Origin of the sequence: Dactylosporangium sp. NPDC000555, assembly GCF_040300025.1 — a bacterium.
Classification (GTDB): Bacteria; Actinomycetota; Actinomycetes; order Mycobacteriales; family Micromonosporaceae; genus Dactylosporangium.
In genome coordinates this window covers 57052-114722 of the sequence record NZ_JBEPDB010000019.1, presented here as the reverse complement: position 1 = coordinate 114722, position 57671 = coordinate 57052, and the positions used below count along the sequence as shown (strand labels likewise).

Here is a 57671-nt window from a genome sequence, read left to right as displayed (position 1 = left end):
CGACGTGCTGCACGTCGACGCTGACCCCGGCGACGGTGGCCCGCAGGACCGGCACCACGGTCCCGGCCCGGCGCGCCCCGGGCAGCGCCGCGGCGAGCTCGCCCAGCGGGTCGCCGGTCGCGGGGCGCGGGGTGGCCCACACCAGGTCGAGGTCCGTGCCCGGGATGGCCGAGGTGTCCAGGCCCAGGCGGACCGAGCCGATCACGTGCACCTGGGAGCCGGGCCGCACCGCCGCGGCGGCGTCGGCGACGAGGAGCCGGGCCGCGTCGTGGCCGGTCGCGAACGGCACGCTGCGGCGCACCGCGAACGGCTCGTCGCCACGGCGGCTGATCAGGTCGGCGGCGGTCACGGTGAACTCGACCGGGCGCCAGTCGCGTTGCAGGGCGGCGACCCGCTCCGCGATCCGCTCCGGTGACCCGGTGAGCTTCGCGACCGTCAGGTGCGGCGTGAACCCGTGCGCGCCGCGGGTGTCCTGCTCGGTACACCCGGGAAACCGCGCGGCGAGCGCGGCCTGCAGGCGCCGCAGCGCACCCGGCGGCGTGGTCTCCGGCTCCAGCCACACGGTGGTGCTGCCGCGGTGCTCGAAGCGCCGCAATGTCGCCAGCCGGATCCGGATCGGGCCCAGGCCCTCCACCGCCGCGGCGGCCACCCGCGCGGCCGCCTCGAACTCGGCCTCCGGCACGAATCCGTAGACAAGGTTGATGTGCGGCATCCAGCGCCGGTGCGCCGGGTCGTGCGCCGCGCGGACGGCCTGGATCGGCGCCCACACCCGCTCCGGCGGTCGCACCACCAGCGCCGAGGTGTGCACCGACGGCGCGTCGACGGTCTGACGCGACGGCTGCAGCAGCGCGGTGACGCCGAAGTGGTCGGAGACGAACCGGGGCACGCCGCCGTCCTCGGCGAACGGCCGATCGCCGAAGCGCTCCGCGACGACCGGCGTCAGCGGGCCGCGGACCAGGATGCGGTCCAGCCGCGCGGCACGCCCGGTGCGGGAGGCGACGGCGGCGAGCGGGTTCACCGCCGGGTCGAACGTGAACCCGGCGTCGTGCGGGTGCATCGCCCGCCAGACGTCGACGTAGCCGGGCACGGCGGGCGCGGCGTCGTCGCCCGCGTTGAGGTCGGTGAGCACGACGGCGGCGTCGAGGTCGCCGCGGCCGAGCCGCTCGGCGATGACCCGCAGCTGATGCTCCCGGCGTTGCTCGGCGCCCTCGGTGTGGTCGCTCGTCAGGTGGGCGGCGACGAAGCCGACCTGCCGGCCGTTGAGCTCGGTGCGGCCGAGCACGAGGCGCTTGTACGCCGAGAGCCGGTGCACCTCCATCGCGAGCGGCCACCGCGCGAGCAGGGTCGTGCCGTAGCCGACCTCCGGGTCGGGCCCGGCGCTGACCCAGTAGTGCTCCCGCACCCACGGCGCCGCGAGCAGCGCCGCCCACAGGTCGTGGGTGACCTCGTGCAGCGCGACCACGTCGGCGCCGAGGCCGGCCAGCAGCTCGACGCAGGCGGGCACCCGCCGCTCGGGGTAGGTCAGCTCGCGGTCGTAGGCGTCGGAGAGCACGTTGAACGTGGCGACCTGGACGGCGTCGGCGTGCACCGGCGCGGTCGGCTGGGACGGCCCGGCCGGCACCCAGTCCCCGGCCACCGGGTCGTAGCGCAGGCAGGCGGCCGCGTCGAACGCCGACACGCCGCGCTTGGCGGCGGCGGTGACGACAGCCGGCGGGGTGCGCTGCGGCGCCTCGGCGCTCAGCGCGGCCAGTGCGGCGGGCGGCCCGTCGCCGGAGCCGAAGACGAGGTCCACGCGGGCCTGGCGGTCCCAGACGACGACCGGGCCGGCCTTGACGTATCGCACCCGGTGCCACGGCACGTCGCCGCCGCTCACGAAGGCGAGCAGCGGCGTCTCGCGGATGCCGGCGCCGCGCTCGGTGTAGCCGACGAGGAACCGGGCGGCGTCGAGGGTGGCGTCGTAGCGGATCCGCGAGACGACGTCCTGCACGGGTCGCAGCCCACCGCCCCGCGCCTTGGCCATGCCGAAAGCCTAGGCCGCGCCGCGCGCGGGCGGCGACCGAATTCTTACCCGGTACGGCGGCCACCGGCGGGCGCGGCGGTGGCCGTCACCGCAGCGCCTCCAGCGTGCCGAGCACGCCGTGGCGTTCCAGCGAACGGCCCCACGAGTCGAGCTGGTCGCGCAGCTCCGCGTCGTCGGCGAACCCGGGCGGAAACACGGCGTCGAGCTCCAGCAGCGACGGGGCGGCCCGCAGCCGGTCGGCGAGCGGGTCGTCCAGCGGCAGCGGGCTGCCGTCGTCGGCGTAGCCGCGCACGAAGCGCATCCAGGCGGCGAGCACGAGCGTCGCATGCCGCGGCACGGCGCCGGCCGCCCGCCGGTCCGCGATCGTGCCCAGCAGCCGCTGCGGGAGTTTCTGCGTGCCGTCCGTCGCGACCTGGAGCGTACGGTGGCGCAGGGCCGGGTTCGAGAAGCGCTCGAGCACGCTGCGGCCGTACCGCTGCATCGAGAGCCCCTCGGGCGGGCACAGCGTCGGCGCGATGTCGTCCCGGATGAGACCCTCCATGGCCGCGCGCATCCCGGGCAGCGCCAGCGCCCGGTCGATGGTCGGCGCGCCGGCGAGCGCGCCGAGGTAAGCCAGGGCGGAGTGCACGCCGTTGAGCACCCGCAGCTTGAGCCGCTCCCAGGGCGCGACGTCGCCGGTGAGGATCGCCCCGGCGAGGTCCCACGCGGGGCGCCCACCGGGGAAGTCGTCCTCGATCACCCACTGGCTGAACGGCTCCGCGGCGACCGCGGCCCGGTCGACCAGGCCGAGTGACGCCTCGGCGACGGCGAAGGTGGCCTCGGTGCTGGCGGGCACGATCCGGTCCACCATGGTGGACGGGAAGCTCACGAAGTCCGCGACGGACTCCCCCAGCTCCGCGGTGACCAGGGCGCGCAGCCGGCGGCCGTTGCCGGGCAGGTTGTCGCAGCTGACGAGCGCCACCGGCGCGCCGGCGGCGGCCCGGGCGCGCAGCCCGCGCACCAGCAGGCCGAGCACCTCGGAGCCGGGGCGGTACGCCTTCTCGGTCACGGTCAGCGTCACGACGCGGATGCCCGGGTCGGCGAGGCAGGCCTCGACGGCGGCCGGGTCGCTCGCCGCGTGCATCGCCCGAGCGTGCACGCCGAGCACCCGGGGGCGCACCCGCTCGCCGTCCAGCGTCAGCACGCTGTAGAGCAGGTCCTGCTCCAGCAGTGGCTCGAGCACGGCCCGGGAGCGGGGCGCGACCGCGGCGATCGCCCAGTCACCGCCGCCCCGGGCGATCGCGTCCTCGGTGCAGACCGCCTGGTGCGCGCGGTGGAAGGCGCCGAGGCCGAGGTGCAGGATGCCGGTGCCGGTCTCGCCGGGGCGGATCGCCGGGCGGACGGCGGGGTCCAGGCGGTCCACCGTGGACCGGCTCAGGCGCTCGATGCGGGTCACGCCGGGACTCCATCGTGGACCGTACGCCGGTACACGCGCTTGGGCAGGTGGTAGGCGAGGTCGGCGATGGTCTGCGCGGCCTCGTCCAGCGGCAGGCGGTGCTCGGCGACGAGCCGGGCGAGGAAGCCCGCGTCGACGCGGCGGGCCACGTCGTGACGGACCGGGATCGAGCAGAACGCGCGGGTGTCGTCGACGAACCCGGCGGTGTTGTAGAAGCCGGCGGTCTCAGTGACCGCCTCGCGGAACCGACGCAGGCCCTCGGGGCTGTCCAGGAACCACCAGGGCGCGCCGAGGAAGACCGCCGGGTAGCCGCCGGCGAGCGGGGCGAGCTCGCGGGTGAACGTCGTCTCGTCCAGCGTGTACAGCACGATGCGGAACCGCGGGTCGGTGCCGAACTCGTCCAGCAGCGGCTTGAGCGCCCGCACGTACTCGGTCGGCCCGGGGATGTCGCCGCCGACGTCGCGGCCGTGCCGGGCGTGGAGGGCGGCGTTGTGGTTGCGCACCGCGCCCGGGTGCAGCTGCATGACGAGCCCGTCCTCGACGGACATGCGGGCGAACTCGACGAGCATGTGCGCGCGGAAGCGCTCGGCGTCGCCCGGCTCGGCCCGCCCGCGCAGGGCGCGGTCGAACAGCGCGGCGGCCTCGGCGGCGTCCAGGACGAGCGTGGCGGCGCTGGGGTGGCCGTGGTCGCTGGAGGTGGCGCCGGCGGCGATGAACGCGCGGCGGCGCTCCCGCAGGCGGTCCAGGAACTCGGTGTACGTCCCGGCGCCGAGCTGTGCGACGCGCTCGGCCCAGCCGGGCCAGTCGAGGTCGACGAGGTCGTCGGGGCGGAACGTGGTGATCACCCGGCCGCCCGGGCCGCCCCAGCCCTCGGCGGCGAGCTTGGCGTGCGCGCCGAGGTCGGCCAGCGGCGACTCGGTGGTGGCCAGCACCTCGATGTTGAACCGCTCGAACAGCGCCCGGGGCCGGAAGCCGGGGCCGGCCAGCCGCGCGGCGATCGCGTCGTAGACCTCGTCGGCGGTGCGCGGGCCCAGCGCCACCGGCACCTCGAACACCTCGGTGAGCACCCGCTCGGTCCACAGTCGCGAGGGCGTGCCGCGCAACAGGTGCCAGTTGGCGGCGAGCAGCCGCCAGATCGCGCGCCCGTCGGTCTCCACCGGCGTGCCGTCCAGCGACGGCACGCCCAGCGCGGCGGGGGCGATGCCCTGGCTGGCCAGCATCCGGGTGATGTAGTGGTCCGGCACCACGATGAGCCGGGCCGGGTCCGGAAAGGGCCGGTCGTCGGCGAGCAGCGCCGGGTCGACGTGGCCGTGCGGGCTGATCAGCGGGAGGTCCTTGGCGTGCCGGTAGAGCTCGCGCGCGATGGCGCGGATCCCCGGCTCGGCGGGCAGCAACTGGTCTTCATGCATGTGCGATCCCAACCTCGAGCTTCTGCGGGTGCGGACGGGCCGGCCGGAGGGCGGTCACGTGCGTTCGGCGCCGGCCGGCCAGATCACCGTCATCGGGACGCCGCGGATCCTCGCCAGGGCCACCACGTCCGAGGTGCCGCCCGGGTCGTCGCGCTCGTGGCCGTCCCACACCGCGACCAGGCGGTCGACGCGCTCGAGCATGATGCGGTTGGCGGCGACGTACGCCGGCGCGCCCGAGCGGCGCTCGCCGGTGGGCAGCACGACGCGGGCGCCGGCCAGGAGCGCGTCGAAGTCGCGGCGGCGCTCGGCCGGGACCACACGGCGGTAGTCGGGGGCGGGCAGCACGACCTCGTAGGAGCCGCCGACCTCGCGCACCGCGCGGGCGAAGAGCTGGTCGGCGCCGTCGGCGAGGCAGGTGACGCCGACGATCTCGGCGCCGTCGAAGGCGCGCAGGTGGCGCACCAGCGCGCCGTAGATCACTTCCGCGGCCCCGTCGGTGAGATTGGTGTGGCCGGTGATCCCGATCCGCATGGTTCTCCCCTCCCGGTCACACTACGCCGCGATCCCGACCGGCTCGTTCAGCCGAACGATGGTAAAGCCCTCGTCGGCCAGCATGTCGGACATCGAGCGGACCGCGTCGCGGGCCTTTTCCCGGCTCCGCTCGCCGAGCGCGTCCCAGCCGATCAGGTCGGGGTGGCGCCGGCGGCGGTCGTCGCGGGGGCCGTGCCGCCAGCCCTGGCCGGCCCGCTCCTCGCACCACCGCTCGTGCTCGAGCCGGGCCAGCCGCTCGATCTCGTCCTCCGTGATGATCGCGTCCTCGCCGTGGCGCACGGCGATGACGCAGCCGAGGACCCGCATCTTGGCCGCGATCCCCTGCACCTGGGCACGGTTGGCGTTGCGCATCGACTCCGACAGCCGGGCCCACTCCACACCGCTGGCGGTGCCGCCGCCACCGTTGGCGGTGAGGTACCGCTGATGGAACTCCCGCGCGAGCCGCTCCGTCAGGTCGTCGGTGATCAGCCGCGCGTCACACGCGCGGGTGAGGATCGGGTAGACCTGCAGCCGCCCGTCGACCTCGTCGAGCAGGTCGTTGTGCTCGCCGCCGTGGAACGCGTCGGCGAGCGCGGCGCTGTGGTACGTGGCGACGAACACCGCCTCGGTGACCGCGTGCCACAGGTGCGGGCTCTCCAGCGCCAGGTCCAGCATCCGCTGCTCGTCGTGGTGGCACAGGTAGATGCGGTCGTACCGGGCCGGCCGCGCCACCCGCGGCAGCCAGGTGTCGAGCAGCTCGTTGTGGGCCCGGATGCGGCAGGACCGCTCCAGGAACGGGAAGCGGGCGGCGAGCGTGGCCACGGTCCGCCCGGCGTCCGGGCCGATCATGTCGACGTGCAGCCCGTCCGGGGCGCCGCCGGCCGCGCGCCAGAAGCGGGCCGTCTCCACGAGCAGCACCCCCGGGAACGAGCCCTCGCCGGCGATGAGCAGCCGCAGCGGCCGCTCACCGGCGTGGCGCAGCGGGTGGCGCTGGTAGAGCCGGCGGGCGGCGACGTCGTCGACGTGGAAGTAGTCCAGCCGGAACCGGTTCGTGCCGGCGGCGCCGAGCCGGCGCGCCTGCAACAGGTGGCAGGTCTGCTGCCGGTTGACCTGCACGTAGATCCACGGCGACGTGCGGCGCAGCTGCAGCTCGGTGCCGGCCGCGACCGCGATGGCGTGGTTGACCTGGTCGTCGTCGCCGCACACGTAGAGGTACCGGGCGCGGCGCAGGCCGGCGGCGCGCAGCACGTTCGCCGAGCGCGCGTCGCCCCAGACGCCGAGCATCCGGCGGTGACGCAGCTCCAGCGGGCCGAACGGCCGCGTGCGCACCTGCACGACGCGGTGGCCGGTGTTGAACAGCTGGCGGGCCAGCGCCTTGGCGAACGCGGTGTCGCCGCACACCACCGCGTGCCGGCGGGCGGTGCGGGAGCGGAACCGGCGCACCTCGTTGGCCAGCAGCAGGCGGCCGGTCTCCACGACGGTCAGCAGCGTGAACAGCGGGGCCAGCAGGCGGGCGACCTCCAGCGGCCACGGGAACGGGCCGCCGTCCTGCAGCGCGTCGGAGCCCAGCACGTAGAGCTGCAGGACGAAGTAGAGCACGTCGAGGGGGTGCTTGCCCTCCCGGTACTCGTACATCCCGGCCCAGCCGAGCCCGAAGGCGGCCAGGCCGATGACGGCGAACACCCCTCTGACGATCGACACGCTCGTGCGGGAGCCACCCCACTCCGGCACCGCCATTTTACCCACCCCCGACTCGACCCCCATCGATGAGCCTCCAGTGTGCGGTAATCGCGGCACTACTGACAGGCGTCAATCCGGCCGATTCGAACGATGTTCGTTGGCGACGGGTCGTTCCTCGGGCAGGATCGATGAATGCCGAAGCTGCGCGAGGGCCGGATCGTGACGTTCTACTCGTTCGCCGGCGGCTCCGGATGCACGATGGCGCTGGCCAATGTCGCATGGATCCTCGCGGCCAACGGGCGGCGGGTGCTCGCCGTGGACTGGGACCTGGAGTCGCCGGGGCTGCACAAGTATTTCGACCACTTCCTCGATCAGCCCGGGCAGCCGTGGCCGGAGCAGACCGGCGGGGTGAGCGACCTGATCCGCCGCTTCGAGCGGGCCGGCACCTACGAGCCGCCCCGGCCGCTGCGGCTGTCGTGGGAGCACTTCCCGCCCGGCGGCGGCATCGACTACCTGCCCGCGGGCCGGCACGATCCGGCGTTCACGCCCTCGCTCGGGGCGATGGACTGGGACGCCTTCTACGCCAAGGGCGGCGGCCTCTTCTTCGACGCGCTGCGCCGGCACATGACGACCAACTACGACCTCACCCTCGTGGACAGCCCGTCCGGGCTCGGCGACCTGGCGCTGGTGTGCGTCTCGCACCTGCCCGACGTCGTGCTCAACTGCTTCACGCTCGGCGGCAAGAGCATCGACGGCGCGGCACAGGCCCGCCGGGCCATGCGCGGCACGGACCGCCCGGAGCGGATCCTGCCGGTGCCGATGCGGGTCGACCCGGCGGAGCGGGAGCGGGCCGAGGCCGGCCTGCACGCGGCCCGCGAGCGGATGCCGGACCTGCCGACCGGGATGAGCGAGCGGGAGCGCGACGCGTATTGGCGGGCCGTCGAGGTGCCGTACCACCACGCCTACGCCTACGAGGAGACCCTGGCCGTGCTGACCGAGCAGCCGGGCCGGCGCGGCTCGGTGCTCGCCGCCTACGAGCGCCTCGCCTGGCACCTCGGCGGCCCCGGCGTGCGGGGGCTGCCGCCGGTCGACGACGGCGTGCGGCACCGCACCGCGGACCGCTTCCAGCGCCGGCCGGGCGGGCCGGAAGGCCGGCTGGTGGTGCACTACGAGCCGGCCGACCAGGCCTGGGCGGACTGGGTGATCGCGACGCTCGCCGCCGCCGGGCTGAGCGTGCAGGACGCCGGCGAGCGGGCCACCTCGGTCCCGCCGCCGGAGGCGGGGCGCGAGCTGCGGATCATCTCGGCCGGCCGGGCGGCGGCGGAGGCGGCCCGCCAGCCGGTCGACGCGGCCTCGGCCCGGCCGCCGCTCGGGGTGTATGTCGACGACGTGCCCGCCGTGGCGGCGTTCCCGGAGCCGCCCGCGGTGCGGCTGCACGGCCTGGCCGAGGGCGACGCCGTCGACCGGCTGCTGCACCTGGCCGGCGGTGCCGCCGGGACGCGGCCGCCGGCCGGGCTGCGCTACCCGGGCGCGCCGCCGGTGGTGCGCCGGGTCCCGGACCGCACGGCCGGGTTCACCGGCCGCGAGGCGCAGCTGCGGGCGCTGCGCCGCCGGCTGCTGCGGGCCGGGCAGGCGGGCCCGCACCACGTCGCCCCGGTGGTCCTGCACGGCATCGGCGGCGTCGGCAAGACCGCGCTCGTGGTCGAATACCTGCACCGCTACGGTGGCGCCTACGACCTGGTGTGGTGGGTCGACTGCGACCGGGCCGAGGCCGGCGTCGCCGACCTGGCGCGGGCGCTCGGGGTCGCACCGGCCGGCGACGCGGGGGCGGCCGCCGCGGCGCTCTCGGCGCTGCGCCGGGGCGCGCCGCACCGCCGCTGGCTGGTCGTCTTCGACGGCGCGGAGAGCTACCGGCAGGTCCGCACGCTGCTGCCGCAGGGCGCCGGGCACGTGGTGATCACCTCGCGGAACCGCTCGTGGGACGGCCGGTTCGCCCGCATGGAGGTCGGGGCGTTCGACCCGAACGACAGCGTGCTGTATCTCGACCGGCACGTGCCGGGCCTGGACCCCGCCGAGGCGGCCGGGATCGCGCGGGCGCTGGGCGACCTGCCGCTGGCGCTGACCGCCGCGGCCGAGCGGCTGCGCGCCTCCGGCGAGTCCGCGGCGCAGTACCTGCGCCGGATCGAGGACGGCGGGCTCGGCATGCCCGCCGTGGAGGCGGTGTGGGAGCACTCCCTGACCCGGCTGCGAAACGAGTCCCCGGTCGCCTACCGGCTGCTGCAGCTGTTCTCGGTGCTGCACAGCGACACCGCGACCCACGTCGTGTACAGCGACGCCATGGCCGAGGTGCTCAAACCGTACGAGAAGCTCGTCGCCGACCGGCTCACCCTGGCCTCGCTGGTGCAGCAGATCAGCCGGCTGGGGCTGCTGGAGCCCGACCTGGGCGTCGAGCGGATTCACATGCACCCGCTGCTGCAACGCGTCGTGCGTGAGCGCACCCCGGCCCCGGAGCAGCCGGAGGTGCGCCACCAGGCCCACCTGGTGCTGGCCGGCCTGGCCAAGGGCCGCGACGTCGACGAGCGCCAGGACTGGCCGCAGCTGGACCTGATCTGGCCGCACCTGGCGGTGTCCCGGGCGGCCGCGTGCCGCGAGGAGGCGGTGCGCGAGCTGGTCCTCGACCGGATCCGCCGGCTGCTGCACGAGGGCGCCCTGGCACGGGCGGCGGAGCTGGCCGGGCGCACCGAGGCCGAGTGGTCCCAGGACCGGCCCGGCGACCCCGGCGTCGCCGACTGGCAGCTACTGCATCTGCGCGGCCTGCGCGCCACCGTGCTGCGCGAGCAGGGCCGCTTCGCCGAGGCGATGCGCACCGACGAGGAGGTGGCCGAGGCGCAGGCCGGGCTGCTCGGCCCGGAGCACCCCAACACGCTGGTGACCCACGACCGGCTCGTCGCCGACCTGCGGGGGCTGGGCCGCTACACGGAGGCGATGCAGCTCGCGCTGCGGGCGTACCGCTCGTGGTCGCGGGCCGTCGGGCGGGACCACGCCCGCACCCTCGACGCGCTCACCGGCCTCGCCACGGCGTACCGGGCGGCCGGGAGATACCGGGCGGCCCGCCGCTGCGATGAGCGGGTCGCCCGGCGCCGGCCGTTCCCGGGCCCGGACCGCCACCCGGCGGTGCTGCGCTCGGCCGCGGGCCTGGGCCGCGACCTGCGCGACGCGCGCGAGTACGCGGCGTCGGTCAACCTGCTGCGCGCGGTCGCGGAGGCCTGCGAGGAGACCCTCGGCCCGGGCACGCCGGCGACCGTGGCCGCCCGGGCCAACCTGGCGGTTTCGCTGCACGCGGCGGGCCGGCCGGAGGAGGCGGCGGCGCTGCTGGGCGACGCCTGGCTGCGGATGGCCGGCTTCGTCGGGCAGGCCGGCCCGGACGCCCTCGCGTGCCGGCACAGCTGGGGGCTGAGCCTGCTGGCGACCGACCGGGCCGAGCGGGCGCGCACGGAGCTGGAGCAGGTGCTGGAGCTGTACCGGTCGGGGCTCGGCCGGGCGCACCCGCTGGCGCTGATCGCGCAGGCCAACCTGGCGGTGGTGGCCGCGGCGACGGGTGACCGGGCCGACCGGGCCGCGGCCCGCGACTCGGCCGCGACGGCCGCCGCCGCCCTGGCCGCGGCGCTGCCCGCGGGTCACCCGCACGCCCAGGCCGCGGCCGCGAACGCGGCGGCGCTGGCCGACGGCCGGCCGGGCGCGGCGCCGCAGACGATCGACCCGTACTGAGCGGCAGCGCGTTTGGAGGATCGCGCGTGACCTCCCCGCGAACGGGCAGGTGAGCCGGCATGACCAGGTACAAGGTGGGCTACATCGTCGGTAGCCTCGCGACCGCTTCGATCAACCGCGTGCTGTCCAAGGCGCTGGTACGGATGGCCCCGCCGGAGCTGGAGTTCGTGGAGATCCCGATCAGGGACCTCCCGCTGTACAGCTACGACTACGACGCCGGCTATCCGCCGGAAGGCCGGGCGCTCAAGGACGCCATCGCCTCCGTCGACGCGGTGCTGTTCGTGACCCCGGAGTACAACCGGTCCATCCCCGGCGCGCTGAAGAACGCCATCGACTGGGCGAGCCGCCCGTGGGGAGACAACTCGTTCACGCACAAGCCAACCGCGATTATCGGCGCGTCGCCCGGCAAGATCGGGACCGCGATCGCGCAGCAGCACCTGCACGGCGTGCTCAACTACTGCAACTCCCCGCAGATGACCGCCCCGGAGGCGTACATCCGGTTCGAACCCGGCCTGATCACCGACGCCGGCGAGGTCACCGACGACGGCACCGCGCGGTTCCTGGGGCGCTTCCTGGACGCGTTCCAGGGGTTCCTCGCCCGGGAGCTCACCGGCCCCGGCCGCGGCCGGCCGCCGCGGTGAGCGCCCCGGCCGGCCGCACCGCGCCTATGCGGCGGCGCGCGGGGCCGAGCCGGTGGCGGCGAGCCAGCACATCAGGTCGAGCATCACGGTCAGCGCGTCGAAGTGCGCCTTGCCGTGCTCGATCTCGGCCTTGGCCCCGGCGATGTGCTCGGCGAGCCAGCGGGTGTGGCTGGCCGGCGCGAACTGGTCCTCGGCGCCGTGCCAGAGCCGGACCGGGACCCGGATGTCGCCCAGCTCGAAGCCCCAGCCGGAGCTCAGTGCCAGGATGTCGTCGATCCAGCCGCCGGCGCCGGCGCGCACGGCCACGGCGTAGGTCTGCAGCAGCTGGCTCTCAATGCCCGGATCGGCGACGATGCGCCGGTCGGCGCCCGGCATCTCCCGCAGCAGCCGGGTGAGCAGGTGCCGCGGGTCGGCGTTCACCCGGTCCGACTCGTGCCGTAGCTGCGCCTCCAGCAGCTCGCCCTCGTCCTCGGCGGCGGCGTAGGAGCGCTGGTTGGACGCGGCCATATCGCGATACCAGTCGAGGCCGATCGCGTCGCGGGGCGCGAAGCCGACCAGGGCGGCGGCCCGGGTGACCCGCTCCGGCAGCAGCGCCGCGCAGGCGAGCGCGTGCGGTCCGCCGCCGGAGCGGCCGAGCACGGCGAAGCGGTCCAGGCTCAGCGCGCCCGCCAGCGCCAGCACGTCGTCGGCGGCGTCGGCCACGGTGCGCCGCTCGCGGCGGGTCGAGTCGCCGTAGCCGGGCCGGGAGTAGCAGATCAGCCGGATGCCGGCGCGATACAGGACGCTGTTGCGGGGTTTGGGACCGCTGGCGCTGCCCGGCATGCCGTGGTGGAGCACGACCGGCCGCCCGTCGGGCTTGCCCGAGACCTCGTACTGCAGCCTCCGCCCGCCGGCCATGACGAGCTCGTGCACCGGCGCCCTCCCCGTGCGCGCGACAACAAACGTTACAAAGCCGTAAATATACGAGCCCGACGGCGCTCAATCCAACCGCATACCTAATATTGGCGAGGGTCACCCGCGGATTCGCCGGGTGTCGCCAACTACCCAACGAGGGGATGTCCGGGCAATCTCTGGACAAGCCCCCGAAGTCTGCGAAAGATGACTCCCCGTGGGCACGCCGATGCGCCAACTGATCTTGAAGATCGAGAGTCGCTGCAATCTGAGCTGCGACTACTGCTACGTCTACGAGAGCATCGACCAGAGCTGGCGGCGGCAGCCGACGGTGATGAGTCCCGAGACCGTCGGGCACGTCGCCCGGCGCATCCGCGAACACACCGCCCAGCAGGGCGTCGACGGCCTCGAGGTGGTGCTGCACGGCGGTGAGCCGCTGCTGGCCGGGCACGAGGCCGTCGCCGCGACGCTCGGCACGCTGCGCGACGCGCTGCCCGGCGTGCAGTTCCTGATGCAGACCAACGGCATCCTGATCGACGAGGAGTTCCTCGAGCTGTTCCACCGCTACGGGGTGCGGGTGGGGGTGAGCGTCGACGGTGGCCAGGAGGCGACCGACCGGCACCGCCGCTACGCCAACGGCCGCGGCTCCTACGACCGGATCGCGGCCGGCATCGCGAAGCTCATGCTGCCCGAGCACGCCGCCGTCTACAACGGCCTGCTGTGCACGATCGACGTGCGCAACGACCCGGCCGAGGTGTACCGCGCGCTGCTGGAGTTCCGGCCGCCGAAGCTCGACCTGCTGCTGCCGCACGGCAACTGGACCAATCCCCCGCCGCAGCGCGACCGGCCGCTGCGCTACGCGGAGTGGCTCGTGGCCGTGTTCGACGCGTGGTACGACCAGCGTCCCGCCCCGACCCGGATCCGGCTGTTCGAGTCGATCATCGCGCGCCTGTTCGGGCTGCCCAGCGAGACCGAGGCGATCGGCGGCGAGGCGCTCGGCATCGTCACGATCGAGACCGACGGCTCGTATGAGCAGTCCGACGCGCTGAAGACCACCTTCGTGGGTGGCCCGGCGACCGGCCTGCACGTGGCCACCCACAGCTTCGGCGACGTGCTGGAGCACCTGGCGCGGATCGCGCCCGCGAGGCTGCCGTCGGCGTGCGAGCCGTGCCCGGTGGCGGCGGTCTGCGGCGGCGGCCTGCGGGCGCACCGATACGCCGAACCGGCCCGATCCGCCGAGGCCGGCCCGGCCGCCGGGTTCGACAACCCGTCGGTGTACAGCGACGACCTGCGCACCCTGATCACCCACATCACCGGCCGGGTCCGCGCCGACCTGAAGATCGGCGCGGCCGCATGAGCGGTCCGGAGCGCAGCGGCGCCTGGTCTGGGTCGATCAGCGCGAAGCCTCATCGAGCCAGACTGGGCGGAGGGGCCGCTCATCATGGGTGCAGGTTCAACTCATGCCGCTGTCGGAGCGAAGCGGCGCCTGGTCTGGATCGATCAGCGCGAAGCCTTATCGAGCCAGACTGGGCGTTGGTGACGGCATGAGTGTGTTGAGTCCGGTGCAGTTTGTCGCCGTCGCCTCCGGCTACGGCGACGCCGGTGCGATCGCGGTCCTCAACGAGGGGCAGCTCGCCAAGCGCAAGACGCTCGTGGCGATGGTCGGCCGCGACGCGCGCGGCACGGAACACGCGGCAGTGGTCGCCGCGGCGATGGAGGTGCTGGCGCGGGCCGAGGAGGCCGACCCGGCGGCGGTGGACGCGGTACTGGCCCATCCGCACGTGGACTCCTGGGCGATGGCGTGCCTCAACGGCCTGGCCGACCTGGCCGACGGCCGTGCCCCCGCCGACCTCGCGGCGACGGTGGGCCACCTCGCCGCGATCGCGACGGCCGCGGCGCTGGCCGCCGGCGTCGCCTTCGACGTCGAGGTGCCCACCCGTTTCGGCGTGGTCGCGGTGCCCGGGCTGGGTGAGGCGGTCGGGCTCGGCGACGGCCCGGCGCGCGCGGCCGGCGACGCGGGGGGCGCCCGCTTCGAGGGGGCGCACGGCGCCGTGGTCCGCATCGACGGCCCCGGCTGGCGGCCGCGGCGCGTCGTGGCCCTGGCCGGCGGGCACGCCCTGGCGATCGAGGACCAGGACCCGTACCGCGACTGCTACGGCTACCGCCCCCTGCCCTACCTCGGCGAGGCGGAGGCCGACCACCTCGCGAAGCTGCTGCAGGACGCCTGGCTGCTCATCGAGCGGGACCACCCGGCACACGCGGCGGCGATGCGGGCCGGGCTGGGCTCGGTCGTCCCGGTGAGCCACGGCGGCATGATGGTGAGCTCGGCGTCCCGGCACGCCTACGGCTCGATCGCGATGTCGGTGCCGGACACCGCGGCCGACGTGGCCCTGCTGATGATCCACGAGCACCTGCACGCCAAGCTGGGCGGCCTGCTCGACCTGATGGACCTGCACTCCGGCGGGGGTCACGCCGTGCTGTACGCGCCCTGGCGGCTCGATCCCCGCCCGGCCGGGGCGCTGCTGCAGGGCGTCTACGCGCACGCCGGGGTGACCGACTATTGGCGCTGCCGGCGCCGGTCCGCCGACGGCGACACCGCCCGCGCCGAGGCGCAGTTCGTCTATTGGGGCGAGATGAACCGCCTCGCCGCCCACTCGTTGATCAACAGTGGCGAATTGACACCGGCCGGCGAGCAATTCGTGACGGTCCTCGCGGGGACCCTGGACGGGTGGGCCGCCGAGGAGGTCTACGAGCCCATCGCATTTCACGCCCGCCTATTCGTACTCGCGCAAACGGTGCGCTGGCGACTGCTGAACTGGCAACCGGACGACGCCGAGCCCGGCCTGCTGCTCGACGCGGTCCGCGCCGGGCAGCGGACGGACCGGCTCGGCCCGGCGGGAACGGTGCCGCACGCCGCACCCGTCCGCCCGGTCGACGCCACGGGGATCCTCGGCGTGCTGCGCCCGTGGCTGGACGGACGGACCGACCCGGTCGAAGCGGCTGCTCCCGGCCCCGACGACGCGGGCGCGATGCTGCTGCGCCACGACCCGGACGGCGCCGACCGGGCCTGCGTGGCCCGGCTGGACCGCGACGGCGCCGACGTGGACGCGTGGCTCGGCCTGGCGATCGCGCGGGCGTGGATCGGGCACCGTGAGCGCCGGCCGGACCCCCTCGCCGAACTGCTGGAGCGCCGCCCCGACGTCGCCCGCGCCGCCGTGCTCAAATTGCAATCTGCGAATTCCCGGCACGCGGCCAGCGAACTCGTCGCGGGCCTGGTGTCTCCGCCCGGAGGCGCCTAGATCGGTCGCCGGAGTGTGCCATACTTCTGCCGTGGTATTGCCACGCCGTCACCTGGCAGAGTGCCAGCGTGATCGACGACGCCGTCATCCAGAACGGGTAACGCCGCCGACACGTTGACAGGGCAGCATTGGAAACGGCAATGCAGAGACCATCCCCGGGTTCGCCTGCCGGGGGGATCACCTTTCAACACCCAAGCACTCTCATCCAAGGTGGAAGCATGTACGAAACAGGGGCGCGCGACGCCGCGGGCGCCGGTGAACGCGAAGAATTAGTCCGACTCGCACACCAGCGGCTGCAGACCGTCGTGCTGAAGGCGGAGACCACGACGACGCTCGACAGCGTGATGCAACGGCTGTTCGACCGGGACCACCGCGAACTGCTCACCTACTCGGCCTTCGGGTCCTCTCTCTAACGCTTTGGCCGCCGAGCGGCACCCGAGGAAGGGGTGACGCCGGCCGAAACCGGCGCCAGCCCCACCCGGGGGCGGCCGCACCGGACCAACAGACACCGCCCGGCGGGCACCGCGAATCCGCGGAAATCCGCCGGGCGTCGGTCGTTGCGCCACTCGCCACGGCAGGCAGCGGCGAAGGGCCGGGGCGGTGGTCACTACCCGACCATCGTCCCGGCCCTTCGCCGTGCGGCGCAGGGTTACGTCGGCGGCGGGGAGATGTCGCAGTTGAGGCGGCGGCCCTCCTTGATCGCCACGGTGTTGGGATGGTTCTCGCCGAGCGTGCGCCGGCTGCGCTCGAGCGTGACCTTGTACAGTTCCTCCGCGCTCGCGCCGTCGCCGGTCCGGCGGCGGCTCGCCACGAGGTTGGCCGCCGCGGCGAGCGTGTCGGGGTTGTCCCCGCCGAGAACGTTCTCGAACGCCAGCCGGACGGGCTCCTCGATCTCGCGGGCGCCGTGCACGTCGCCGTCGTCGAACAGCACGTTGGCGAGGTTGATCCGGCTCGACAGGGTGTACGGGTGCTCGGGGCCGACCGCCTGCTCGAACCGGTCGCACGCCTGGCTGGAGAACGCCCGGGCGTCCTCGAGACGCTGGTTGAGCCGCGCGAAGATCGCCAGATTGTTCAGCGCGGCGAGCCGGAACGGGTGCTTCTCGTCGTACAGGCTCTCGTAGCCGGACAGCACCTGCCGGGCGACGCGCTCGGCCGAGTCGCCGTTGCCCAGCGCCGACTCCTCGAACGCCGCGTTCATGAGGCACGACAGCGTGTCGGGGTGCTCCTCGCCGTGGATGTCCCGGTACCGCTGCAGGGTGTCGTTCGTCAGCTGCCGGGCCGCGCGGATGTCGCCGAGCTTGCGCAGGGTCACGGCCATGTTCTTGGCCGCGCGCAGGGTCGCCGGGGCCGAGTCGCCGAGCAGGTTGCGGTACAGCTGCAGCGTCGACTCGAGCAGCTCCCGCGAGTCCTCGTACCGGCCGACGGCCCGCAGGTCGTGGGCGTAGTTGTTCGCGGCGAGGAGGGTGTTGAGGTTGCGCTCGCCGAAGATGCGCCGCCGGCGGGCCAGCGTGTCCTCGTCGTAGGCGGCCGCACCCTTGAAGTCGCCGACCAGCCGCAGCGACACCGCCACGTTGTTGGCGGCGAGCAGGGTGCGGTCGTGCTCGTCGCCGAACGTGCGCTGCGCCCGGGCGTAGGTCTCCTCGGCCAGCGCCCGGGCCTCCTCGTAGCGCCCGAGCGCCCGCAGGTCCGCGGCGACGCCGCCGGCGGTCATGACGATGTAGGGGTCGTCCTCCTCCTCGACCTTCTCCTTGAGCAGCTCCAGTGCCCGGCTGTCGATCTCCAGCGCCCGGTCGAACTCGGCCTGCGAACGCAGCGCGTTGCCCAGGTGGAAGTCGAGCAGGAGGGTGACCTGGTCCTCGCCGATGCGCGGGTCGTCGCGCCAGATCGCGACGGTCTCCTCGGCGAGCTCCTGGCTGCTGTTGAAGTCGCCGCGCGACCACAGGTACCGCACCACGTCGACGACGAACAGCCGCACCGACGGGTCGGACGAGGAGTTCGCCTGGGAGCCGCGCACATGCGGCAGGAGCCGGGCGTACGCGGGCCAGCTGGGCACCTCGTCCGGATCGGCGCGCTCGGCGGTGGCCAGCACCTGGTGGACGTGGCGGCGGTTCTCCTCCCGCTCCTGCGCCGAGAGGCTGCCCTGGATCACGGCCTGGACGAGCCGGTGGATCTGCATGATGGTCTGGCCGGAGTCCACCGAGGCGAGGGCGTACCGGCCGATCTGACGGATCAGCCGGCCCTGCCGGATCGGGTCGTGCAGCGCCGGGTCGTACGGCAGCAGCGGCTGGGTGAAGCGCGGCGTGTACAGCAGCCGGGTCGGGATCGCCTCGGGAGCGAAGAACGCGCAGATCTCCAGCAGCTTGGCCGCGGCCGGGGACTGCTTGCGCAGCTGCTCCAGCGACAGCTGCCAGGTCGCCGCGGTGGTCTGCTCGTAGCCGACCGGCGGGTTCTCGGCGAGGATGCGCAGCGGCTGGGTGTCCAGCAGCTCGAGGTAGCGGCTCACCGGCATGCCGGTCTCCGACAGCCAGGCCGCGGCCTGCTCGATCGCCAGCGGCAGGTCGCCGAGCCGGTTCGCGACCGCCTCGGCGTCGGCGGTGGCCAGGCCCGACACCCGCCGGGTGAGGAACGTGATGCTCTCCGCCCGGGTGAACGTGGTGATCTCCACGACGTGGGCGTCCTGCGTCCACTCCTGGTTGCGGGAGGTGAGCAGCACGTGACCGCTGCCCTGCGGGATGAACTCGCGGATCGTCTCCGGGTCGCCGACGTTGTCGAAGATGAGCAGCCAGCGCTTGAACGGCCGGCCCTGGCGCAGCGCGTCGCGGACCATCCGCACGCTCTCGCCGAGGGTGTCGGCCTCCTGCAGCTTCAGCTCCTTGGCCAGCTCGCCGAGCGCGGAGCGGACCTGCGAGACCTGCTCGGCGGAGATCCACCAGACCAGGTCGTAGTCGGCGGCGAAACGGTACGCGTACTCGATCGCCACCTGCGTCTTGCCGACGCCGCCGAGGCCGTAGAGCGCCTGCGGCACGACCACGGTGACGCTCGCCGACAGCCGGTCGCGCAGCTTCTCCAGGGTGTCGCGGCGGCCGGTGAAGGCCGGGTTGCGCTGCGGGAGGTTCCAGATCGGCGGCAGCGCGCCGGGGAAGCGCGGCCCGCCGGTGTCCTCGGCGTCGGCCAGGCGCCCGACCGTGTGCAGGGCGGCACCGACCGCGGTGAGCACCGACTCGTGGGCCCGCTCCTTGGGCAGGTTGGCCAGGTCGACCGGCAGCCGCTCGGTGAACGGCGGCGCGAGGCGGGTGCTGTCCAGCCGGATCGGCACGACCCCGGGCGCCCCGGCCGCGGCGCGGCTGTCCAGCAGCTGCCACAACTGGGGCGCCTGCGGCGAGGAGACGTAGTCCTTGGACAGCAGCACCAGCGTCCGGCCGACGGTCGCCAGGCGCCGCTCCAGCTCGGTCGTGAAGTGCTGGCCGGTGACGGAGTCGATGTCGTGCAGCGCGACACGCATCCCGGCGTCGACGAACCGCTGCTGGATCCACTCCGCCCACATGCGGTCCACGGCGGCGTAGCTGATCAGCACGTCGGAGGCGCTGCTGGGGCGGGGCCGCTCGAACTCGAACAGCCAGTGGCGGCGCATGGCCTCGTCGATGGCCGGCATCTCGCGCACCGCGCCGTCGGTGAGCACCCCGGCGAGCCGCTCGAACGCGGCCAGCAGCGAGGTCTCCAGCCGGGGCCGCTCGGCGAAGGTCGCGAGGATCTCCTCGTAGGCGAAGTACGGCTTGTAAGGCACCTCGACGTCGCCCCAGTACCGGTTGGCCTCGTCCGGGCTGCGGTGCTCCAGGAACGGCCGGAACCGCTGCCGGGCGTGGTCGCGGCCGATGTCGAGCTTGACCTGCTCGGCGTCCTCGACCCGCATCAGCACCGGCAGGAACCGGATCGGCCGGCCGCGGCGCTGCTGGCGGATCGACTCGCTGACCGCGACGGCGCCGTCGACGCTCTGGATGCTCAGCGTGAAGCAGTTGACGACCGTGTCGGGCAGCAGCACGGTGCACACCCCGGCGGCGTCGGACAGGCCGGTGCGGCTGTCGATGAGCACGTAGTCGTAGTGCTCGCGCATGTTGCGGGCCAGCGCGTCGATGAACGCGGCGCCCGGCAGCCGGTCGTAGAACTTCGGCCAGTCGAACGTGCTCACCGCGGGCGCGTACGAGCGGTTCTGCCGGCCCGAGGGCAGCAGGTCGATGCCGCCCCCGCCGGGGAACGCCCACTCCAGCGACACGGCGTGGTCGAGCACCTGGGCCTGCTCGTCGATCCACTCGAGGTCGTCGTCGCGGTCGGGCTGCAGCGCGGCGGTCACGAACTCGGTGAGCATCTCGATCACGCCCGGGGAGTTGCGCAGCTCCTTGTCCAGCAGGAACGGGTGGAAATAGCGGTGCAGGCCCGGCGACTCCAGGTCCCAGTCGACGGCGAGCACGCGGTGGCCGTTGCTGGCCAGGATCCAGGCGACGTTGGCCAGCGTCATGGTGCGGCCGGAGCCACCCTTGTACGAGTAGAAGGTCACGATCTGGCCGGACGCCCGGGCCTCGTCTGTCGCGGTCATCGTGCCTCCTACGGTCCTTCGAGAATGGGGCGCGGGGCGTAGTGGCCCGGGGGCGGGCGGCGGAAGACGCGGCCGTCGGCGACCAGGCGGTTGCGCGCCTCGGCGAGCACGACGGCGAGGTCGGCCTCGAACGACGGGCCGGTCAGCACGCTGCGGCGCAGCATCACCTCGTCGAGGCGGCGCTCGCTGTTGCCGAGCGTGTCGTGCATCAGCCCGGCCAGCCGGCCGCTGTGCTCCTGGGTCTGCACGTCGCCGGCGCTCATCACCACGAGCATCGCCGAGACGTGCTCGCGATGATGGTCGTACTCCAGCAGCAGCTCCCGGTGGGCCGGCACATCGGCGCTCCACGGGTCGACGAGCAGCACCACGACGTGGTTGTGCTGCTGCGCCACCTTGACCCGGTCGCCGAGGCGGTCCAGGCCGGTGAACAGCGACTCGAAGCCGAGCTCGGAGGCGACCTTCTGCGCGTACTCCCGCAGCGGCCGCGCCTGCACCGGCCGGAACGGCGCCCAGTCCAGCGGGTCCTCTCCGTAGAAGCCGGCGTCACGCTCGATGGCCGCGGCGTCGGCGCCGGACGGCGCGGCGATGACGAAGTGGATCGTCTGGCCCGTGCCGAAGTGGGGCGGCAGCTCGCCACCGGCGTCCGGGCCGGTCTTGGCTGGATGGAACGCGCTCTCCAGCCGCTCGAAGTCCAGCTGGGTGGACCCGCGCGGCGGCGGCGTGCTCGCCGCGGCGACGATACGCTCGGCGACGGTGGACAGGAAGTCGATGTAGGCGTCGTGCATGCGCTGCAGCCGCAGCAGCTGCCGCAGCCCGCGCCGCCGGTAGTCCTCCTCCTGCACATCCAGGTCGTAGTGGACCGTCTTGGCCACGTCGGGCAGCTCCCGCGGCGGCAGCCACACCACCGGGATCAGCCCGTTGACCGGCACACCGTCGTCGCGCGGCGCAACACGCGAGCGCATTTCGAACATCGTCCATTCCTTGCCGCACGGCTGGCTGAGGAAGTACGCCGGCGAATACAGCGCGAGGAAACAGGAGCACTCGGAGATCGCATTGACGAGCGCCTGCGGCCAGTTCTGACCCGGCTCGATGTTGTGATTGTCCAGGAAACCGACCTCGGCGTCCCGGTCGAGCCCGGCGTGGACACGGACCTCGCTGCACAGATCATTGTAGAAGCGCCTGACGAACAGATCATCCGGCCCGCGGGCGTAGCTGAGAAAAAAGTACAGCACACGTCCTCCGCGGGCATGACGGATTCGACCCCCAAGGACTTCAGTATATAGATCAACGTGCAAGGCAACACCCCCGCCGAATCGTGTACCGATAGGGATGACACGCAACCGTCCTGAACGATGAGCCATTCCGGCCGGGTCGCCGGGTCGGCCCCGGATCGGGCTAGCGCCTGTTTCATGACTGGGGGGGAGCGAGGCGGAGTCCAGATTTCGTCTGGTGGTGGCCCGCGGGAGCCAGGCTACCGGTGTTGTGACCGGGCTTGCGCGGGACGCCGCCAGGCGGAATCTGGGCCCGCCGCAGCCCCGCCTCAGTCATGAGGCAGGCGCTAGAGCTGATCGGCGGCGGCGAACGGCACCGTGTCGATACCGAGGGCCAGTGCGACGGCGCCGAGCGCGGCGGCGCGCAACGACAGCGCGCTCCGCACAACCTCGACGGCCTCGGCGGCGGCCGCGAGCGCCGTCTCGGCCAGGCCGCGCTGCAACGGCTCACGCAACAGCTCCGTCGCGGCGCCGAGCTCGTCGCCGAGCAGCACCCGCTGCGGGTTGATGAGGTTGACGAGGTTACCCAGCGCATACCCCAGCTGCGTGCCCGCGTCCATGATGAGCCGCCGGCAGCCAGGGTCACCGGCGTGCGCGTACTCGATCAGGCCGCCGAGATCGTGCAGCTCCGGGTGGCTCTGCCGGGCGTGGGCGAGCAGCGCCCGGCCACCGACCGCGAGCTCGACACAGCCGCGGTTGCCGCACCGGCACACCGCGCCACGGGCGTCGAGCGTGACGTGGCCGAGCTCGCCGGCGGTGCCGGCGGCGCCGCGGAAGAGCCGGCCGTCCAGGACGATCCCGGCGCCGATACCGGTGGCGAGCTTGACGTAGACGAGATCGGTGCAGCCGCGGCCGGCACCCCAGACGGCCTCGCCGAGGGCGGCGAGGTTGGCGTCGTTGTCGACCCGCACCGGCAGGCCCAGCCGGGTGCCGAGCTCGTCGGCGGGGCGCAGGTCGGCCCAGCCCGGCAGCATCGGCGGCGAGCCGATGCGCCAGTCGCGGGTGATCGGGGCCGGCACGCCCAGTCCGACGCAGACGACCTCGTCGCGGGCGGCGCCGATGTCGCCCAGCGCGTCGTCGACGAGCGAGACGGCGAGCTTGAGGGCGTCCAGCGGCCGGTCGTCGATGTCGAAGTCGGTGCGGGCCGCGCGCTCGGCGAGGACGGCGTGACCCAGATCGGCGACGGCGACGCGCACATGCCGGCGGCCGATGTCGGCGCCGACGGCGATGCCGGCGCGGCGGGTCAGCCGCACCACGGAAGCGGGGCGCCCGCCGACGGGCCGGGCGGCCGCGCCGACCTTCTCGCTGACGAGCCCGGCGCCGCCGAGATCGGCGAGCACGGCCGAGACGGTCGGGCGCGACAGGCCGCTGAGGGTGACGAGCTCGGCCCGGGTGCGCGGCCCATACAGGCGCAGCGTCTGCGCGACCCGCCTGGCCGTCCCGCCCAGATCGCGGCGCCACAGGTCGCGAGGATGCGTCTGCTGCGCCGTCACGGCGCGTAATCCTGCATGCCCGTCACTAGTTATGTCAAGGCCTTACCGAACCGCTGCCCGTGCCCGGCGAACCGGGCACGGGCAGCGGTCACCCCGCTAGATGTTCCAGACCTGCAACGTCGACAGCTGCCCGGCCGGCCAGCCGGTGTTCGACAAGAAGGTCAGCCGGAAGTACCGCTGGCTCGTCGCACCGAACGTGATGGTGACGGTGTTGCCGGCGCCCGGCGCGAACGAGTAGTCCGCCGCCGCCTTGATCTCGGTGAACGCGGATCCGTTGGTGCTGCCCTGGACCTGGATGCGCTGGGTGCGCGCGCCCCAGCTCGCGGGGAGCTGCAGCACGATCCGGGAGGCGCTCTGCGCGGAGCCGAGGTCGACCTGAACCCACTGCGGGAAGGCGTTGTTGGCGCTCTCCCAGTAGGTGTTCTGGTCGGCGTCGGTCACGTTGCCGGAGACAAACCCCAGGTTGTGGCTCGACTCGCTGGTGGGCTTGCCGGCGGCCAGGTTGGTCGACGTCGCGCCCGCCCCGGTGCCGGACAGCGCGACCGTGGTCGGGCTGTTGCTGGCGTTGCTGGTGACGGTCAGCGTGCCGGTGCGGGAGCCCGACGCCGTGGGCCGGAAGCTCACGTTGACGACGCAGGACGCGCCGACCGCGACGGAGCCGCAGTTGTTGGTCTGGCTGAACTCGCCCGAGGTGGTGACCCCCGAGACCGAGGCTGCCGCGGTACCCGTGTTGGTGATCGTCACCGCCTGCGACGCGCTGGTGGTGTTCAGCGCCTGCGAGGCGAAGGTGAGCGAGGACGGGCTCGCGGAGAGCGCCGGGGCGTCGACCGTGCCGCCGCCGCTGGGGTACACCTCGAACTCGGCGAGCTGAGCCGCCGGCCAGCCGGTGTTGGCGGTGACGTTGACGCGCACGTAGCGCACGCTCGTCGCCGGCACCGTGATCGCCACGGCGTTACCGGTCGCCGGGTTGAACGTGCGACCCGCCGACGCCGACAGCGTGCTGAAGTTGCTGCCGTCGGTGCTGCCCAGGATCGACAGCGTCTGCGTGCGCGTGGCCCACGCCGCGTCCGCCGGAAGCTTCAGCGTGACCTTGCCGATGCTCGTCGCCGCGCCCAGGTCGACCTGGATCCACTGCGGGAACGCGTTGTTGACGCTCTCCCAGTAGGTGGCGGCGCTGCCGTCCGTGGCGGTCGCCGCGGCCTGCGTGCCGTTGACCTGGCTGCTGGCGGTGACCGGCCGGTTGAGCGCGATGTTGGTGTCGGTACCGGTGCCGCTGCCGGAAAGGCCGACGACGGTCGGGCTGTTGTTGGCGTTGCTGGTCACCGTCAGCGAGCCGGTGCGCGCGCCGGACGCCGTCGGCGTGAACTTCACCGTCACCGTGCACGACCCGCCGACCGCGATGCTGCTGCCGCAGGTGTTCGTCTGGCTGAAGTCGCCCGACGTCGCGATGCCGGAGACGGCCGCCGCGGCGGTGCCGCTGTTCGACAGCGTCACGGTCTGCGTCGCCGCGGAACTGCCGACGACGGTACCGCCGAAGCTCAGGCTGCCCGGGTTGGCGCTCACGATCGGGCCGGCGGCCACGCCGGTGCCCGACAGCGGCACGGTGTTGGTGACGCCGGAGGCGGTGACCGTCAGGTTGCCGGTGCTGGAGCCCGCCACGGTCGGCCGGAAGGTGACGCTGACGGTGCAGGACGCGCCCGCGGCGATGCTGCTGCCGCAGGTGTTGGTCTGCGCGAAGTCGCCGCTGACCGCGATCGTGCCGACCGGGGCCGCGCCGGTGCCGGAGTTGGTGACCGTCACGGCCTGAGCCGCGCTGGTCGAGCCGGTGACGACGCTGCCGAAGCCGACGGCGTTCGGGCTGACGTTGACGCTCGAGCCGTTGTCCGGCAGGTACGGCGGGAACGCCGGGTTGGAGATGTTCTGGCACGCGCTTCCGGACAGGCCGCTGTTGTTGCCGCCGTCGGTGATGGTGAACCCGACGCCGCAGTTGTAGATCGCGGCCGGGGCCTGCACGCCGGTGGCGCTGGAGTTGCTGATCGTCGCCGAGCCGCCGACCTGCGCCTGGATCGCCCAGGTGCCGGTGTTCTGGATCGTCGCGTTGTTGATCTTCACGTTGGAGATGTTCGAGCCGGAGACGAACTGGATGGCCTCGAACGGGCTCTGCTGGATCAGGATGTTGTCGACGTTGGTCAGGCCGTTCATGACACCGTCACGGGCGTCGAACCACAGCGCGCCGACGCCGAAGTTCCAGTTGGGGTCGAGGCTGCCGGAGCGGATGATCGTGTTGCGCAGCACGTCGGTGCGGCCCAGCGGGGTGGAGGCGAACCGCTGCGCGACGTGGATGCCGCCGCCCTGGCTGAGACCCGCGTCGATGACCCGGTTGTCGGTCACGAAGTTGTCGCGGCCGCCGTAGATCGCGATGCCGTTGGCCAGGATCGGGTACTGCACGGTGTTGTGGTCGAACGAGTTGTTCGCGTTGGCGTTGTGCTCCGCCCACATCGCCAGCCCGTCGTCGCCGGCGTTGCGCACGTCGGAGTTGGTGACCTTCGAGTTGGTCACGCCGTTGTGGAAGTTCACGGCGTCTGCGTTGTAGTTGCGCAGCCGCATCTGGTTGAACACCAGGTTGTTGAACGGCCCGTCCATCCACGCGCCGACCTTGACGTGCTCGATCCACAACCGGTCCACGGTGGAGTTGCTCAGCGCGCCGCCGATGCCATTGACCTGGTCGCCGTCGTTGCGCTCCTGGACGTTGCCGAAGATGGCGAAGTCAGAGAGATGGACGTTGGTGCCGCCGTTGGGCGCCCACCCGCCGTAGAAGCCAGGGGCATTGCCAACGACCTTCGAGCGCCACATGCCGGCGCCCTTGATGGTGACGTTGTTCACGATGATGTGACTGCACGACATGCCACAGCCAGGGTTGCTGCCAGGAATCCGGAACGTGCCTTCCGGGATCCACACGGTGCCACCGGGGCCCGCGGCGGCGATCGCCGAGTTGAACGCCGCCGTCGAGTCGGCCGCGCCGGATGGGTCGGCACCCTTGCTGGTCACCGAGACCGAGCCGCTGGGCTGGGACAGCGCCGGCCCGACGTTCTCGAAGTCGGCGAAGTCGATGGTGTACGACGACGCGGTCGAGTCGGCGTCGACCTGCAGCCGGAACTTGGTGCCCGCCGGGTAGGTGGTCGGGAAGAGCCGGTTCACCTCGTCGTAGAAGTGGTGGGCGTTGCTGCCCGGCGTGTTGGTGAACGGGTAGCTGCCGTAGTACCAGCTGTAGGCGTTGGTCAGGGTGAAGTTCGTGCTGCGGGTGCCGTTGATGTACAGCGACAGCGGCGCCGTGTACACCGAACCGTTGCTGGTGTCCGGGATGCTGTAGCGGAACACGATCGAGTTCGTCGCCACCGGGGTGGTGAACTCGACGTACTTGCCGGTGCCCTGCAGGGTCACCGCCTTGCGGCGGGACGCCTCGGCGGCCAGCGTGTTGTAGGCGGCGCTGGGCCCGATGATCGTGCCGTTGGTGGCGGAGTCCTCGGCTTGTACCTCGACGTAGGGCAGGGTCGCCCCGACGCCGCCGGTCGCGGCCGCGAGGGCCGGGGTCGCCACGGCGACGGCCACGCCGGCGGCGGCCAGCGTGGCGCCGGCGACGAGGGCGACGGTTCGCGCCCGAGGTCGCACTGTTCGGAAATGCCGGAGCATGGGGTGCTCACTTTCGACGAGCCGGCACACGACCCGTCGCCCGGCGGCCCGCGGTAGGCGGTTTGGGGGCGCGTCGGTGGTTCTTGTCGCGGGTCGGTGCGGCGGGGGCGGGGACAGGGCCGTTGGATCGGCCGCTTGGGTGCACCGGGTCGGCGGATTGGCGGTGCAAGAGGGACGGTAGCCCCGCCGACACCCACGCGCAATATCCAGACGCATCCCTGTTTGATTCCTACTCGCGCGCGCAAGAGCACGACAACGGGCGGCGACGACGCGCGGTTTATGGTGGTTCGGTGAGGCTCGTACCGGTGGTGGAGATGGCGACGTCCCAGCCATCGCTGCTCAACCTCGAGCACGCCACGCTGATCGCCCCGATCCACCTGGACACCCGGGCCCGCCTGCTGCGCAAGGACCAGCAGACCTGGGCGGTGACGTTCGTGGTCAGCATCGGCGGCACCGCCACGGTCTACGCGACGCGCCGCTCCTTCCCCGGCGAGCAGGAGGCCCTGGCCTGGATCGCCGGCCTCGCCGACGTCATCGGCTGAGCACGCCACCCCGTGAGAACCGCAACGACCGTGACGCCCCCGACATCGCGTTTCGGCATCCTAGGAGGCTAGGACTCAATGTCAGGAACGAGCGCCGCGGACGAGCGCCGTCGGGTTACGTGCGTGGCGACAGAGCGGCCAGCGCGGTCCGGGCGTGGCCGTCAGCGGCCGCGAGGGCGGCGCGGGCCTCCCCCGGCGAGGCGCCGGTGAGCAGGGCGACCAGCGCCGTCTTCAACTCGCCGCCGGCCGCGGTCAGGACGGCGGCGCAGTCGTCCGGCGCGGCGCCCGTCGCCTCGGCCAGGATCGCCAGCGTGCGGCCGCGCAGCTTGGCGTTGGTGGCGCGCAGGTCGACCATGAGGTTCGAGTACGTGTGGCCCAGGCGCACCAGGACCCCCGTGGAGAAGGTGTGCAGCACCATCTTCTGGGCCGTACCGGCCTTCATCCGGGTCGAGCCCGTGATCACCTCCGGGCCGGTGTCCACCACCACGCACACATCGCGGCCCGCGGCGAGCGGGGCGGCCGGGTTCGACGTCACCAGCACGGTCGCGGCGCCCGCGGCCGCGGCCGCGGCGAAGGCGCCGGCCAGATACGGGGTGCGCCCGCTCGCGGCCAGCCCGACGAGCACGTCGCCGGCGGCGATGACAGCGGCCAGTTCGGCGCGGCCGCGCCCGGCGTCGTCCTCGACCGACTCCAGCGCCGCGCGCAGCGCGGCGTCGCCGCCGGCGATGTGGGCCACGAAGCGGTCCGGGGGCACACCGAAGGTCGGCGGGATCTCGGCCGCGTCCAGCACCGCCAGGCGGCCCGACGAGCCGGCCCCGGCGTAGTGCACGCGCCCCCCGCGGCGCAGGGCGGCGACGGCGAGGTCGACCGCCCGGGCCAGCTCCGGCAGCGCGGCGGCCACCGCGCCCGGCACGGTCGCGTCGGCGGCGTGGATGCGGGCCAGCAACTCGGGCGTGTCCAGCAGGTCGAGGTCGACCGTGGCCGGATCGCGCAGCTCGGTCGGCGACCGCACAAAGACCGGATCGCCCGCTGAAGCCCCGCTCACGCCGAACCCTCCACCCGGTCTGGCTCGATGAGGCTTCGCGCTGATCGACCCAGACCAGGCGCCGCTCCACTCCGGACCGCTCACGCCGAACCCTCCGCTTCGCTCCGGCAGCGGCATGAGCTACACCTGCGTCCCTGGTGAGCGGCCCCAACGCCCGGTCTGGCTCGATGAGGCTTCGCGCTGATCGACCCAGACCAGGTGCCGCTTCGCTCCGGACCGCTCACGCCGAACCCTCCGCTTCGCTCCGGCAGCGGCATGAGCTACACCTGCGTCCCTGGTGAGCGCCCCCAACGCCCGGTCTGGCTCGATGAGGCTTCGCGCTGATCGACCCAGACCAGGCGCCGCTCCGCTCCGGACCGCTCACGCGCCCATCAGCTTCCAGGCGCGGGAGCCGCCCAGCACGCCGGCCGTGTTCGGCACGATCGTCACGTCGGGGCCCAGCCGCTCGAGCGTGGGCGCGTCGATGAGCGCCGAGTTCCCGCCGCCGATGTACAGCCGGTCCCAGCGGAACACCGGGCGCAGCCCGTCGACCACCCGCCGCACGCGGCGCGACCAGCGGGCGTTGCCGAGCTCGCGGCGCTGGATCTCGCCGATGTACGTATCGTAGGTGCGCTTGCGCCGGATCGGCCCGTGGGACAGCTCGAGGTGCGGCGCGAGGACCCCGTCGTCGAACAGCGCGTTGCCCAGACCGGTACCCAGCGTGAGCACCAGCTCGAGGCCGGTGCCGACGACCAGGCCGGCGCCGTGGACCTCGGCGTCGTTGAGCACCAGCACGGGCCGGCCGAAGGCGCGGTTGAGAACGGCACGCGCGTCGTAGCCGGTCCACGCCGCGTACAGCTCGGGGTCGACCGTGGTGTGCGGGCCGGCCCTCGTGACGTAGTGCGGGGTCGCGACCACCACCCCGTGGCGGATCATGCCGGGCAGGCCGATCGTGGCGCGGTCCGCGGCCGGCAGCTGCCCCTCGATGTCGAGCAGGGCGCTCACGAACCGGCTGGGCGGGAACGGGTACGGCGTCGGGACCCGGATCGGCCCGCCGATCAACGCGTCGGAGTCGTCGACCACGGCCGCCTTGAGGCCGCCGCCGCCACAGTCGATCGTCAGCGTGTTCACCACCCGGTGGATTGTGCGGCACGCGCCCGCCGCACGCCGCACCGACCGCGAAAAAGCCGCGTTGATCACCAGTCGGGCCGCCCGACTGGCCGAACCGCCCCGAATCGCCGATAATCGATACTTCGAGCCGCCCGGATTCCCGGACTCCTGCACGCCGCCTCCGCCAGGGCGGCGTGCAGGCGGCGGTCGTCCCGGGTGTGCTGAGATATCGGCTGGCTGGCCGGGTGGCTACGCGGGCGGTAGCGCGATCGCCGTACAAGGATGGGCGGCGTGACGAGCGTGGCTCTGGACATCGGCGGGACGTGGACGCGCGTCGGGTCCGCCGCCCGCTTCCGCACCGACCCCGACTACGACCGGCAGCTGGCGGCGATCGCCGCCGCCGTGCCACCCGGGCCCGAGCCGGCCGGGGTCTCGTTCTGCGGCCGGGTCACGCCGGACGGCACGGTGCGGGTGGCGCTGAACCTGCGCGGGTACGAGGAGCGCCCCCTCGCCCGCGACCTGGCCGAGGCCCTGGACCGCCCGGTGCGCGTGGCCCACGATGCGACGTGCGGGCTGCTCGGCGAGGCCACCTCCGGCGCGCTGCGCGGCGTCGAGCGCTGCGGCTACCTCACCCTGTCCACCGGCGTGGGCGCCGCGCTGCGCCTGGGCGGGGTGTGCCTCACGACCGAGGCCGGCCATCAGCTGGTCGCGGGCAACGACCTGCCGTGCGAGTGCGGCCAGACCGGCTGCCTGCAGACGCTGACCGGCGGCGACGCGCTGCGCCGGCGGCTCGGCCGGCCCCTGGAGTCCGTCGAGGACGTCTCGTTCTGGCGGGCGTACACCGGGAGCCTGGCCCTCGGCGTCGCCAACTTCGCGCTGTCGGCGGGCCTGGAGGCGGTGGCCATCGGCGGCGCGATCGCCCTGCGCCGGGCGAAGCTGTGGCCGGCGCTGCGGGCCGAGCTGGCGCGCGTGGCGACCTACCAGCCGGTGGAGGTCGTTCCGGCCGCCCTCGGCGAGGCGGCCCCGCTGGAGGGCGCGCGGGCGCTGCCGTCCCTGCCGGCCGGCGCCGTGCTGCACTGAGAAGACCGACCGGGCAGCGGGGCCCTGCACGGCGACGGCGACGGCGACGGCGGCGCTCAGTCGCCCGCCGTGCCGGACAGGGCGACGAGGCGGCGGCCCAGCGCGGCGACCTCCGCGCGCAGCTCGTCCGGGCGCAGCACCACGAAGTCCCAGCCGAGGCCGGCGAGCATCCGGGCCATCCCGTCCAGCCGCTCCGCGCGGCAGGCGAGCAGGGTGCCGCCGTCAGCCGGCCGCACCGTGCCGACGGTCGCGGGGACGCGGCGGAGGACCTCCGCGGTGGTGGCGCGGATCAGCACCTCGACCTCGTGGCGGTACGGCACGGCCGCGAGCGCGCCGACGACGTGCCCGACCGCGTCGAACGAGCCCGGCGGCGGGTCGAAGCGCTCCGTGCCGGCCACCACCGAGCCGATGCGGTCCATCCGCAACGTGCGCAGCTCGCCGCTGCGGTGGTCCAGGCCCGTCGCATACCACCGGCCGGCGTGGAAGACCACCCCGTACGGGTCGAAGTCGCGCTCGCTGTCCTCGCCGCGCCACGAACGGTACGTCAGGGCCACCCGCCGGCGATCCCGGGCCGCCTCGCCGAGGGTCAGCAGGTGCCGGGCGGCGGGCGGGTCGGGCGCGTCGCGGGCCGGGAGGGTGAAGCCGAGCGTCTCGCGCACCGCGCGGACCCGCTCGCGCAGCGCGGCCGGCAGCACCCGCTCGATCTTGGCCAGGGCCGACTCGCGGGCGGCCTGGGCGTTGGCGCCGACGCCCAGGCCGAGGCGGGCCGCGGCGAGCAGGCCGAGCACCACCGCGACCGCCTCGTCGTCGCCGAGCATCAGCGGCGGCAGCCGGAAGCCGGACGCCAGTCTGTACCCGCCGTAGCGCCCCCGCCCGGCCCGCACCGGCAGCCCCAGGTCGGCCAGGCCGGCGAGGTAGCGGCGCACGGTGCGCTCGTCGACGCCGAGCCGCTGCGCCAGCTGCGGGCCGGTCAGCCCGGGCTGTGCCTGGAGCAGCTCCAGCAGCGCGAGCACCTTGCCGGTCGACTGTGACATGGGCCACTCCACGGGCGGGAGAAATCAGGACGGAATTCGCCCTGATTCGATCGTAGCGTCGCCGTATGACGAACTTCATCCTGGTTCCGGGCATGTGGCTCGGCGCGTGGGCGTGGGACGCGGTTGCGCAGCCGCTGCGCGGCGCCGGACACGACGTGACGGCGGTGACACTCGGCGGCCTCGCCGAGCGCGCGGCCGAGGCGGGCGAGGCGACGCTGGACTCGCACATCGCCGACGTGGTCGCGGCCGCGGGCGGGCGCGACGAGCTCACGCTGGTGGCGCACAGCTACGGCGGCCTGCCCGTGCGGGGCGCGGTGGAGCGGCTGGCCGGCCGCGTGGCCCGCGTCGTGTACGTGGAGAGCGGCCCGGTGCCCGACGGCACCGCGCAGGCCGACTTCACGCCCGCGCGGGAGGGCGACGGCGAGGTGCCGCCGCCGTCGTTCGACCCGGCCGACGACCCGGCGCTCTTCGCCGGCCTCGCGGGCCGCTCGGCGTGGATCCGCGAGCGGGCCACCCCGCACCCCTGGGCGGCGGTCGCGGCGCCGCTGCGGCTGCGCGGGCCGGAGCAGCCGCCGACCGAGCTGGTCTGCTGCATGTTCACGAAGGAGAGCGTCGAGGGCATGATCGCCGGCGACCACCCGTTCTTCGCCGGCCTGGACCGCCGCGACTACCGCGTCCACGAGCTGCCGACCGGGCACTGGCCGATGTTCAGCCGCCCGGCCGACCTCGCCGCGCTGCTGGGCGGCCTCGGCCAGGCGGCGCCGTAAACACACCCCGCACCACGCGTGCGGGGTGTACGCGTCATTCGCGTACCGCGGCCATCCGGGCCGCCGGGGTGCGCAGCGCGAGCGCCGCCGGGATCAGGGCCGCGACGAGCGCCACGGCGGCGCAGACGCCGGCCACGCCGAGCACGGGGGTCCAGGGCACGACCATCTCCGGTGTGGCACCGCCGACGCGCAGGCCCGGGGCCAGCCCGAGCAGCATGCCGCCCGCGACGAGCCAGGCCAGCGCGATCCCGGCGGCCGCGGCGAGCAGCGCCTCGATGCCGACCACCGCCAGCACCTGCCGCGGCGTGGTGCCGGCCAGCCCTACCGCGTCCGGCCCGAGCGGTCAGGCGGGTTGTACGGCCCAGGGGTCGGCCTTGAGGCCGCCGCGGTTGTCGATGCCGGTCTTGATGCGCTCGCCCGTCTCGTGGGAGATGCCCGGGGCCTCCCAGCTCGGCACCTCGACCGCGGTGGCGCGCACCCTCTCGTCGTCGGTGCCACTGTAGTCGACGCGGACGACCGCCGTGCCGGTGCCGGTCTCCAGCAGCAGGAAGACCTGGCCGTCGGCGGGCAGCGGCGGGGTGCGCCGGCCCAGGTTGATGCAGCTGGTCACCTCGCCGAACGGCGACGACCTGGCGATCAGCCCGCAGGCCTGCGGCTCCTGTCGGGCGAGGAAGGCCGACCGCTTCGGGAAGCCCACCGCGAACGGGCCGCCGACGCATACCAGGACGGCTGCTGCCGCAGCGCCGATTGCCCACCCGAGACGATTCATGCCGACATTGTTAGCAGAGTCGTGGTCGTGGCCACATCCTGGGCCGCGGACGGCGTGCGGGACGGGTCCCTGCCCATCGATATGCCGCGGACGGCCACGGGGCCGATGGCCAGCGCCAATCGTCAGGCAACACCCGGAGCGACGCTTCCATCACACCGTGATAGAAGGTCATCCATTCGTCGGGTGTAAGTGGCCGATCGACGCTCGGTCACGACCTAAGGTTCAATCACCAAACGGTATGTATGCGCAATACGGTCCTCCAGACATGCGTGCGCCGCCCCGCCGGATGGAGTCGCCGCGCCGCGTCCTGATGCCAGGAGGATTGGCGTGTGGAAGGGTCGCTTGGCGATCTTGGCGATCCTGGTCGTCTCCGTGCTCGCCGGGCTGTCGATGTTCACCGTGCGCGGTGCCGGCAACAATCAGCTCGAGGTGTACTCCTGGTGGACCGGCCCGGGTGAGGAGGACGGCCTGGCCGCCATGGCCAAGGCCTTCGAGGGCGCCAACCCGGGCGTGCGGTTCGTCAACGCCGCCGTCTCCGGCGGCGCGGGCTCCAACGCCAAGGCGATCCTCGCCAGCCGGCTGCTGGCGAACGACCCGCCGGACTCCTACCAGCGCCACGCCGGCCTCGAACTGCTCGACGACGTGCGCTCCGGCAAGGTCCAGGATCTCACCGAGCTGTACCACCAGCAGGGCTGGACGAAGGTGTTCCCGAAGGGGCTCGTGGACAACCTGACCATCGACGGCAGGATCTATGCGGTGCCGGTGAACATCCACCGGGCCAACCTCATGTGGTACAGCCCCAGGACCCTGAAGGATCTCGGGCTCCCCGGGCCGCCGAAGACCTGGGCGGAGTTCCTGCAGCAGGCCGACGCTATCAAGGCGAAGGGCAGGACCCCTCTCGCGGTCGGCCCGGAGTGGTCGCAGAAGCACCTGCTGGAGACGGTACTGCTCGGCGAACTCGGCGCGGACAAGTACGAGCGGCTCTTCAACGGCGGGATCAGCTGGCTGTCGCCGGACGTGACCGCCGCGCTCGGCACGTTCGCGAAGGTTCTGGGCGTCTCCGACGTCAAGTCCGCCGCCGGCGACTGGCAGCCGCAGCTCGACAAGGTCCTCTCCGGCTCCGCCGTCTACGCGGTCATGGGCGACTGGTCCTCCTCCTACCTGGAGCAGTCCAAGAAGCTGCGGTGGGAGACCGACTACAACGTCGCCGCGTCGCCGGGCACCGAGGGCGTCTACGACTTCCTCTCCGACTCCTTCACCCTGCCGACCGGCGCGCGCCGCCCCGACCTGGCCCGCAAGTGGCTGGTGGAGTGCGGGTCGGCCGCCGGGCAGAACCTGTTCAACCCGCTGAAGGGCTCCATACCGGCGCGCACCGACGCCGACGCCGGACTCTACAAGGGCTACCTCGGCTGGGCGCTGCGGCAGTGGCGCGACCCCAACACCCGCATCGTCGGCTCGCTGACCCACGGCGTGGTGGCGAACAACGCGTACAACGCCGAGATCGACTCGGCGCTCGGCCTGTTCGTGCAGCACGGCGACCAGGGCAGGTTCGCCCGGACCGTCGAGCAGCAGTTCCGGGAGACGCAGTGACCTCGGTTGATCGATCCGGCCCGGCCGCCCACGTGGCGCGCCACTCCTCGGAGCCGGCCCGGCCGGCGTTCGTGCCGCCACAGCGCCGGCCACGCAAGCAGCGCGGCCCGCGCTGGCTGCCCGGCCTGGTGCTGGTCTCCCCGTCGCTGATCCTCATCGGCGTGTTCGTGTACGGGTTCCTGGGCTGGAACGTGCGCGTGTCGTTCACGAACTGGCGGGGGCTCTCCCCGAAGTACCACTTCGTGGGCCTGTCCAACTACACGGCGCTGCTGCGCGACGAGCGCTTCCGCGCCGACGTCCGCAACCTGGTCATCTTCACGCTCGTGTTCGTCGCGGGCGCGATGCTGCTCGGGTTCCTCATGGCGATGCTGCTGGACCGTGGCGTGCGCGGCGAGGCCTTCCTGCGCGGCGTGTACCTGTTCCCGATGGCCATCTCGTTCATCGCGACCGCGATCGTGTGGCGGTGGCTGCTGGACAACGGCTCCGGCGCCGACACCGCCGGCATCAACAAGCTCCTCACCGTCGTCGGGCTGGGCTTCCTGCGCAGCGACTGGCACAAGTCGGACTCGATCTGGGCGATCTCCGCCGTGGCCCTGCCGGCCGGCTGGGCGCTGTCCGGCTATGTCATGGCGCTGTTCCTGGCCGGGATGCGCGGCGTGAACGAGACGCTGCGCGAGTCCGCGCGGATGGACGGCGCGAGCGAGGTCCAGATCTTCTGGTACATCGTGCGGCCCGCGCTGCGCCCGGTGACGTTCAGCGCGCTGCTCATCATGGTGCACATCTCGCTGAAGACCTTCGACCTGCTGTACGCGCTGGACCAGGGCAACCTGCGCATCGACACGCCGTCGCTGTACATGTGGTTCACCACGTTCGACGGCGGCTTCTACGACCGCGGCGCCACGATCGCCACGGTCCTGCTCATCGGGGTGGCGCTCGTGGTCGGCCCATATGTCTGGTACAGCCTGCGCACGGAACGGCGGTGAGTCGTCAGATGGTCCGCGCCACCGCCCCCGTCCCACGGCGGAATCTCTCCCAGGGCGTGCCGCCCAGGCCGCCCACGCTGCCCGCACCGCCCGCGTCCGGCCAGTCGCACGCGCCGCGTCCCGGTCCGGTGCGCACGATCGTGCGGTACCTCATCCTCTGGGGGCTGGCGGCGTTCTTCCTGATGCCGGTCTACGTGATCGTCGTGACGGCGTTCAAGAACCCGGCCGACGTCGGCGTGACCCGCATCTGGGAGCTGCCGACCAGCCTCTCCTTCGACAACTTCGGGGCGGTGCTGCCGAAGCTGTCCTCGGGCTTTCGCAACTCGGTCGCGCTGTCGATCCCGGCCAGCCTCGTCTCGGCCCTGCTGGGCTGCGCCAACGGGTTCGTGCTGTCGAAGTTCCGCTTCCCGTTCTCCAACGCGATCTTCCCGCTGATCCTGTTCGGCATCTTCGTGCCGTACCAGGCCGTCATCATCCCGGTCTCGCAGACCATGACCGCCGTCGGCCTGCGCGGCGCGGGCGACGCGACCGGCGGCCTGCTCGGCCTCATGCTCATCCACATCATCTACGGCCTGCCGATCACCACCCTGATCTTCCGCAACCACTTCGTGTCGATGCCCGACGCCCTGCTGGAGTCGGCCCGCCTGGACGGCGCCGGGGTGCTGCGGACGTGGGTGGATCTGGCGCTGCCGCTGTCGAAACCGGCCTTCGCCGTGGCCGTCATCTGGCAGTTCACGTCCTCGTGGAACGACTTCATGTTCGGCGCGATGATGACCAGCCGCGACTCGTGGCCGGTGACGATCGCCCTGAACAACGTGGCCGGCGGCCAGTCCGTCCCGTTCGGCCAGGCGATGGCCGGCGCCCTGCTGGTGAGCCTGCCGACGCTGGCCATCTACGTCCTGCTCGGCCGCTTCTTCATGCGGGGCCTGCTGGCCGGCACGCTGCAGCATTGAGGCCGCCGGCCTCGTAGCGGCGTCTGGCCGCGCGGCGCCGGAAATGCGACTTGCCAAGATTATCGGGCATTTCACGAAATATGCTGCCAGCATCCGCGAGCTCGGTCGTGCCGGTAGGAGAGGCTTGAACAGTGACCGACCACCACCATGACGAGCACCGGCACCACCCCGCGCAGGTGCAGGAGCACGGTGAGCATGGCGAGCACGGCCACGGGCACGGCGCGGATGGGCATCACCACGGGGTGTCGCGCGACGCCGATCGGCGGTGGCTCACCGTCGCGCTCGGGCTGATCGCCGCGTACATGATCGGCGAGGTGGTCGTCGGGCTCCTGGCCCGGTCGCTCGCGCTGCTCTCGGACGCGGCCCACATGCTCACCGACGCCGGCGCCATCGTGCTGGCGCTGATCGCGATGCGGCTGGCCGCCCGGCCGCCGAGAGGGGGGTACACCTTCGGGCTGAAGCGGGCGGAGATCCTCTCGGCGCAGGCCAACGGGATCACCATGCTCATTCTCGGGGCGGTGCTCGCCGTCGAGGCGGTGCGGCGGCTCGTCGAACCGCCGCAGGTCGCCGGGTTGCCGGTGCTGGTGACCGCGGTGGCCGGCATCGGGGTGAACTTCGCGGCGGTGTGGGCGCTGAGCCGGGCCAACCGCACGAGCCTGAACATCGAGGGCGCGTTCCAGCACATTCTCAACGACCTGTTCGCGTTCGTGGCGACCGCGGCAGCCGGGCTGGTCATGATCCTCACCGGGTTCACCCGTGCGGACGCGATCGCGACGCTGCTGGTGGTCGCGCTGATGGTGCGGGCGGGGCTGCGGCTGGTGCGGGCCTCCGGGCGGATCTTCCTGGAGGCGGCGCCGAGCGGCATCGACCCGCCCGCGCTCGGCGCGCGGCTGGCGGGCGTGCGGGACGTCGTCGAGGTGCACGACCTGCACGTCTGGCAGATCACCTCGGGCGAGCCGGCGCTGTCGGCACACGTGCTGGTGGCCGAGGGGCGCGACTGCCACGCCGTGCGGGCCGCGATCGAGGGGCTGCTGCGCCTGGAGTACCGCATCACGCACAGCACGCTGCAGGTCGACCACGCCGGCGCCGGGCGGATGGCGAGCCGGGAGGACCCGCACTGCGCGGACTCCCACGGGGAGTCGTACCGGCCGGCGGAGCCGGTCACCCCCGCGCAATAGCGCGACCTCGCACCGCGATCACGGCACACCCACGAGTTGATCTTTGCAAGAACTTGCTGCTCTTCCAGAGAGTTTACGCAGTTCAGCCGCGCTGAAAAGCGCCGAACTGGGGGAATTCCTGCAAGGAGCTTGACAAGAGTGAATGGGTGCCAGCACTCTTCCACCACGCGTTGCAACGCCTTGTGTCACGAACGGCCGCCACCGTCTCGATGAGTCAAGGAGCACCCCGCCATGCCCCGACGTAGACAGATCCTGATCCTCGTCCTGTCCCTGCTCGCCGCGCTGCTGCCGGCCCGCGCCCTCGCGGCCACCGGCAACACGCTGACGGTGTTCTACCGGCCGCCCAGCGGCTGGAGCACCGTGAACGTCCACTGGGCGCCCAACGGCGGCGCCTGGACCAACGTGCCGGGCGTCGCCATGTCGGCGGCGAGCTGCGCCGGCTGGTACACGAAGACGCTCGACCTCGGCTCCGCGAACGGCGCCCAGCTGACGTTCAACAACGGCTCCGGCGTCTGGGACAACCATTCGGGCGCGAACTATTCGGTCGGCGCCGGTACCGTCGCCATCAGCAACGGATCCATCGGTACCACGGATCCGTGCGCCGGCCCGCCGCCGTCCTCGCCGCCGACCGGGAACACCGCGACGGTGTTCTACGCCACCACCGGCACGAACTGGACCACGGTGAACATCCACTACGCGCCCGACGGCGAGGCGTGGACGGCAGTGCCGGGCGTGCCGATGAACGAGACCGCCTGCGCCGGCTGGGTGAAGCGGACCGTCCAGCTGGGCGCCGCCACCGGGATGCAGGCGGTGTTCAACAACGGCTCCGGGGTGTGGGACAACAACCGCGGCTCCAACTACCGCATCGGCGCCGGGACGACGCGGGTCAGCGGCGGTACCGCGACCGGGAACGCGACCGACCCGTGCACGGCCGTGCCGCCGGACACCACGCCGCCGACCGTGCCCACGAACGTGACCGCCACCGTGGACCACGTCACGGTCAACCTCTCCTGGAAGGCGTCGAGCGACGACCGCGGCGTCACCGGGTACCAGATCATCCGCAACCCCGGCGGGAACGTGCTCACCAGCGCCTACAACTCCTACATCGACGGCAGCCTGGCGCCGCGCACGACCTACTCGTACACGGTGCGCGCCGTCGACGCGGCCGGAAACCTCTCGGCGGCCAGCGCCGCGGTGAGCGTCACGACCGGCGACGCGCCGCCGCTGCCGCCGGGCGGGACGATGCTCGGCGGCGACCCGCGCAAGGACAGCATCTACTTCGTGCTCACCGCGCGGTTCTACGACGGTGACACGTCCAACAACCGCGGCGGCAACCAGCACGTGCGCTCCGGCAACGCGGCCAACAACGACCCGATGTTCCGTGGCGACTTCAAGGGGCTCGTCGACCGGCTCGACTACATCAAGGGCCTCGGGTTCTCCGCGATCTGGATCACCCCGGTGATCCTCAACCGGTCCGACTACGACTTCCACGGGTACCACGGCTGGGACTTCTACCGCGTCGACCCGCGGCTGGAGTCCCCGGGCGCGACGTACCAGGACCTCATCAACGCCGCGCACGCCAAGGGCCTGAAGATCTACCAGGACGTGGTGTACAACCACAGCTCCCGGTGGGGCGCCAAGGGCCTGTTCGTGCCGACCGTGTGGGGCGCGCGCGACGGGCAGTGGGACTGGATGTACAGCGAGAAGGTGCCCGGCGCCGTGTACGACCCGATGCGGGAGAACTCGCTGGGCCGCGCGTACAACGGCGACCTGTGGTCGAGCACGGCGCCGCCGGGCAACACCTGCCCGAACTACGGCCTGCCCAACGGGCAGTACAGCCCGGAGGGCTACACCATCCACAGCTGCCAGTGGCCGAGCCCGACGGCGAAGATGTTCCCCGCCAACCTCTACCACCAGTGCTGGATCGGCAACTGGGAGGGCGAGGACGCCCGCTCCTGCTGGCTCGCCGACGACCTCGCCGACTTCAACACCGAGAACCCGGTCGTCCAGCAGTACCTCATCAACGCGTACAACTCCTACATCGACATGGGCGTGGACGGCTTCCGCGTGGACACCGCCGTGCACATCCCGCGCGTGACGTGGAACCGCCGCTTCCTGCCCGCGCTGCAGCAGCGCCTGGTGCAGAAGTACGGCGCGGCGAAGGCCAAGGACTTCTACGTCTTCGGCGAGGTCGCGGCGTTCGTCAACGACAAGTGGAACCGCGGCTCGGTCAACCACTCCGCGCAGTTCTACACGTGGCAGGAGCGCAAATCCTATGTGGACGACGACGTGCAGGCCGCGCTGGACCAGTACAACTACGAGGAGCAGCTGGGCCCCGGCAACCAGCCGACGAGCACCAACGCCTTCCTCGTGGGCAACGACTACCACACGCCGGACCGCAGCAAGTTCTCCGGCATGAACATCATCGACATGCGGATGCACATGAACTTCGGCGACGCCGGAAACGCGTTCCGCAACGGCGCCGACTCCGACGACTCGACCAACGACGCCACCTACAACGCCGTCTACGTCGACTCGCACGACTACGGCCCGAACAAGAGCCTCGAGCGGTATGCCGGCGGCACCGACGCCTGGGCCGAGAACATGGCGCTGATGTGGACGTTCCGCGGGGTGCCGGTGCTGTACTACGGTTCGGAGGTCGAGTTCCAGGCGGGCAAGCAGATCGACTGCGGCCCCTCCTGCCCGCTCGCCACGACGGGCCGGGCCTACTTCGGCGACCGTATCACCGGCACCGTCGTAGCCTCGGACTACGGCGTGGTGTCGAGCGCCTCGGGCGCCGTGGCCTCGACGCTGAACCAGCCCCTCGTGAAGCACCTGCAGCGGCTCAACCAGATCCGCCGCGCGGTCCCGGCGCTGCAGATGGGGCAGTACTCCACGGCCGGCGTGAGCGGGAGTCAGATCGCGTTCAAGCGGCGGTACACCGCCGGCTCCGTCGACAGCTTCGTCCTCGTGACGATCTCGGCGTCGGCGACGTTCACCGGCATCCCGAACGGCACCTACACCGACGCCGTGACCGGCGACATCAAGGTGGTGACCAACGGGACGCTGACCGCGACGGTGAACGCGAAGGGTGACCTGCGCGCGTACGTGCTGTCCCTGCCCGGCAACCCGGCCCCCGGCAAGGTCGGCGCGGACGGCCCGTACCTGCGCTGACCCGTAGTGAGCGGTGAGTCCGGGCGCCGCCGGCGTCCGGACTCACCGGTTGTGCAGGGTCAGGCGCAGGATGCGGTCGTCGGCGGGCTGGGGGCCGCCGGGTCTGCGCCCGTCCCGGTTCGACGTGGTCATCCAGATGCTGCCGTCAGGGGCGGCGAGCGCGGTGCGCAGCCGGCCGTAGCGCTCGAACAGCGCCTCCCGCGGGCGCCCGGCCACGTCGGCGTCCGGCCGCCACCGCACGCTCGCGGTCGGGTCCGGCGGAGCGATGGCCGGCGGGCGGCTGCCGGCGGGGACGGGGGGCTTGCCCAGCGGTACGAGATAGATGCGCTGGCCCCGCAGGCACGTCACGACGGCGGTGCTGCCCACCACCGCCACGCCGGAGCTGACGCCCACCTCCGGGTGCCAGGCCACGATCGGGTCGACGTATCCTGGGGTCTGGCCGATCCCCTCGATCCGCGGCCAGCCGTAGTTGGCGCCGGGGCGGATGACGTTCAGCTCGTCCCAGACCGCCTGGCCGATCTCGGACTCGTACATCGTGCCGTCCGCGGCCCACGCCATCCCCTCCGGGTTGCGGTGCCCGTAGGACCACACGAGGGAGTGCGGGAACGGGTTGCCGGGCGGGGGCTTGCCGTCGGTGGTCATCCGCAGGATCTTGCCGCCGAGATTGTTGAGGTCCTGCGCCGCGTCGGTGTGCGAGGCCTCGCCGGTGCTGGCGTAGAGGTAGCCGTCGGGGCCGAACATGAGCCGGCCGCCGTCGTGGATGCCGCTCTTCGGGATGCCGGTGACGATCGGCCGCGGCTTCGAGCGCCCGTCGAGGCGCAGGCGGGCGACCCGGTTGTCGTCCCGCGTGGTGTAGTAGATGTAGACCGTGTGGTCCGTCTTGTACGACGGGGACACCGCGATGCCCAGCAGCCCGCCCTCGTTGTCGGAGACGGCCTGCGTGATGCGGGCGACCGTCGTGACCTGCCCCTTCGGGGTGACCCGCTTGATGAGCTGCGTGGCCCGCTCGGTGACGAGCGCGTTGCCGTCGGGCAGGAACGACAGCCCCCACGGCACGTCGAGATGCGTGGCGATCGTGGAGACCGACACCAGGTCGTCCGCGGCCGCGGACGGGTCGGTGGCGCCGTGGTGGAAGTCGGTGGGGTCGACGGGGTCGGTCCGCGGCAGCTCCCGTCCGGAGGCCCCGGCCGGCGCCGAGGAGCATCCGGCGAGCAGCCCGGCGGCCAGCAGGACCGCGATTCTCGAGCGACGCACCAAACCAGAGTGTCCTCGGCGCGGGTGACACACCCTCACCCGCCGGGTGGTGGCCGGACGGCCACCACCCGGGGATGATCGTCAGGCCGAGTACACCTCCAGCTCCGACAGCTGCCCGGCGGGCCAGCCGGTGTTGGCGGTGAAGGTGATCCGCAGGTTGCGCACGCTCGCCGCGGCGAAGGTGAGCGTCACGGTGTTGCCCGTCGCCGGGTCGAAGGTGCTGGCCCGGGCGGGCACGAGCACCGCGCCGGTGGTGGCGTTGGTGACGCTGACGGTCTGCGTGCGGGCCGCCCACGCCGCGGCCGGCGGGAGCTTGAGCACCACCCGGCCGACCTGCTGGTTGGCGCCGAGGTCGACCTGGATCCACTGCGGGAACGCGTTGTTGGCGCTCTCCCAGTAGGAGTTCGCGTTGCCGTCGACGACGTTGGCCGAGGTGTAGCCCTGCGTGTTCGACGACTGCGTCGTCGGGTGCTGCAGCGCCAGGTTGGTCCCGGCGGCCGGCAGGCCGGTGCCGGAGAGGGCCACGGTGGCCTCCGCGTTGGACGCGGTACTGCGGATGCTCAGCGTCCCCGTCCGCGCCCCGGTCGCGCTCGGGTGGAACGTGACCGTGGCCGTGCAGTTGGCGCCCGGCGCGATCGAGCTGCCGCACGTGGTGGTGACGGTGAAGTCACCGGAGGCGGTGACGGACTGCACGGTCGCCGGCGCGGTGCCGGTGTTGGTGACCGTGACGATCTCCCAGTCGCTGTTGGTGTTGACGGTGGTGTCCTCGAACGTCAGCCGGTTGGTGCTGAGCGCCAGGGTGGCCGTGCCGCCGCTCGTGCCGTACACCTCGAAGGAGGACAGCTGCCCGGCCGGCCAGCCGGTGTTCGCGGTGATGCTCAGCCGGACGTAGCGGGCGGTGACCGACGGGAAGGCGATGTTCACGATGTTGCCGGTGGCCGGGTCGAAGACGTAGTCGGTGGCGCCGACGGTGGTCGTCCACGCGTTTCCGTCCACACTGGACAGCACCGACAGCGTCTGCCGGCGGGTCGTCCACGAGGCCTGCGGCGGCAGCCGGAGGGTCACCTTGCCGACGCTCGCGGACGCGCCGAGGTCGACCTGGATCCACTGCGGGAACGCGTTGTTGGCGCTCTCCCAGTAGGAGTTCGGGTCGGCGTCGGTGACGTTGCCGGCCGGGAAGCCGCCCTGCGTCGACTGCGCCGTCGCGGCCTTGCCGGCCGCCAGGTTGGTGTTGTTCGTGGGCGGCACGCCGGTGCCGGTCAGCTGGACGGCCACCGCGCCCTGCCCGTCGTCGCCGGTGATGGAGTAGATGGCGGACTGCGCGCCCTGCGTGGTGGGCGTGAAGGTGACGGTCTGGTGGATGACGTCGCCGGGCGAGAGCTGCTGGCCCTCGGAGACCGGGGTGCTGGTGTTGAACGCGCCGACCGGCGGGGCCGCCTTGGTGAGCGTCAGCGTGATGTTGCCGGTGTTGGCGATGGAGAAGGTCTGGGTCGCGGTGGTGCCGATCGGCACGGAACCGAACGAGACCGGGTTGGGGGTGATCGTCAGGCGCGCGGCACCGGTGACGGCGGTGCCGCTGACGGGCACCGTCACCGAACCGGCGTTGCTGGCGACGACGAGCGAGCCGTTCTGGTTGCCCGCCACGGTCGGCGTGTACTTCACCGAGACCGAGACCGAGGCGCCGGCCGCGATCGTGGTCCCGTTCGCGGGCAGGCCGGTCACGCTGAACGGCGCCGCCGGGGCCGTGGCGCCGGTGATCGTCACCGGGCTGGTGCCGGTGTTGGCGATGCTCACGCCGAGCGTCTTGCTCGCCCCGGTCGGCACGGTCCCGAACGACAGCGCCGAGGGCGTGGCGCCGAGCCCGGGCTGGGTGCCGTTGCCGTGCAGGTCGAACGCGACGTTGCCGGCGTCGGTGGTGAAGGTGAGGCTGCCCGCGGCCCCGCCGGGCCCGGCCGGGCTGAAGCGCACCGGCACGGCGAGGGTCTGGCCGGTGTTGAGGCTGACCGGCAGCGCGGGCGCGGTGACGCCGAACGGGGCGGCGGCGGTGACGGCGGTGATGCGCACGGCGCGGGTCGCGGTCACGGTCACCGTCGAGTTGGCGGTGCTGCCGACGGCGACGTTGCCGAAGTCGGTCGGCGACGCGTTCAGCGCGGCGGTGGTGGGCCGGCCGAAGCCGAAGATGCGCCCGTCGCGGTTGCCGACGTAGACGCGCCCGCCGTCGGTGGCGGGCACGACGAACTTCGTCGCGGTGCCGATCGGCGCCGAGTAGCGCAGTTTCAGCTGGCCGCCGACGGGCAGCGCGTCGTAGGCCCGCAGCTGGCCGTTGGCGCCGCGGGCGCCGTCGCTGTAGACGACCCAGACGATCGCGGACCCGGACGTGGTGCCGCTGGAGGTCACCACCGGCGAGCCCGAGGTGTAGCCGAACGTCGACGAGCTGGTCGCCGCCGAGGTGAGGACCGGCAGGCCGGCGCCGTTCACGCCGTACTTGAAGGCGCGCAGGAAGCCCTGGTTCTCGACCTGGTAGACGTAGCCGCCGTCGCCGCCCCACACCGCGGGGTGGCCCCAGACGCCGTTGTACGGCCCGGCCGGCGGGACGAGCGTCCCGTCGGAGCCGCCCGGCCCCTGCCCCATGCCGCCGAGGTTGTCGCGGTCGAGCAGGAACACCCGGCCGTCCTTGCCGGTCTGCACGAGCAGGCGCGGGTGCGCCGGGGTGCCGAACGACGCGGGCAGTGCGACCGGCCCTCCGGAGCCGAAGTCGGTGTCGTCCTGGTCGAGCTTGCCGTTGTTGGCCGGGCTGAAGAAGTCCTTGGCGCTCAGCGAGCCGTCGCCGCCCACCTGCAGCCGGATCACGGACTCGGCGAGGGTTCCGGGCGGGTTGTTGCCGGGGCCGGGCGCCGGGGAGACGCCGTTGCCCGTGGACACGATGATCCGGCCGGGCCCGTCGGAGACCAGGCCGCCGCCGGACTGCCAGATGCCGCCCATGCCGGTCGAGCGGCCGGCCTCGGTGGACCACAGGGTCGACATGGCGGGCGTGGTGGTCTTGACGCCGGCGACGTACCCGACGTACGGGCCGTAGTCGCAGTGGCTGGCGAACCCGGCGTACACGACGCCGTCGAGCAGCAGGAGCCCGGGCCGCTGGGCGGCGGTCTTCGGGTTGAACGTGGTCCCCGGGTCGTTGGTCGGCGAGCCCTGGATCGTCACCGGCCAGCCGGCCCGCTCGGCGCCGGTCGCCGGGTTGATCGAGTGCATGTAGAAGTGCGGCCGGTTGGCGTCGGGGCCGTCGTTGACCTTCGCGGTGAAGAACAGCGACTGGGTCGCCGGGTCGTAGACCGGCGTGCTCGTGATGCCGATGTTCGGTACGAGATCGCCGCAGCCGATGGCCGAGGCGGGCCAGGCCGGACCGACGTTGCGCGACCAGACGATCGCGCCGGTCTGGGGGTTGAGCCCGTAGATCCAGTTGTTCTCGGTGGCGGCGATGAGGGTGCCGGCCGCGACGATCGGCTGGGCGTAGATCTGCCCGTCGAGGTTGGTGGCGAAGAGCTGCCCGAAGTCGGCGGCGGAGACGGCGGACGGCCCGAGCGCGGGCTCGTTCGGGTCCCAGCCCGTGCGCAGGTTGTCGACGGACACCGTGGTCACGTCGGCGACGGCGGGGTGGGCGAGCGCGACGGCGGCGCCGAGCGCGAGGAGGGGTGGTAGGAGTACGGCGGTCAGCCGGCGTGCGGACATGACTGCTCCCGAGAGGGCGGGGGATGACGGCGGGACTCCGGAGGTTGACGGCGGCTCCAGGGTCGACGGAACCGTAACTTGCCCGACATCATGGCGCAAGATATTGACCGAAAGAAAGAAATACTTGCACGCGTCTGTGCAAGCCTCTCGCGGCACATCGATCGTCATGACCACCAGGTCTTTCGCGGAGAGGGACAACTCCGCGCGGCCGCAGCCGTCAGACTGACCCGATGACCTGGAGCCCCCGAACGTTCCTGGGCAGCCTGCCCGGGGCGACCGCGAAGGAGCTGGTCGGCCTGAGCGTCCAGCGCCAGTTCTCCCCCGGCCGGGTGGTGCTGCGCGAGGGCGACGTCGACACCCACCTGGAGCTGCTCATCAGCGGGTTCGTCAAGGTGACCACGTCGGTCGACGGCTTCGAGACGCTGCTGGGCATCCGCGCGCCGGGCGAGCTCGTCGGCGAGGTCGGTGCCCTGACCGGCGCGCCGCGCAACGCCACGGTGACCGCGTGCGGACGGGTCACCGCGGGCGTGCTCGGCCGGGCCGCGTTCGAGGCGTTCCTGCATCGCCACCCGGTCGCCGCCGCGCGGGTGACCGCGTCCGTCGCCGACCAGCTGCGCTGGGCCAACCGCCGCCGGACCGACTTCGCCGTCTACCCGGCGCACGTCCGCCTCGCCCGCCTGCTGGTCGAGGTCGCGGAGCTGTGCGGCCGGCCGGTCGCCGGCGGGGCCGTCGAGATCGGGGTGCCGCTCAGCCAGCCCGAGCTCGCCACGATGATCGCGATCGCGCAGGCGACCGTGCAGAAGGCCATCCACGAGCTGCGCCGCCAGGGCCTGCTCAGCACCGGGTACCGCCGCCTGACCATCCTGGATCCGGCCGGCCTGCGGGCGCTGGCCGAACTGGACCCGGAAACCCCCTACTTGTAGCCGATCTCCCGGGCCGGCCCGCACCACCATCGTCGGTATGCACTCGCAGAACTCGGTCGCGGCACGGCTGGCCGCGCTGTCCTCCCCCACCCGCCGGATGTTGCAGGTGGCCTCGGCGATCGGCCCGCGGTTCGGCGTGCTGGAGCTGGCGCGGCTGATGCGCTGCGGCACGGCCCAGCTGCTGCCGGCCCTGGACGAGGCGATCGACTCGGGCCTGCTGGTCAGCGTGGACGACCGCCTGGTGTTCGGCCACGACCTGGTCCACGCCGCGGTGGCGGCGTCGCTGTGCCGGCCCGCCGCGACGGCCCTGCGCGCGGAGCTCGCCACACCGTGGGCGACCCCGGCCACGCCGGGTGCCGGGCACGACGGGCGGCCGGCCGGCGCGGCGGGCTGGGCGTCGCTCACGGAGCAGGAGCTGCGGATCGCCCGCCTGGTCGGCCGGGCGCTGACCAACCAGCAGATCGCGACCCGGATCGGCCGCTCCCGGCACACGGTCAACTACCACCTGCGCCGGATCTTCCACAAGCTCGGCATCGTCTCGCGGGTCGAGCTGGCCTCGCTGGCCCGGGCCGCGCGCTGATCAGGCCTCCAGCCAGGCCAGGACCCGCGCGGTGGTCGGCGTGACCGCGCAGCTGCGCGACGCGAAGTCCAGAGCCATCGCGTGGTCGGCCGCGGTGAAGTCGGCGACCGCGTCGGCGACGAGGAACGGCTCGATGTCGTGCGCGTAGGCGTCGCCGGCGGTCAGCAGGCAGCCCAGGTGCGCGAAGACCCCGCACACGACGAGCTGGTCGCGGCCGAGCGCGGCGAGCATCGCGGCCAGAGGCGTGCGGTGGAAGGCGCTGTAGCGGTACTTCGTCACCACCGCGTCGTGCGGGCCCGGCGCCACGGCGGCGACGATCCCGCGGCTGTCCTCGTCGTCGGTCATGCCCGGCCCCCACACGTCGTGCAGCAGGCCGCGCTCCGCCCGGGTCATCCGCCCGGGCTGCGCCGTGTACCGCACCGGCACCCCGCGGGCCGCGCACGCGGAGCGCAGCGCGGCGACGTTGGCGAGCAGTTCCTTGCCCGGGGAGCGATCGGGCGGGAAGCGGTCCACGAAGTACCGCTGCATGTCGTGCACCAGCAGCACGCACCGGCGCGGGTCGACGCGCCACGGCGCGGGGCCGTCACGCGGGGGTTCGGGCATCGGGTAGGGCTCGATGGTGGGCATCAGTGGCAGCATGTGAAGAGCCAATCCTGCTCGGGCAGCCCGCGGGCCGCGATCCGTTCGTCCCGGCGGCGCTGCCGCGCGCCGTCGGGCAGGTGGTGCTCGATCCCGCCGGCCGCGCTCGCCGCCGCGACGCGCTCGGCCCGGGGCCGGCGCCGCGCCTCGTACCGCGCCAGGCCGTCCGGGCTGCCCGGGCCGGCGTCGGCCAGGGCGGCCGCGTCCTCGATGGCCTGGGCGGCGCCCTCGGCGAGGAAGGGCGGCATCGCGTGCGCCGCGTCGCCGAGCACGGCCAGCCGGCCGCGGTGCCAGACGGGCAGCGCGGGCCCGGCGAACAGCGCGTGCCCCGTCGCCGGGCCGGCCGCGCGGACCAGGTCGCGCACCGGGCCGTGCCAGTCGTCGATGGCGCCCTCGAGGCGCCCGGCGGTGACGGCAACGAGGTTGAGGCCGCCGGGCACCGGGTAGGCGACCACGTGCCGGCCCGGGCCCAGCCAGACGGTGACCACCGGTACCGCGCCGGCGATCGGGTCGGTGATCGGCAGCACGGCGCGGTAGGCGGTGTAGCCGGTACGGCGTGGCTCGTCGCGGCGCAGCGCGGCCCGTACGACCGAGTGCAGGCCGTCCGCGCCGACGACGGCGTCCGCCTCGTGGACGGAACCGTCGGCCAGGCGCAGCGCGCCGTCCGGGGTCGCGGCGGTGCAGCGCGCGCCGAAACGGACGGTGCCCGGCTCGGCGGCGTCGTGCAGGACCCGGACCAGGTCGGCGCGGCGCAGCGCGAGGTAGGGGGCGCCGTAGCGGGCCACCGCCGCGTCGCCGAGCGGGACCCGGCCCAGCAGGGCGCCGTCGGACCAGCGCCGCACCTCGCGCGCGGCCGGGCGCAGCGAGACCGCGTCCAGGGCCGGGCCGAGGCCGAGCCCGAGGAGCACGCGGGTCGCGTTGGGCGGGAGCTGGATGCCGAAGCCGTCCGCGGCGAGGCGCGCGGAGCGCTCGAACACGGTGCAGCGCACGCCCCTGGCGGCGAGCGCGAGCGCGGTGGTGAGGCCGCCGACGCCCGCACCGGCGACCGCGACACGCGGCTGTGCCATCGAGGTTCTCCGTTCCTAGTAGTACCGCAGGGCGGTGTCCCAGTCCTCACCGGCGGCGAACAAGCCGCGCGGCTTCATCACCTCGGCCCGCGCGGTCAGCAGCCCGAAAGGGACCAGGCCACCGGCCGGTACGGGGGCGACGTGCGCGTCGATGCCCGGGTACGCGTCCCGGATCGCGGCGGTGAGCGCGCCCGCGGCGTCGGCGCGCCAGCGGTCGGCGACCTCGATCTGCACCCGCAGCCGGTCGCCGTCGGCGCGGGCCCGCCAGAACCACACCCCGTATTCGTCGGGCAGCCCGAAGACGAGCTCCTCCAGGCCGAGCTGGGTGAGGTCCCCGGCGGCGAAGGCGGTGCGGCCCAGCACCCGCACGGCGGGCAGGTGCCAGCCGCAGGGGCACTGCGCGTACGACACCTCGACCTCGTCCTCGATGGCGTAGCGCAGCAGGGGCATCGCCTCGCGGAACAGCGGCGTGACGACGAGCCGGCCCCGCCCGGCCGGGGTCAGCTCGCCGGTGGCCGGGTCCTGCACCTCGAACACGGCCCGGTCGGCCCACAGGTGCATGGTGCCGTGCCGGCACTCGCCGGCGAGGCTGCCCGTCTCGGTGGCGCCGTACTCCTCCACGACGGGGACGCCCCAGACGCGGCCGATGCGCGCCTTGCGGGCGGCGCCGAGCGGCTCGCCGCCGACGAACAGGGCGCGCAGGGACGGGAAGTCGCGGTAGCCGGCGACCCGGGCGGCGGCCGCCCACAGCAGCGTGTCCGTGGGCAGCGACCAGGTCAGCGTGACGCCGAGGTCGTGCAGCAGCCGGACGACCCGGGAGTACGGCGTGGCCAGCGAGCGGTTGTCGGCGGGCACGACGGTGGCGCCGTGCCGGCGGGCCGCCGCGTGGGCGAGATGACCGGTGATCATCAGCGCGTAGGGGGTGCGCACCATCATGGTGTCGGCGGCGGTGATGCCGACCCACTTGCGGGCGAAGCGCTCGGCGAGGTCGGTCCAGTCGGCCTCGGTGTAGTACGACGCGGTCGCATCCCCGCTGCTGCCGCTGGACTCGTGGTAGGTGGCCAGGTCCGCGCGGCCGGTGGCGAGCATCCCGAACGGGTACGCGTCGCGCAGGTCCTGCTTGGTGGTCAGCGGCTGCTCCGGCAGCGGCCCGACGCCCCGCTCCCGGTAGAACGGCGAGCGCTCGGCCGCGGCGAGCACCGCCGGCAGCCGGTCCTGCTGGAGCCGGGCGAGGCCGGCGTAGTCGGTCCAGTCCCCGATCTGCGGGAGTTTCAACGATCCTCCAAGTCGAGCAGGCGCCGCGCGTTTCCGGCCGCGACCAGCGCGAGGTCGTCCGGCGCGAGGCCGAGGGCGTGCAGCTTGGCGACCTCGACGGCCGGGTGCTGCAGCGGATGTTCGGTGCCGAACAGCACCCGGCCGGCGCCGAGGCGGCGCACCGCGAGGCGGGCGACCGCGGTGAAGCAGCCGGAGAGCTCCACGGCGATGTTGGGCCGCGCCGCGATCCGGTGCAGGCCGGCCGCGTCGAGGCCGGTGTGTCCGCAGTGGCCGGACACGAAGGTGACGGCGGGGTGACGCGCGGCGAGGGCGACGAGGTCCTCGGTGCGGGTGCCGGGGCGGCCCAGGCACACGACGTACACCGGGTGGCCGGCGCCGGCGGCGAGCGAGGCGAGCGCGTCGACGCCGGGTTCGTCGAGCCGGAAGCCGTGCACCGCCGGGGAGATCTCCAGGCCCCGGTACCGCGACGCCGCCGCGCGGTATGCGGCGACGTCGCGGCGCGGGTCGGCGAAGAAGAAGGGCACGAGCCGGCCGCCGGACGCGGTGCACGCCCGGCGGACCTCCTCGTTGCCGGCCCGCGCCTCGCTGCGTCCGCCGTCGACGATCTGCTCCGACAGCCGGTCGAGGTCGACCAGTCCCCCGGCGCACACCGCCGCGTGGTCGATGCCGGCGGCGTCCATCGCCGCGAGCAGGTCGGCCGCGCCGCCTGCGGGCAGGCGCGCGTGGAAGTCGAAGAGCTTCACCGCTCGTAGCACAGTTCGTCGATGGGGTAGCCGACGTGCCGGTCGCGCTGCGGGAGGTGGCCCAGGATGCGGTCGCCGGGGCGCAGCTCGGTCGAGTTCAGCACCGCGCCGCCCGGCCCGAGGATCCGCACGTGCCAGTCGTCCTGCACGATCACGTTGACCCGCTCGCCGCTCTCGGCGACGGCGTCGATCGACAGCAGCGGCCGGGTCTCGATCTTCACCCGCCCGACGACCGCCGGCCGGGTGCGGCCGTCCGCCCCGACGGCGAGCACGGTGCCGCCCGCCCGCAGCTCGCTGAGGTACCGCGTGTGCTCGGCGTCGGCGAGCGTGTACGACATGATGGCGCCGGCGTTGACCCGGAACGGCCGGGTCGGCATGTAGGGCAGCGGATGCGTCTCGCTGACGCACAGCACGAGCCCGCGGGAGCGTGACCCGACCAGGATCCCCTCGTCCTCGGCCAGGTAGGTGCAGGTGTCGACGCAGGCGCGCTCCCCCATGCCGGCGTGCGTGACGGCGGCGACGGTGAGCTCGGTCAGCTCCAGGTCCGGCGAGCGGCGTTCGACGGCGTCCTTGAGCCGGCCCGCCTCGCCGGGCGCGCCGGGCGCCAGCATCAGCCCGTCCGGGCCGTGCTCGAGCACGCCGAGGTGCACGGGGGCGTCGTCGGCCCGCTCGACGGTGGTGATGATGAGCCCGTGCGCGTCGGCCGCCGCGGCGAGGACGATCTCCAGCGGGATGTTCGTCGGGTCGGTGAAGCGCAGGACCGTGCACGGGTCGTGGCGCACGCTCGCGCAGGCGGCGGCGAGGGTGTCGGCGTCGGTCACCTCGACGTAGCCGCCGAAGCGGGTGCCCGGGTGGCGCTGGGCGAGGTGGGCCGGCTCGCCGTGCACGGCCGGGTCGACCACGACGAGGTCGGCGTCGCCGAACCCGTCCGGCAGCTGCGCGCTGTCCCGGCCGGGCAGCAGCACCCGGGTCACGGTCGGCGGCAGCCCGGCCAGGTCGGCCGGGTCGGCGGCGACGATCGCGTCGAAGCCGCGGTGGATCGCCTCCTGGCACAGGGCGGACTTCAGCGCGCCGGCGGCGCGGATGTCGAGCCAGCACTGCTTCATGGTGGTTTCCCTTCTCACCGGCTGTGCGCCGGGCTCTGGACGACCGCGCGGTCGTGGACGAGGGCGGAGAGGCGGCGCAGCATCGCGGCCGGGTCCGCGGCGGTGAAGACGAGCCGGCCGGCGGCGATCCCCCCGGCGCCGGCGCGCATGGCGTCGGCGAGGTGGGCCAGCGCCGCCGGTCCGTCCGCGGCGTCGCCGCCGGCGGCCAGCACCGGGATCGGGCAGGCGGCGGTGACCGCCTCGAGCTCGGCGGCCGAGCGCGGCAGCGCCGTCTTCACGAGGTCGGCGCCGAGCTCGGCGGCGATGGCGGCGGCGTGCGCGACGAGCCGCGGCGCGCGCCCGTCGGTGATGCCGGGGCCGCGGGCGTACACCATGGCCAGCAGCGGGACGCCCCACCGCTCGCAGGCGCCGGCCACGGCGCCGAGGTCGGCGAGCTGCCGGGGCTCGGTCGGGGAGCCTGCGTTGACGTGGACGCTGACCGCGTCGGCGCCGAGGCGCAGCGCCTCCTCGACGGTGCACACCAGCACCTTGGCGTCGGGGTCGGCGGGCAGGCCGGTGCCGGCGCTGAGGTGCACGATGAACGACAGGTCGCGGAACCGGCGGGCCCGCAGGTGCCGCAGCGCGCCCTTGTGCAGCACCACGGCGTCGGCGCCGTTGCCGGCGAGCTCGCCGACGAGCCGGTCGAGGCCGCCGTGACGTCCACTGTGGATGATCGGCCCGGCGCTGACCGGATGGTCGAGCGGGACCACGAGCAGGCCGCCGGATCCGTTGCGGTACAGCCGATCCAGCCGCACCCGGCGGGCGAAGGTGTCGTTGTGAGCCACGCTTCGGACGCTAGCCGCGCGCCGGTGCGCGTCCCACTACCTCAATGGGTAGTGGCCGCCCGCGCGGGAGCGCTGCGACGGTGGCGGCATGACGCAACCGTTGCTGGATCGCATCTTCGAGGCCGAGGCGTTCGCGCTGCTGTGCCGCGGCGGCCGGGTGGAGCTGCGCACGGGCGTGCCGGTGGATGACCTGCCGGACGACCCGGCGGACGAGCCGGGCGAGATCGTGGCTGGCGAGGTCATGGCGGCGCTGCCCTTCCGCGCGATCGCCGAGCGCGGCCTGCCGTGCGTGGACGACGGCGCGCCGCTGCTGGCCTTCGCCGTCGCCGAGCGGGCGGACCTGCCGCTCGAGGAGGCGCTGCGGGCGCTGCCCAGCGACGCCACGCGGATCGACGGCGGCGCGTTCGACGTCACCGACGCGCAGTACGAGGCCGTGGTACGGCGGGTGGTCGCCGAGGACATCGGCGGCGGTACCGGATCCAACTTCGTGATCCGGCGGGCCTACCGGGCGCGGATCCCGGGCTTCTCGCGGCGCGCGGCCCTGGCGGTCTTCCGGCGGCTGCTGCTCGCCGAGCGCGGCGCCTACTGGACGTTCGTGGTGCACTGCCGCGGCACGACGCTCGTCGGTGCGACGCCGGAGTGCCAGGCGCGGCTGGCCGGCGGGGTCGCGGCGATGAACCCGATCAGCGGCACCTACCGCTACCCGCCCGGCGGCCCGACCGCCCGCGGGCTGCGCGCGTTCCTGGCCGACCGCAAGGAGACCGAGGAACTGTTCATGGTGGCCGACGAGGAGCTCAAGACGATGGCGCGGTTCTGCGAGGGCGGCGCCCGCCTGCGCGGGCCGTGGCTGCGGCCGATGTCGCGGCTGGCGCACACCGAGTACGTGATCGAAGGGCCGACCCGCCTCGGCCCGCGCGAGGTGCTGCGGCGAACCATGCCGGCGCCGACGGTGACGGGTAGCCCGCTCGCCGCCGCCTGCCGCACCGTGGCGGCCCGGGAGGGCGCCGGGCGCGGCTACTACGGCGGGGCGCTCGCGCTGCTCGGCCCCGGCTCGCTGGACTCGGCGCTGATCATCCGCACCGCCGAGATCGACGCGGACGGCGGCGTGGTCGTCGGCGTCGGTGCCACGCTCGTGCGCCACTCCGATCCCGCGGCGGAGGCGGCCGAGACCCGGTCCAAGGCCGCGGCGCTGCTCGCCGCCCTCGGTGGTGACGCCCCGGCGGCGGTACCCCCGGCGGCCCTCCCCGCCGTGCCCCGCGCGCTGCGCCGGCGCAACGCCGGGCTGTCGCCGTTCTGGCTCGGGCGCCCGGTGGCGCTGCCGCCGCTGTCCGGCCGGGTGCTGATCGTCGACGCCGAGGACGACTTCACCGCGATGCTCGCCCGCCTCACCGAGGCCCTCGGCCTGGACGTCGACGTCGACACGAAGCTGCGGGACGGCTACGACGCGGTCGTCGTCGGCCCCGGACCCGGCGATCCCCGCGACCGCGCCGATCCGCGCATCGACGGCCTGCACGCGATCACCCGGCGGCTGCTGGCCGACCGGACGCCGATGCTCGCCGTGTGCCTCGGCCACCAGGTGCTCGCCGACGAGCTCGGCCTGCCGATCCGCCGCCTGCCGCGTCCGGCCCAGGGCATACCGCGTCGCATTCCCGGATTCGGACGGGTCGGCTTTTATAACACATTCGTAGCGGTGAGTGACGCGCCTGGACATCGAGTGAATACTATTCGGGTGACAACGGCGCGTGGCGGCATGCCCGAGCGGATCGGGATATTGCGGGATGCGCACACCGGCGCCGTGCACGCCATGCGCTTGGCGCGAGCGCGGTCAATACAGTTCCACGTCGAATCCGTCATGACCGAACGCGGTCCGGCGATTCTGCGGCGGCTGCTGGCCGAAATCCTCGCCGATCCGCCGGGCGGGCCGGGAGCAGGCGCATATCGGGGAGACGGCCGATGCCGTAAGGGTTTGCCCGGGTCCCCCGAAAGACTGTTGAAGTCGATCTTCAATGGCCGCGAGAATCACCGCGGACCCCAATCCCATTCCAGACCTCAAGGGTGATCGTTCTGACGAGCACGTGCACTTTCGGGCGCGACAGCGAACTCGCCGTCCTGCGCAGGGCGGTCTCCGGCGCGGCGGACGGGATCGGCGGCTGCACGATCGTCACCGGGCCGGCCGGGATCGGCAAGTCGCACCTGATGCGGGCGGCCACCCGGTGCACGCAGGCGCGCGGGGTGTCGGTCGCGGCCCGGGCCGCCTTCGAGCTCGACCGCGCGGCGCCGCTGATCACCCTCGCCTCTGCGCTGCAGCAGCTGCGGCCGCCGGAGCCCCCGATGGGCTGGCTGCGCGAGGAGGACGACGCGCAGTACCGCACCATCGAGCGGCTCGGCGCCGCGCTGGAGGACTACGCCGCGCAGCGGCCGCTGGTCATCGCGATCGACGACGCGCAGTGGATGGACGAGCTGTCCGCCCTCGCCGTGGCCGAGCTCGTCCCGGCGCTGGCCTCCTCGCCGGTGTGCTGGCTCTTCGCGCACCGGCCCGCGCCCTCGGGCACCCCCGGCCAGCAGCTGATGGAACGGCTCATCCGCGACGGGCACGAGCAGGTCACGCTCGGCACCCTCGACGACGACGCGGTCCGCCGGCTGTGCGCCCAGGTCGTCGGCGCCGACGTGGACAACACGGTGCTGGCGCTGGCCGGCGGCTGCGACGGCAACCCGCTGCAGGTCGAACAACTGGTCCGCACCCTGCACCTGACCGGGCAACTGGTCGTCGCCGACGGCATCGGCACCGTCGTCGGCGAGGAGCTGCCCTCGAGCTTCATCACGATCGTCGACCAGATGCTGCACGGGCTGTCCAGCGACACCCAGGAGCTGCTGCAGGCCGCCTCGGTCTTCGGCCGTCCGTTCAGCATCGAGTCCGCCGCGCAGCTGCTGGAGGTGCGCCCCGCGACCCTGCTCAAGCAGATCAGGGAGGCGACCGGGGCGCGCGTGCTCCTCGACGAGGGCGACGGGCTCACGTTCGTGCACGACCTCGTCCGCCTCGCCGTCTACGGCACGCTCGGCGACGCGGTCTCCACCATGCTGCACCGGCAGGCCGCGGCCATCACCCGCGCCGAGGGCCGCTCCCCCGTCGAGGTCGCGGAGCACCTGCTCAAGACCGGCCGCTCCGGCAGCCGCGAGGCCGTCACGATCCTGCACGAGGCGGCGCTCGAGGTCGCGCCGGCCGCGCCCAGCACCGCCGCCGACCTGATCGTGCACGCCCTCGACGCGCTCGGCGAGCACGACGCCGGCCGGGTAACCCTCGCCGCCGACGCGGTCGGGCTCCTCGCGTCCGCCGGCCGGCTGGAGCAGGCGCACGACCTCGGCGAGACCGCGCTGCGGGCCGGGCTCGACCCGCGCACCGAGGCGACGGTGCTGCACGGCCTGGCCGAGGCGTTCAAGCACGCCGGGCAGAACCGCACCGCGGTGGAGTACGCCGGCCGCGGCCTGGCCATCCCCAACGTGCCCGGCTCCGTGCGGGCGAAGCTGTACGCCATCCGCGCCCACGCCCGCTTCTACTGCGGCGACATGCCCGGCGCCGACGACGACGGCGAGATCGCCACCGCGACCGGGCTCGACACCGGCGACCACGCCGCCTCCATCTTCGGCCTGACCGCGCGCGGCCTCGTCGCCCAGGCCCAGGGGCGCCTCGACGACGCCTACGGGCACGCCGAGCGCGCCACCGGCATCGCCGACAACGTCCGCGGCGAGGCCGCCCACCGCCACCCCCGGATCTGGCTCGGCGACGCACAGGTCGCGCTGGATCGGTTCGACGAGGCCGAGCAGACCTTCCGCCGCGGCCGGCGCGAGTCCGAGCGGCTCGGCACCTCCTGGTCCACGCCGCTGTGGCACTACTACCACGCCAACCTGCTCACCGCCCGCGGCCGGCTCGACGACGCCGTCGCCGAGGCCGAGGCCGGGGTGGCCGTCGCGCTCAACCTGACGGCGTTCGCGCTCGCCGTGCCGCTGCTGGGCACGCTGATCAGGCTCGCCGTGCTGCAGGGCGACCTGCCCCAGGCGCAGGCCCACCTGGCCCACATGCACCGGCGGAGGGCCGCCGGCAACAGCGCGGCGCCCGAGGACATCATCTGGCCCGAGGGCGTGCTCCAGGAGGCGATCGCCGGCCCCGGGGCGGCCCTGGCCACGCTCGCCGGCATGTGCGACGCCCTGCCCGACCGGCCCGTGCTCATCACGACGGACCCGTCGGCCGCCGCGGCCCTCGTCCGCATCGCCACCCGCGCCGACGACCCCGCCCGTGCCCGCCTCGTGGTCACCGTCGCCCGCCGGCTCGCCGAGCGCAACCCCGGCGTCGTGTCCCTGGCCGCCGCGGCCGACCATGCCGAGGGCGTGCTCACCGCGGACCCGTGGCTGCTGCGCGCCGCCGTCGAACGCTTCCGGCGCACCCCGCGCCGCCTCGCCCTGGCCGCCGCACTGGAGGACGCCGCGCTCGGCGCCACCGACCCCGCGCAGGGCCGTGCCTGGGCCGCCGAGGCGATCGGCATCGTCACCGACTGCCGGGCCGAGCGCGCCCGGCGCCGGCTCGAGTTCAGCCTCGGCGGGCCGAAGGCCCCCACG

39 protein-coding genes and 1 pseudogene (2 of these 40 only partly in view) are annotated in these 57671 nt (G+C 73.5%); 17 read left to right on the top strand and 23 right to left on the bottom strand.

All coding sequences use genetic code 11. From position 1 onward, the window contains the following. The 5 genes from ABT297_RS15160 to ABT297_RS15140 all read right to left on the bottom strand — a co-directional run. Nucleotides 1-2020, bottom strand: part of the annotated coding region (locus tag ABT297_RS15160) for an RNA repair domain-containing protein (RefSeq protein WP_350549124.1) (this coding region is incomplete at its 3' end). 669 nt of the annotated region lie to the left of the window's left edge; 2020 of its 2689 annotated nt are in view. A gap of 85 nt (nucleotides 2021-2105) precedes the next feature. Further along, complete coding sequence (locus ABT297_RS15155; RefSeq protein ID WP_350549122.1) at nucleotides 2106-3455, bottom strand: mannitol dehydrogenase family protein; 1350 nt, start codon at nucleotides 3453-3455, stop codon at nucleotides 2106-2108. Continuing rightward, nucleotides 3452-4864, bottom strand: a complete 1413-nt coding sequence (gene uxaC, locus ABT297_RS15150) for a glucuronate isomerase (RefSeq protein ID WP_350549120.1) — start codon at nucleotides 4862-4864, stop codon at nucleotides 3452-3454. Before uxaC ends, ABT297_RS15155 begins: the two co-directional genes overlap by 4 nt. A gap of 54 nt (nucleotides 4865-4918) precedes the next feature. Beyond that, nucleotides 4919-5395, bottom strand: coding sequence for a hypothetical protein (locus tag ABT297_RS15145; RefSeq protein ID WP_350549118.1), 477 nt, complete (start codon nucleotides 5393-5395; stop codon nucleotides 4919-4921). Nucleotides 5396-5416: 21 nt separating this feature from the next. Continuing rightward, the gene (locus tag ABT297_RS15140; RefSeq protein ID WP_350549116.1) at nucleotides 5417-7132 is read right to left on the bottom strand and encodes a RyR domain-containing protein; all 1716 of its coding nucleotides are present in this window, start codon (nucleotides 7130-7132) and stop codon (nucleotides 5417-5419) included. A gap of 135 nt (nucleotides 7133-7267) precedes the next feature. On the opposite strand from ABT297_RS15140, the gene fxsT (ABT297_RS15135) reads away from it, so the two are divergent. Continuing rightward, nucleotides 7268-10843, top strand: coding sequence for an FxSxx-COOH system tetratricopeptide repeat protein (gene fxsT / locus ABT297_RS15135; protein ID WP_350549114.1), 3576 nt, complete (start codon nucleotides 7268-7270; stop codon nucleotides 10841-10843). Nucleotides 10844-10902: 59 nt separating this feature from the next. After that, the gene (locus tag ABT297_RS15130) at nucleotides 10903-11484 is read left to right on the top strand and encodes an NADPH-dependent FMN reductase (protein ID WP_350549111.1); all 582 of its coding nucleotides are present in this window, start codon (nucleotides 10903-10905) and stop codon (nucleotides 11482-11484) included. Nucleotides 11485-11508: 24 nt separating this feature from the next. Here the strand turns inward: ABT297_RS15130 and ABT297_RS15125 are convergent, their stop codons facing one another. After that, complete coding sequence (locus tag ABT297_RS15125; protein WP_350549109.1) at nucleotides 11509-12396, bottom strand: alpha/beta fold hydrolase; 888 nt, start codon at nucleotides 12394-12396, stop codon at nucleotides 11509-11511. 196 nt (nucleotides 12397-12592) lie between these two features. Here ABT297_RS15125 and ABT297_RS15120 point away from each other — a divergent pair, with 196 nt between their 5' ends. The 3 genes from ABT297_RS15120 to ABT297_RS15110 all read left to right on the top strand — a co-directional run bounded on the left by ABT297_RS15120 (nucleotide 12593) and on the right by ABT297_RS15110 (nucleotide 16087). After that, complete coding sequence (locus ABT297_RS15120) at nucleotides 12593-13732, top strand: FxsB family cyclophane-forming radical SAM/SPASM peptide maturase (protein WP_350549107.1); 1140 nt, start codon at nucleotides 12593-12595, stop codon at nucleotides 13730-13732. A 187-nt stretch (nucleotides 13733-13919) separates the two neighbouring features. After that, entirely contained in the window at nucleotides 13920-15674 is a 1755-nt protein-coding gene (locus ABT297_RS15115) for an aKG-HExxH-type peptide beta-hydroxylase (RefSeq protein ID WP_350549105.1), read from the top strand. A gap of 218 nt (nucleotides 15675-15892) precedes the next feature. Continuing rightward, nucleotides 15893-16087, top strand: a complete 195-nt coding sequence (locus tag ABT297_RS15110) for a hypothetical protein (protein WP_350549103.1) — start codon at nucleotides 15893-15895, stop codon at nucleotides 16085-16087. A gap of 236 nt (nucleotides 16088-16323) precedes the next feature. On the opposite strand, the gene fxsT (ABT297_RS15105) is transcribed toward ABT297_RS15110, so the two are convergent. The 4 genes from fxsT (ABT297_RS15105) to ABT297_RS15090 all read right to left on the bottom strand — a co-directional run bounded on the left by fxsT (ABT297_RS15105) (nucleotide 16324) and on the right by ABT297_RS15090 (nucleotide 26698). After that, nucleotides 16324-20265 (bottom strand): FxSxx-COOH system tetratricopeptide repeat protein, encoded by a 3942-nt coding sequence (gene fxsT, locus ABT297_RS15105; RefSeq protein WP_350549101.1) that lies wholly within the window; start codon nucleotides 20263-20265, stop codon nucleotides 16324-16326. An 8-nt stretch (nucleotides 20266-20273) separates the two neighbouring features. Next, complete coding sequence (locus ABT297_RS15100) at nucleotides 20274-21497, bottom strand: TIR-like protein FxsC (protein WP_350549099.1); 1224 nt, start codon at nucleotides 21495-21497, stop codon at nucleotides 20274-20276. A gap of 326 nt (nucleotides 21498-21823) precedes the next feature. Further along, complete coding sequence (locus ABT297_RS15095) at nucleotides 21824-23029, bottom strand: ROK family transcriptional regulator (RefSeq protein ID WP_350549097.1); 1206 nt, start codon at nucleotides 23027-23029, stop codon at nucleotides 21824-21826. Nucleotides 23030-23125: 96 nt separating this feature from the next. Then, nucleotides 23126-26698, bottom strand: a complete 3573-nt coding sequence (locus ABT297_RS15090) for a choice-of-anchor D domain-containing protein (RefSeq protein WP_350549095.1) — start codon at nucleotides 26696-26698, stop codon at nucleotides 23126-23128. 311 nt (nucleotides 26699-27009) lie between these two features. On the opposite strand from ABT297_RS15090, the gene ABT297_RS15085 reads away from it, so the two are divergent. Continuing rightward, nucleotides 27010-27261 carry a hypothetical protein gene (locus ABT297_RS15085; RefSeq protein ID WP_350549093.1) on the top strand — a complete coding sequence of 84 codons (252 nt, stop codon included), beginning with the start codon at nucleotides 27010-27012 and terminating at the stop codon, nucleotides 27259-27261. 115 nt (nucleotides 27262-27376) lie between these two features. Here the strand turns inward: ABT297_RS15085 and ABT297_RS15080 are convergent, their stop codons facing one another. Next, entirely contained in the window at nucleotides 27377-28306 is a 930-nt protein-coding gene (locus ABT297_RS15080) for an N-acetylmuramic acid 6-phosphate etherase (protein ID WP_350549091.1), read from the bottom strand. Between the two features lie 360 nt (nucleotides 28307-28666). After that, complete coding sequence (locus ABT297_RS15075) at nucleotides 28667-29419, bottom strand: ROK family protein (RefSeq protein WP_350549089.1); 753 nt, start codon at nucleotides 29417-29419, stop codon at nucleotides 28667-28669. Between the two features lie 267 nt (nucleotides 29420-29686). On the opposite strand from ABT297_RS15075, the gene ABT297_RS15070 reads away from it, so the two are divergent. Then, nucleotides 29687-30475, top strand: coding sequence for an ROK family protein (locus ABT297_RS15070; protein WP_350549087.1), 789 nt, complete (start codon nucleotides 29687-29689; stop codon nucleotides 30473-30475). A 56-nt stretch (nucleotides 30476-30531) separates the two neighbouring features. Here the strand turns inward: ABT297_RS15070 and ABT297_RS15065 are convergent, their stop codons facing one another. Next, nucleotides 30532-31509, bottom strand: a complete 978-nt coding sequence (locus tag ABT297_RS15065) for a helix-turn-helix transcriptional regulator (RefSeq protein WP_350549085.1) — start codon at nucleotides 31507-31509, stop codon at nucleotides 30532-30534. Nucleotides 31510-31574: 65 nt separating this feature from the next. Between ABT297_RS15065 and ABT297_RS15060 the strand changes: the two genes are divergently transcribed. Further along, nucleotides 31575-32276 carry an alpha/beta fold hydrolase gene (locus ABT297_RS15060; RefSeq protein ID WP_350549083.1) on the top strand — a complete coding sequence of 234 codons (702 nt, stop codon included), beginning with the start codon at nucleotides 31575-31577 and terminating at the stop codon, nucleotides 32274-32276. A 34-nt stretch (nucleotides 32277-32310) separates the two neighbouring features. On the opposite strand, the gene ABT297_RS15055 is transcribed toward ABT297_RS15060, so the two are convergent. Together ABT297_RS15055 and ABT297_RS15050 are read right to left on the bottom strand one after the other, a co-directional pair. Further along, nucleotides 32311-32571, bottom strand: a complete 261-nt coding sequence (locus tag ABT297_RS15055; protein WP_350549081.1) for a hypothetical protein — start codon at nucleotides 32569-32571, stop codon at nucleotides 32311-32313. Between the two features lie 48 nt (nucleotides 32572-32619). Continuing rightward, complete coding sequence (locus ABT297_RS15050) at nucleotides 32620-33045, bottom strand: hypothetical protein (protein ID WP_350549079.1); 426 nt, start codon at nucleotides 33043-33045, stop codon at nucleotides 32620-32622. Between the two features lie 327 nt (nucleotides 33046-33372). On the opposite strand from ABT297_RS15050, the gene ABT297_RS15045 reads away from it, so the two are divergent. The 5 genes from ABT297_RS15045 (at nucleotide 33373) to ABT297_RS15025 (ending at nucleotide 40923) form a co-directional block, all read left to right on the top strand. Further along, a complete protein-coding gene (locus ABT297_RS15045) occupies nucleotides 33373-34635 on the top strand; it encodes an ABC transporter substrate-binding protein (RefSeq protein WP_350549077.1) in 1263 nt (420 codons plus the stop codon). Next, nucleotides 34632-35618, top strand: coding sequence for a carbohydrate ABC transporter permease (locus ABT297_RS15040; RefSeq protein ID WP_350549075.1), 987 nt, complete (start codon nucleotides 34632-34634; stop codon nucleotides 35616-35618). Before ABT297_RS15045 ends, ABT297_RS15040 begins: the two co-directional genes overlap by 4 nt. Beyond that, nucleotides 35615-36571 (top strand): carbohydrate ABC transporter permease, encoded by a 957-nt coding sequence (locus ABT297_RS15035; RefSeq protein WP_350549073.1) that lies wholly within the window; start codon nucleotides 35615-35617, stop codon nucleotides 36569-36571. Before ABT297_RS15040 ends, ABT297_RS15035 begins: the two co-directional genes overlap by 4 nt. Nucleotides 36572-36702: 131 nt before the next feature. Beyond that, nucleotides 36703-37749: a cation diffusion facilitator family transporter gene (locus tag ABT297_RS15030; RefSeq protein ID WP_350549071.1), complete on the top strand. Its 1047-nt coding sequence runs from the start codon at nucleotides 36703-36705 to the stop codon at nucleotides 37747-37749. 231 nt (nucleotides 37750-37980) lie between these two features. Then, entirely contained in the window at nucleotides 37981-40923 is a 2943-nt protein-coding gene (locus tag ABT297_RS15025; protein ID WP_350549069.1) for a carbohydrate binding domain-containing protein, read from the top strand. A gap of 29 nt (nucleotides 40924-40952) precedes the next feature. On the opposite strand, the pseudogene ABT297_RS15020 reads toward ABT297_RS15025, so the two are convergent. Both ABT297_RS15020 and ABT297_RS15015 read right to left on the bottom strand, forming a co-directional pair. Next, a pseudogene (locus ABT297_RS15020) lies at nucleotides 40953-42180 on the bottom strand (PQQ-dependent sugar dehydrogenase); the annotation flags it as partial. 78 nt (nucleotides 42181-42258) lie between these two features. Continuing rightward, on the bottom strand, nucleotides 42259-45903 hold the full coding sequence (locus tag ABT297_RS15015) for a choice-of-anchor D domain-containing protein (protein WP_350549065.1): 3645 nt from the start codon (nucleotides 45901-45903) through the stop codon (nucleotides 42259-42261). A 230-nt stretch (nucleotides 45904-46133) separates the two neighbouring features. Here ABT297_RS15015 and ABT297_RS15010 point away from each other — a divergent pair, with 230 nt between their 5' ends. Continuing rightward, entirely contained in the window at nucleotides 46134-46826 is a 693-nt protein-coding gene (locus ABT297_RS15010) for a Crp/Fnr family transcriptional regulator (protein ID WP_350549063.1), read from the top strand. Nucleotides 46827-46863: 37 nt separating this feature from the next. Beyond that, nucleotides 46864-47406 (top strand): helix-turn-helix transcriptional regulator, encoded by a 543-nt coding sequence (locus ABT297_RS15005; RefSeq protein ID WP_350549061.1) that lies wholly within the window; start codon nucleotides 46864-46866, stop codon nucleotides 47404-47406. On the opposite strand, the gene ABT297_RS15000 is transcribed toward ABT297_RS15005, so the two are convergent. Genes ABT297_RS15000 through ABT297_RS14975 form a run of 6 tightly spaced genes read right to left on the bottom strand, consistent with a single transcriptional unit; the run spans nucleotide 47407 to nucleotide 53060 of the window. Beyond that, nucleotides 47407-48033 (bottom strand): isochorismatase family protein, encoded by a 627-nt coding sequence (locus ABT297_RS15000; RefSeq protein WP_350549059.1) that lies wholly within the window; start codon nucleotides 48031-48033, stop codon nucleotides 47407-47409. Beyond that, the gene (locus tag ABT297_RS14995; RefSeq protein ID WP_350549057.1) at nucleotides 48033-49112 is read right to left on the bottom strand and encodes an FAD-dependent monooxygenase; all 1080 of its coding nucleotides are present in this window, start codon (nucleotides 49110-49112) and stop codon (nucleotides 48033-48035) included. The genes ABT297_RS15000 and ABT297_RS14995 overlap by 1 nt, the downstream gene beginning before the upstream one ends. Before the next feature lie 15 nt (nucleotides 49113-49127). Next, entirely contained in the window at nucleotides 49128-50387 is a 1260-nt protein-coding gene (locus ABT297_RS14990; protein WP_350549055.1) for a phenylacetate--CoA ligase family protein, read from the bottom strand. Continuing rightward, complete coding sequence (locus ABT297_RS14985; RefSeq protein ID WP_350549053.1) at nucleotides 50384-51130, bottom strand: amidohydrolase family protein; 747 nt, start codon at nucleotides 51128-51130, stop codon at nucleotides 50384-50386. The genes ABT297_RS14990 and ABT297_RS14985 overlap by 4 nt, the downstream gene beginning before the upstream one ends. Continuing rightward, entirely contained in the window at nucleotides 51127-52236 is a 1110-nt protein-coding gene (locus ABT297_RS14980) for a 3-dehydroquinate synthase II family protein (protein ID WP_350549051.1), read from the bottom strand. The genes ABT297_RS14985 and ABT297_RS14980 overlap by 4 nt, the downstream gene beginning before the upstream one ends. 14 nt (nucleotides 52237-52250) lie before the next feature. Next, complete coding sequence (locus tag ABT297_RS14975) at nucleotides 52251-53060, bottom strand: 2-amino-3,7-dideoxy-D-threo-hept-6-ulosonate synthase (RefSeq protein ID WP_350549049.1); 810 nt, start codon at nucleotides 53058-53060, stop codon at nucleotides 52251-52253. An 88-nt stretch (nucleotides 53061-53148) separates the two neighbouring features. On the opposite strand from ABT297_RS14975, the gene ABT297_RS14970 reads away from it, so the two are divergent. Beyond that, nucleotides 53149-55119 (top strand): anthranilate synthase family protein, encoded by a 1971-nt coding sequence (locus ABT297_RS14970; protein ID WP_350549047.1) that lies wholly within the window; start codon nucleotides 53149-53151, stop codon nucleotides 55117-55119. Continuing rightward, nucleotides 55116-57671, top strand: partial view of a helix-turn-helix transcriptional regulator gene (locus tag ABT297_RS14965; RefSeq protein ID WP_350549045.1) — the 5' portion only. The gene runs 228 nt beyond the window's last position; the window shows 2556 of its 2784 coding nt (coding positions 1-2556); the start codon lies at nucleotides 55116-55118; its stop codon lies beyond the right edge, outside the window. Before ABT297_RS14970 ends, ABT297_RS14965 begins: the two co-directional genes overlap by 4 nt.

Coding starts and splice junctions, on each gene's coding strand:
- uxaC (WP_350549120.1), bottom strand. CDS start 4,864: ATGCATGAAGACCAGTTGCTGCCCGCCGAGCCGGGGATCCGCGCCATC.
- ABT297_RS15145 (WP_350549118.1), bottom strand. CDS start 5,395: ATGCGGATCGGGATCACCGGCCACACCAATCTCACCGACGGGGCCGCG.
- ABT297_RS15140 (WP_350549116.1), bottom strand. CDS start 7,132: ATGGCGGTGCCGGAGTGGGGTGGCTCCCGCACGAGCGTGTCGATCGTC.
- fxsT (WP_350549114.1), top strand. CDS start 7,268: ATGCCGAAGCTGCGCGAGGGCCGGATCGTGACGTTCTACTCGTTCGCC.
- ABT297_RS15130 (WP_350549111.1), top strand. CDS start 10,903: ATGACCAGGTACAAGGTGGGCTACATCGTCGGTAGCCTCGCGACCGCT.
- ABT297_RS15115 (WP_350549105.1), top strand. CDS start 13,920: ATGAGTGTGTTGAGTCCGGTGCAGTTTGTCGCCGTCGCCTCCGGCTAC.
- ABT297_RS15110 (WP_350549103.1), top strand. CDS start 15,893: ATGTACGAAACAGGGGCGCGCGACGCCGCGGGCGCCGGTGAACGCGAA.
- fxsT (WP_350549101.1), bottom strand. CDS start 20,265: ATGACCGCGACAGACGAGGCCCGGGCGTCCGGCCAGATCGTGACCTTC.
- ABT297_RS15065 (WP_350549085.1), bottom strand. CDS start 31,509: ATGTCACAGTCGACCGGCAAGGTGCTCGCGCTGCTGGAGCTGCTCCAG.
- ABT297_RS15060 (WP_350549083.1), top strand. CDS start 31,575: ATGACGAACTTCATCCTGGTTCCGGGCATGTGGCTCGGCGCGTGGGCG.
- ABT297_RS15050 (WP_350549079.1), bottom strand. CDS start 33,045: ATGAATCGTCTCGGGTGGGCAATCGGCGCTGCGGCAGCAGCCGTCCTG.
- ABT297_RS15025 (WP_350549069.1), top strand. CDS start 37,981: ATGCCCCGACGTAGACAGATCCTGATCCTCGTCCTGTCCCTGCTCGCC.
- ABT297_RS15015 (WP_350549065.1), bottom strand. CDS start 45,903: ATGTCCGCACGCCGGCTGACCGCCGTACTCCTACCACCCCTCCTCGCG.
- ABT297_RS15010 (WP_350549063.1), top strand. CDS start 46,134: ATGACCTGGAGCCCCCGAACGTTCCTGGGCAGCCTGCCCGGGGCGACC.
- ABT297_RS15005 (WP_350549061.1), top strand. CDS start 46,864: ATGCACTCGCAGAACTCGGTCGCGGCACGGCTGGCCGCGCTGTCCTCC.
- ABT297_RS15000 (WP_350549059.1), bottom strand. CDS start 48,033: ATGCCCACCATCGAGCCCTACCCGATGCCCGAACCCCCGCGTGACGGC.
- ABT297_RS14995 (WP_350549057.1), bottom strand. CDS start 49,112: ATGGCACAGCCGCGTGTCGCGGTCGCCGGTGCGGGCGTCGGCGGCCTC.
- ABT297_RS14980 (WP_350549051.1), bottom strand. CDS start 52,236: ATGAAGCAGTGCTGGCTCGACATCCGCGCCGCCGGCGCGCTGAAGTCC.
- ABT297_RS14970 (WP_350549047.1), top strand. CDS start 53,149: ATGACGCAACCGTTGCTGGATCGCATCTTCGAGGCCGAGGCGTTCGCG.